The organism is Pseudomonas sp. FG36 (genome assembly GCF_057809275.1).
In genome coordinates this window covers 115344-169826 of sequence record NZ_JBMDJQ010000002.1, presented here as the reverse complement: position 1 = coordinate 169826, position 54483 = coordinate 115344, and the positions used below count along the sequence as shown (strand labels likewise).

Here is a 54483-nt window from a genome sequence, read left to right as displayed (position 1 = left end):
CGAGGCCTTCGGCATGCGCGTGCTGAGCGGGCAGATCCCCGGCCGGCCACCCCGGGCCGATCGCCTGCCACTGCACGAATTGCTGCCACAGGTCGATGCCCTGACCCTGCACTGCCCGCTCAACGAGCAGACCCGGCACATGATCGGTGCCCGTGAGCTGGCGCTGCTCAAGCCCGGCGCGCTGGTGGTCAACACCGCCCGCGGCGGGCTGATTGACGAACAAGCCCTGGCCGACACCCTGCGCGGTGGCCACCTGGGCGGCGCAGCTACCGATGTGCTGAGCGTCGAACCGCCGGTCAACGGCAACCCGCTGCTGGCGGCGGATATCCCCCGCCTGATCATCACCCCGCACAGTGCCTGGGGCGCGGTGGAGTCGCGCCAGCGCATCGTCGGCCAGCTGGCCGAGAACGCCCAGGCCTACTTCGCCGGGCAGCCGCGACGCGTGGTCGGCTGACCCGCCTCTGGTACACTGCGCCACTTTTTCAGGAGGCGTCGTCCATGGACCCGCGCAGTGAAGTGTTGCTCCGCCAGGCAGAGCTGTTCCAAGGCCCACTGCTGGTCGCCGGCGCCCAGGCCGATGGCCTGCTCGGCCAGTTGCCAGGGGCCCACGGCTGGACCTGGCATGCCGGCGACCAGGCCGTGCTCAAGAGCCGCTTCGCCGGGCGCAGTCACTACGGTGTCGGGGTTCCCGAGGTAGCCTTCGACGCCGCCGTGCTGTTCCTGCCCAAGTCACGCGAGTTGGCAGCCTACCTGCTCAACGCCCTGGCCTCGCGCCTTGCCGGTCGCACGCTGTACCTGGTGGGGGAGAAACGCGGTGGCGTCGAGGGCGCGGCCAAGCAATTGCAGGCCTTCGGCCGGCCACGCAAGCTCGACAGCGCCCGCCACTGCCAGCTATGGCAGGTGACCGTGGACAACGCGCCCGAGGCCAAGCCTCTGGAAAGCCTGGCCGAACGCTTCGAACTACCGCTCGAAGATGGCCCGCTGCAGGTGATCAGCCTGCCCGGCGTGTTCAGCCATGGGCGCCTGGACAAAGGCACGGCCCTGCTCCTGGAACACCTCGGCGGCCTGCCGAGCGGCCATGTCCTGGACTTCGGCTGCGGTGCCGGGGTGCTCGGGGCCACGATCAAGCGTCGCTATCCACAGAGCCAGGTCACCTTGCTCGATGTCGACGCCTTCGCGGTCGCGGCCAGTCGCCTGACCCTGGCCGCCAATGGTCTGGAAGGCGAGGTGATCAGCGGTGACGGGATCGATGCGGCCCCCACCGGCCTGGACGTCATCCTGAGCAATCCTCCGTTCCATACCGGTGTACACACCGACTACCATGCTTCGGAAAACCTGTTGAAAAAATCCAGGGAACATCTGCGAAAAGGCGGTGAAATCCGCTTGGTAGCCAACAGCTTCCTTCGCTACCAACCGCTCATCGAAGGCGCCCTGGGCAACTGTGAGATCCGTGCCGAAGCACAAGGTTTTCGCATCTACCGCGCAACACATGGATAAAAACAGGGCTTGCCGAAAGCGATTCGCCTAGGCAGAATCCGCTCCGTCCTAGGGGAGTAGTCTCCCGCGAGCACCCAGCTCGCCCGGTACGCGTCAACACACTTGGCCCACAGGCCATGGCGCGTGCGACCCACGATCTGCGCAGACAGGTCCAGGGTTTGACAAGACCTATGACACGCACACCTTACCCGGGGCGGGGAGGTCGTACGTGTCATAGCCGTGTCGACCCGCCCCCGTAGGAATCCTGATGCTGGAATCATTGCTCGTCCCTACCGCGATCGTCGCGCTTGCCGAAATCGGCGACAAGACGCAATTGCTCGCGCTCATCCTCGCCGCCCGTTTCCGCAAGCCCTGGCCGATCATTGCCGGGATCGTCGCCGCGACGCTGGCCAACCATGCCGCCGCTGGCGCGGTCGGCGCCTGGGTCAGCAGCTTCTTCACCGAGTCGGTACTGCACTGGATCCTCGCCGCGAGCTTCACCGCCACCGCCTTGTGGACCCTGGTGCCGGACAAGATGGACGATGAAGAAACCAGCAATGCACGACGATTCGGGCCATTCGTGACCACGCTGATCGCCTTCTTCCTCGCCGAAATCGGCGACAAGACCCAAGTGGCCACGGTGATGCTGGCCGCCCAGTATCCGCACCTGATCATGGTGATCATCGGCACCACCCTGGGCATGCTGATCGCCAACGTGCCGGTGGTGCTGGCGGGCAACTTCGCGGCGGAGAAACTGCCGCTGACGCTGATCCGTCGCCTGGCGGCGACCGCGTTCATCGTGCTGGCCATCGTCGCGGTGTATTCGGCGATGAAGACCAGTGGCTGGATAGGGTGACGCAGCGGCAAGTGGCAAGCTACAAGCGGCAAGAAAGAGCAGATGCGTCCTTACTTGCCGCTTGAAGCTTGAAGCTTGAAGCTGCTTTTACTTCTTGGCCGCCTGATACAGCGGCATCACCTTCGGAATCGCCGCCTGCAACGAAGCAATACGGCTGCTCGAAGCCGGGTGGGTGCTCATGAACTCTGGCGGCGCGCCTTCGGACGCCTTGCTCATCTTGTTCCACAGGGTGATCGCGGCGTTCGGGTCATAGCCGGCACGGGCCGACAGTTCGAGGCCGATCAGGTCGGCTTCGTTCTCGTTGGCCCGGCTGTTGGGCAGGGTCATGGCGTAGTTCACCACGGTGTCGGCCATGGCCATGCTGTCCTGACCCAGACCGAAGATCGCGCCGGCCCCCTGGCGGGCCATTTCCACGCCGTAGGCCTTGGACATCGCTTCACGGCTGTGCTCGCGCAGGGCGTGGGCGATTTCATGGCCCACCACCGCGGCGATCTCGGCGTCGGTCAGTTGCAGCTGATCGATCAGCCCGGTGTAGACGATGATCTTGCCGCCCGGGCCGCAGTTGGCGTTGAGTTCGTCGCTCTTGATCACGTTGACTTCCCAGTTCCACTGCGCGGCATCCGGCCGGAACTGTGGCGCCTGGGCGATCAGGCGCTTGGCGATGGCCTGCACGCGCTTGGCATCATTGCTGCTCTTGTCCAGCACGCCCTTGCTCGACGCCTCGCCGAGGGTCTGCTGGTAGGACTGGGCGTACATCTTGTTGACCTCATCGGTCGAAAGCATGCTGAACATGTATTGCTGGCGCTGGACGCCCACGGCACCACCACTGGTGGTATTGACCGCCTGGCAGCCGCCGAGCAGGACGCCGACCGTCAGCATGCTGACAACGAATGACTTACGCATGAAAACACTCCCTTTTTACGTGCCGCGTATCCTAGGCCCAGACGCCCGCCCCTGCCAGAGCCGCAGGTAAGATTTCTGACAAGGTCCTCATGCTTTGGTATTAGCCCGCCGATAACACTCGGTAACGACCTCCTTGCGCGCGGAGCTTTGCCATGAAGTTCAAGTCGATCCAGTTTTCCGTGGCCGCCCTGGCCGGTGCCATCGTGCTTAGCATTGTCGCGGCCCTGGTGCTGTACGCCGTCTACTCCGGGCAACGCACCCAGGCCCTGGTGCAACAGCGCACCCAGCAACAGTTCGAAAACGTCATCGAGCAGCGCCTCACCGCCCTGGCGCGTACCCAGGTCAGCGAGATCCAGCGCGGCCTCGAAGCCCCGCTGTCGATCGCCCGCGGCCTGGCCACCGGCAACGCCATGCTCGGCATGCAGGGAAGCGACGGCCAACCGCTGATGCGGGTCGACCGCGAGCACCTGATCAACCAGCTCAAGCGCACCGTGGAGGTCAACCCGAGCGTGCTCGGTGCTTACCTTGGCTGGGAGCCGAACGCCCTCGACCACGCCGATGCCCGCTACGTCGGCAGCAGCCTGGTGGGTATCGACAGCGCCAACGGCCGCTTCCTGCCCTGGTGGTTCCGCAATGGCGACGGCAGCCTTGGCCAGGACAAGCTGGCCGATGTCGACGACCGCACGGTGCTCGCCACCGGCGTGCGCGCCAGCGAGTACTACCTGTGCCCCAAGGAGTCGAAGAAGGCCTGCGTGATCGATCCCGCGCCTTATAAAGTGGGCGACAAGATGGTCATGCTGGCGTCGTTCGTCGAACCGATCATGGTCGATGGCCAGTTCCAGGGCATGGCCGGTGCCGACCTGTCGGTGAACTTCATCCAGGACCTGCTCAATGCCGCCGATCGCCAGCTGTACGATGGCGCCGGCGAGCTGGCGCTGGTTTCCAGCAACGGCCGCCTGGTGGCCTATACCCGTGACCCGGCGAAATTCGGCGAGAAGGCCAGCGATGTGCTGGACAGCGACGAAGCCGGCACCCTCAAGAGCCTGAGCGGCGAAACCCTGCACTACGAAGTGGACGCCGGCAAGGATCGCATCGAGCTGTACCTGCCGTTCAAGGTCGCCAACACCGACGCGCGCTGGACACTGCTGCTGGAACTGCCGCTGAGCGCCGTGATGGCTGAGGTCAAACAGCTGCAGAAGGACCTGGCCGAACAACGTCGTACCGATATCACTGGCATGACCCTCGTTGGCCTCGGCATCGCCGCCCTTGGCCTGCTGGTGATCTGGTTGCTGGCCCAGGGCATCGCCCGCCCGCTCAAGCAGATGGTGGCGATGCTCGACGACATCGCCCAGGGCGAAGGCGACCTGACCCGTCGCCTGCACAGCGACCGCGCCGACGAACTGGGTGCCATCGCCAAGGGCTTCAATACCTTCCTGGCCAAGTTGCAGGCCATGATCAGCCAGGTGGTGGGTTCGGTGCAGAAGGTCAGCGACTCGTCCGAGCACACCGCCGACATCGCCATCCGAACCAACCAGGGCGTGCACAAGCAGATGGCCGAGATCGACCAGGTGGCCACCGCCGTGCATGAAATGACCGCTACCGCCCAGGATGTGGCGCGCAACGCCACGCAAGCGGCCCAGGCTGCCAGCGCGGCCGACCGCGCCGCCAACCAGGGCCTGGAAATCGTGCGCGACACTTCCAGCGCCATCAGCGCCCTGGCCAGCGAGATCGGCCGCGCAGTCACCGTGGTCCAGGACCTGGCCCGCGACAGCGAAAACATCAATGCCATCCTCGTGGCCATCCGCGCCATTGCCGAGCAGACCAACCTGCTGGCGCTCAACGCCGCCATCGAGGCGGCCCGCGCCGGCGAGCAGGGCCGTGGCTTCGCCGTGGTCGCCGACGAGGTGCGCAACCTGGCGCAGAAGACCCAGCAGGCCACCGAAGAAATCCAGCAGATGATCCAGCAGTTGCAGCAGGGCACCCGCGAAGTGGTCAAGGTGATGGAAGACAGCCAGGGCAAGACCGACGACAGCGTGCTGCAGGCCAGCCGCGCCGCCGAGGCGCTGGAAAGCATCACCCAGGCGGTGTCGGTGATCAACGACATGAACACCCAGATCGCCAGTGCCGCCGAGGAACAGAGTGCCGTGGCCGAGGACATCAACCGCAACGTGATCAACATTGGTCAGGTGGCCGGCGAAGTGGCGGGCGGTGCCGACGAGTCGAGCCAGGCCAGCGCCGAGCTGACCAAGCTGGCGGAGCAGCAGCGCCGCCTGATCAATCAATTCAGGGTCTGAGCTTCAAGCCGCAACTGTATAGCGACAAGTCAAAGCCGAGCACAAACCGCTTTGACTTGCCGCTTGCAACTCACAGCTTGCAGCTTAAGCCGTCAGGCGGGGGTCAGGCACTCCGGCCCATCGAGTTTCGGGTCGTTGACGAAATGTGCCAGCGCCCGCTCACGCAGTGCCGTCGGCGGCTTGGCCAGCAGCTCGTGCAGTTTTGCCATCGGCGTGTCGGGGTCCAGCCACAGCGCCTGCTCGGCCTCGTCCAGAATCAGCGGCCGACGCTGGTTCATCGCCGCTTGCGTGACCACCGCGCAACTCAGCCACTCTTGTTCCTGCACCGGGTAGACCTCCCACACCGCGGCGAAGAACAGCGACGCGCCCTCCCCCGGCGTTACCCAGTACGGGCGCTTGCGCGCCGTGCCGCGCCACTCGTAGAAGCCATTGGCGGGCATCAGGCAACGGCGCTGGCGCAGGGGCTCGCGGAACATCGGCTGCTCGGCCAGGGTTTCGGCACGGGCCTGTGCCGGTGTGCGGGAAAGGTCGGTGAGCCAGGCCGGAGTCAGCCCCCAGCGAGCGCTGGCCAGCTGCAGCTGGCCGTCGATCTGGCGCTGAATCAGTACCGAGGCGCCGGGCGCAATGTTCCATTGGGCCTTCTGGCCCGGGGGGAAGCCCGGCAGGCCGGCGAAACTCTGGGACCAGCGAAACAGGGCGTAGCGTCCACACATGGGCGAAATCAAAACCTAGCAGATCAGGGTTCCGGGATAACTCTCCGGTTCGTCACCGGCAAGCGGCTGGGCGGCATTGTACTCATCGATCAGCTGCCGTGCGTACCCGGCCTGCTCGTCGGGCACCGCCAGGCCGAGCAAGCCGTGCATCGGCAACTCACCCACGGCGCCCATCAGGTCGCGCCCGACCAGGTGCACCTCGATGCCTTCGCTGGCCAGCATGCCCACCAGTACCTGGGCCTCCAGCAGGCTTTCCGGTTCATAGATTCGCCGCATCAGTCGTTCTCACCGTAGACATCGAGCATCCACTCCTCACCATGGACCTGCAGCACGAAGCGAATGGGCTTGCAGCACACCTGGCAGTCCTCGATGTACTCCTGGTCGCCGCCGGACAAGTCCACCGTGGTTTCGACTTCCTCGCCACAGTAAGGGCAATCGTAGATCGCAGTTTCCAGCATCGCGGCCTCCGGAGTGACTTGTGCGTATAATTGCCGGTCTGTTTACAGGGCCTGTGTGCGTCCGAGCCGTTTTTCGGAGCCCGCCCCTACCTAATTACCCTAGCCGTTTCCAACAAGAGAGCATGATGGGCGAATTCGATGCCATCCGACCGTACGACGACGCTGAGGTCCCTGCTGTGCTGGCACGCCTGCTCAGCGACCCGGCATTCCTCGATATCCTCACCCACTTCCGCTTTCCGCGCGCGGCGGGTGCCTTCGGCTGGCTGCTCAAACCACTGATCGCCCGGCGCCTACGCAAGGAATTTGCCGGCGTGACCTGCGTATCCACGCTGCAGGACAAGGTCGAGTACTACGTCGACCGCACCATCGACCGCGCCACCGACGGCGTCACCTACAGCGGCGTCGAACAGCTCAAGTCCGGTACCGCCTACCTGTTCCTGGCCAACCACCGTGACATCGTGATGGACCCGGCCTTCGTCAACTACGCGGTGTACCACGCCGGCCTGCCGACACCGCGCATCGCCATCGGCGACAACCTGCTGCAAAAGCCGTTCGTCAGCGACATGATGCGCCTGAACAAGAGTTTCATCGTGCACCGTTCGATCAGCGGCCGCCGCGAGAAACTGGCCGCCTATCAACTGCTCTCGGCCTACATCAACCACTCGATCCGCAACGATGGCGCGTCGATATGGATCGCCCAGGCCGAAGGCCGCGCCAAGGACGGTGACGACCGCACCGATTCGGCGATCCTGAAAATGTTCCACATGAGCCGCAAGGACGAACCGTTCGGCGCGGTGATCCAGAGCCTGAACCTGATCCCCGTGTCGATCAGCTACGAGTACGACCCCTGCGACCAGGCCAAGGCCCGCGAGCTGTACATCCGCGCCACCACCGGCACCTACAAGAAGGCCCCCGGCGAGGACGACAACAGCATTGCCCAGGGCATCACCGGCTACAAAGGGCGGGTACACATCAACTTCGCCCCCCCGGTGACCGAGTACCACGAGGACACCAAGCAGCTGGCGCAGGCCATCGACCGGCAGATCCTCGGCGGCTACCGGCTGTTCCCGGTGCATTACCTGGCCTATGCGATGTGGGCGGAGAAGGATGCGGCACTCGAAGTGCCGAGCGCGGAAAAGCTGTTCCCCGCCGATGAACTGGCCAAGGCCAAGGAAGAATGGCAGCGCCGGCTGGATGCCTGCCCGGTCGAGCAGCAGCCGTACCTGGTGCAGCAGTACGCGACGCCGGTGCGCAATCAGTATCAGGTGAAGCGTCAGCCGGCATCGGTCTGACGAGACGTTTTATGGGAGCGGGTTTGCCCGCTCCCATAAATCAGTTATCGACTACTCAGATCCAGGTACTGAACCAGGACAGCAGCAACGCCATCGCCAGGCAGCAGAAACCGAGGATGTAGTAATAGCGCGGCACCCGCTGCTCGAGCACGTCCACCACCCCTTCATCCATCGCCAGGCTTTCCCTCGCAAGCGCCTCGCGGCGTCGGGCGCCGTGCAGCAGCAGCCCGCCGGGGCAGGTAATCAGCAAAGCCAGCAGATTGATCAGCTTGGCCGGATGGGCGGCCAGGAAGCCCCAGAGCACTTGCAACGACATTACGCGACCTCGGTATCACGTGTGGCAAAGCCCGGCATTCTACCCAAGCCCACATCGACCACCGCCACTTTGCGACCAGCTGTCATCTAATTTCACCTGTCACACGCTCGTCATCAAGACAGGCCACCCTGTCGGCCTTCAACTGACCGGAGCTTGTCATGCTGCACGCCGAAAACCAGGACCGCCTCTACCTCGTGGCCCAGAGCGACGAACAACAGGCGCTGATCGACGGCTTCGCGATCAACGTTCAAGACCGTCAGTGGCTGGTGTATTGCGCCCTGGGCGGGCATGCCCACGACGACCTGCCGGAGATCGACCCGCACACTGGCATCAGCCTGCTGGACTTTCACGTCCGGGCCGCCTGAGCGGTCCTAGTGTGGTGTTTTGCAAATACGACCAATAACTCGCGAGTGATTTCTGCGCTCAGGCAAGGCGTCGCGACGAGTCGTAGCCCAGCTACGGCGAGGAGCGACAACGCCGCATGAGCGCAAAAAGCACCGCGAGTTATGGTCGTTATTTGTGAAACACCACACTAGATACAGCCATGAAAAAGCCCGCTGCCTGATCCCAGGCAGCGGGCTTTTTTAAGCGGTATCGGCGTGCTTACTCGCCCAGTACCTGACCGACGGTCGGGTCCTTGAACAGGCGGGTCAGGGCATCGCTGAGCACGTCACTCACCAGCTTGGTGTTGGTTTCCTGGTTCGGCGCCATGCCGAAGCGCTGATCCAGCGACGCACCGTAACGGCCGCTGTAGCGACGGTTGGCGTTGGACACATCAGCGCGGAAGGTGGCACCGATGGTCGCCTCGGTCACGTACATCTTGTCCTTGGGCGACTGGTACTTGAGCTCGGCCAGGGTCACGGTCAACTGCGGGGCATTGCCGGCATTCGGCGTCGGGGTGAAGCCCAGCAGGCGTACCGCCGCCTCGGCCTGTGCCTGCAGCTTGGGCACCACGTCATTGCCATTGACGGTGATGGTGCTGGTCTCGGGGTACATGCCACCACGGGTGCCGAGCGACTGCGAGGCGCGCCCGTCGACGACCCTGACTACCACCGGCTGGCCGTGGCCGACCGGGGCCAACTGCTGGGTGAGCTTGGGTTGCGGGCTGAGTTGCTGCGGGCTGTGGGCACAACCGGCCAGGCTCAGGCTGGCCACCGCGAACAAACCGACCAACAGACGTTGCAACATGCGCATTTCTCCAGAAAAAGCGGCAAAGGCCCACAGTATACCTAGCGCGCCACACGCCAGCCATCGCCCGGCCCGCTTGTCACAATCGTTTCATGCCCCTGCGTTTATCCTTGCGTCAGCCCTCACTCACAGGACGCCACGTCATGGCCTCGCTCTGGACCCTGTTCTTCCACCGCCCGCGCCACGCCACCTACGCCCGCCTCGACAGCGATGGCACCTGCCTGGCCTTCAAGCACTGCGCCACACCGCCGGGCAACGGCACCTGGGTGCAGGTCAGCGAAGCGCGACTGGCCTGGCTGGGCCGCCCGCTACCGGCCAGCGCCCGGGTTTGCGACGGTGCAACGCGCCGTTGGCAGCAACGCACCCTCGCAGCCTGACAAACGCTGCAATAAAAACCCAACAAGTACGCCCTTTCCGCCCGCGACATCGTTATAATCTCCCCCCGATTATAAGGACGTCTCCTGATCGGGCCCCGCATTCGCCGCTTCAACCCGGCACCCTCGACGCTTCGCCCACAGAGAGCCTTCCACTCAGGTCTTGCATTGGCTGTCGTGCCTGCTGTTTCCGGCCGTCCGCTGCGCATGAACCTGCGGGTTGCCATCGCGCAGTCCACTTTTGAGGTTCACGACTCCAAAAGAGCGTGAAAAAACGGTTTTTCACAACTTCACGAGAGTGTGGCGAGCAAATGAACAGTCTGGCATGTGCAAGAGCGGCAGATGTGTACCGAACAGCCCTGAACAGACGGCAAAAGCGCTCATCCCTGATGAACGCCTGAGGCCGGTCCATAACGCACGACGGACCACTTGACCATAAGTCGAATTGCCGCACCCGTGGCAATGGGCGTTCAATAGCCGAACACCCAAGACTGATTGGCGGTGTCCGCGGAAGTTGCAAGAACTGCGAAGAGTCGGACATGGCGATCCTGGCCAACCCAGGGATCCTATGCTGTCAATTAGGTGCTGTAGATTGTGGAGACGCGTTAATGGCGCAGAACGAATCGGTTGATGTGGTACTGGTAGGCGCGGGCATCATGAGTGCCACCCTGGCCGTACTGCTCAAGGAGCTCGACCCGACCCTGAAGCTCGAGGTCGTCGAGGCGATGGACTCCGGAGCCGCGGAGAGTTCCAACCCCTGGAACAACGCCGGTACCGGCCATGCCGGCCTGTGCGAGCTCAATTACACCCCACAGGCCGCCGATGGCAGCATCGACATCAAGAAGGCCGTGCACATCAACACCCAGTTCGAGGTTTCGCGCCAGTTCTGGGCCTACCTGAGCCGCAAAGGCAACTTCGGCTCGCCGCGCGCCTTCATCAACCCGGTGCCGCACCTGAGCTACGTCGAAGGTGACAAGGGTGTCTCGTTCCTCAAGAAGCGTTTCGAGCTGCTCAAGCAGCACCACGCCTTCGCCGAGATGGAATACACCGAAGACAAGGCCGTGATGAAGGACTGGATGCCGCTGATGATGCCAGGCCGCCCGGCCGACCAGCACATCGCCGCCACCCGCGTGATGAAAGGTACCGACGTCAACTTCGGCGCCCTCACCAACAAGCTCCTCAAGCTGCTTGGCGACTCGCCCGATGCCCAGGTCAAGTACAGCAAGAAGGTCGTCGGCCTGCGCCGCAACGGCAGCGGCTGGACCGTGAGCATCAAGGACGTCAACAGCGGCGGCAGCCGTGAAGTGGACGCCCGCTTCGTCTTCCTCGGTGCCGGTGGCGCCGCCCTGCCGCTGCTGCAGGTGTCCGGCATCCCGGAAAGCAAGGGCTTCGGCGGCTTCCCGGTCAGCGGCCAGTGGCTGCGTTGCGACAACCCGGAAATCGTCAAGCAGCACCAGGCCAAGGTCTACAGCCAGGCCGCGGTCGGCGCCCCGCCGATGTCGGTGCCGCACCTGGACACCCGCGTGGTCGACGGCAAGAAATCGCTGCTGTTCGGGCCATACGCCGGCTTCACCACCAAGTTCCTCAAGCACGGCTCGTTCATGGACCTGCCGCTGTCGGTGCGCATGGGTAACATCGGCCCGATGCTGGCCGTGGCCCGTGACAACATGGACCTGACCAAGTACCTGGTCAGCGAAGTGATGCAGTCGATGGAGCAGCGCCTGGAATCGCTGCGCCGCTTCTACCCGGAGGCGAAAGCCGAGGACTGGCGCCTGGAAGTGGCCGGCCAGCGGGTGCAGATCATCAAGAAGGATCCGAAGAAAGGCGGCATCCTGCAGTTCGGCACCGAGCTGGTCTCCGCCGAGGACGGCAGCCTGGCTGCCCTGCTGGGCGCATCGCCGGGCGCATCGGTGACCGTGTCGATCATGCTCGAGCTGATTGAGCGCTGCTTCCCAGAGCAGGCCAAGGGCGCCTGGGCCGCCAAGCTCAAGGAAATCTTCCCCGCCCGCGAGAAGACCCTGGCCGCCGACGCGGCCCTTTACCACAAGATCAGCGCTGAAAACGATGTGGCGCTGGAGCTGGTGGAAAGCAGCCCGGCCAAGCATTACGCCTGATCCGGCTGAAACGAAAAAACGCCCCTCGGGGCGTTTTTTTGTGCCTGGGCCGAGCCCGCAAAGCGGGCCAGCCAGATCAGCCGCGGGCGTTGTCGATGATCTCGATGTACTCCGGCGCATTGCGCTGGTCGGCGATCGCCTCGGCGAAGGTCTTGCCATGTTCGTCCTTGCCGTCCAGATCGTAGCCGGCCGCCACGAAGAAACCGACGTAACGCTCGAAGTCGTCGACGCGCAGACCACGGTAGCCTTTGATCAGCTTGTGATGCGAAGGCGAGGTCAGGCCATCGGCCGGTTCGAACTGCAGGAACGTCTTGATGTACTCGTCACTGATCTCGTCACCAATCACTTGTTTCTTGTCTTTACGCATCGCCGACTCCAACTGGACCATCACGGACATTTTCGAAGGCCGGCAGTTTACCCCCCGGCGACGGCGAGCCTCAACGCGTACGTACGGTGCCGGTGTGCAGGTCGGCCCAGATATGGCCGTTGCCATAGGTGAGGAACTGTACGTAGAGCGTCTCGTTACGCAGCAGGTCGATGATCACCCGGTAGTCGGCCAACGGATAGTTGAGCGTCAGCGTGCGGGTCTTGTCGTCGTACACCGGTTTCTTCAGGCTCTTGCCGCCCTCGCCGTCGAAATTGAGCAGGACCTGGCCGATGGTCGAGCCCTTGCTCAGCGGCTTGCCCTTCAGGCGCACCTGCAAGGAAGAGGTGATCGGGATCGGCTGCTGGTCGGACTGGCGCTGGGTGCCGACCACCACGCTGTAGTCGGTGACCTGCAGCAGTTGCTGGCTGACCGGTGCTTCCTGGCGCAGTGAGAGGTCGTCGGGCGGGAGGAACTGGCTGTGCAGCGGCGCGGCGGCAAGCGGCAGGCTCACCGCCAGCAGGAGGGGGACGATCGCACGCATGTGGGGCTCCTTGGCATGAGCAGGCACTCTACGCACAGGCCCTGTCGCGGAGCAAGCCCGGTCCTGAGGTGAGGGAGCGGGCTCAAGATTGGGCGCAAGTTTAATCGAACTGCGCGCGCATCCAGGCGTGATACTCGGCAACGGCCGCTTCACCTTCACGCGGCGCCCAATGAGCATGCTCCCCCTCGCCCACCGGCCGGTACGGCCCGGCCTTGCACTCGAACATGACGCTGTCGGCCTCGAGCACCACCAGGCCATGGTAGGTGCCAGGCACCAGGTCGACCCCAAGACACTCGCCGCCCGCTTGCAGCACACGTTTGTCGGTGACCTGTCCCAGATCATCGAAGATCAGCAAACCCAAGCGCCCTTTCAGGACGATCAAGACCTCGGCCTTGTCGTCACTCAGGTGCCTGTGCGGTGGGATGTAGGTAGTTGGCTGCAAACCCACCGCCATGCGGTGGCAGGGCTCTTCCATCTGGTGGAAGTTGTGGTGTTGGCGGCCACGCGGACTCTCGGCGGCCTTTTGTGCCAGCCCGACGAACAACGACTGATCGAGGAACGCAGGCTGGCGCATGCTCACATCCCCTTGACGGCGAAGAGGCCGTTGGCGTTGCGCCAGTAACCCTTGTAGTCCATGCCGTAGCCGAAGACGTAGCGATCGACGCATGACAAACCGGTGTAGGTGGCCTTCAGGTCCGGGCTGGCCTTGCGGTCGTGGTCCTTGTCGATCAGCACTGCGGTGTGCACGGCGCGGGCGCCGGCGTGCTTGCAGAACTCGATGATGGCGCTGAGGGTGTGCCCTTCGTCGAGGATATCGTCGACGATCAGCACGTCACGGTCGATGAACGACACTTCCGGCTTGGCCTTCCAGAACAGCTCACCTCCGCTGGTGGTGTTGCGGTAGCGGGTGGCGTGCAGGTACGAGGCTTCAAGCGGGAACTGCAGGTGGGTCAGCAGTTTGCCGGAGAAGATCAGGCCACCGTTCATCACGCAGAAGACCACCGGGTTCTTGTCGTGCAGGTCCTTGCAGATCTGTTTACCGACCTCGGCGATGGCGGCCTCGACCTCGGCTTCGTTGTACAGGCAATCAGCCTCGCGCATCACTTGACGGATATGCTCGAGATCGGCGGACATGGCGCTCTCCAGGGGGTGCGTTTTGGAAAAGCGGGCAAAGGTACGCATCCGCTCGTCCCAGATCAAGCCTTTATGGACTAACGTGCACAATGACTGCACGACATCAAAGACTGAATAGATTAATCTAGCGCGGTTTTTTTGCCCGCCTCCCGGAGCCCTCCCCCTATGCCTACTCGTGAGATCCGCCATCCGCTGATCCGCCACAAGCTCGGCCTGATGCGCCGTGCCGATATCAGCACCAAGAATTTTCGCGAACTCGCCCAGGAAGTCGGTGCACTGCTGACCTATGAAGCCACCCAGGACCTGCCGCTCGAAACCTACGAGATCGACGGCTGGTGCGGCAAGGTGCAAGTCGAGAAAATCGCCGGCAAGAAGATCACCGTGGTGCCGATCCTGCGCGCCGGCATCGGCATGCTCGACGGCGTGCTCAGCCTGATCCCCGGCGCCAAAGTCAGCGCCGTGGGCGTGGCCCGCAACGAAGAAACCCTCGAGGCCCATACCTACCTCGAGAAGCTCGCGCCGGACATCAACCAGCGCCTGGCCCTGATCATCGACCCGATGCTGGCCACCGGCAACTCGATGGTCGCCACCATCGACCTGCTGAAAAAAGCCGGCTGCAAGGAAATCCGCGCCATGGTCCTGGTCGCGGCGCCCGAAGGCATCGAAGTGGTGGAAAAAGCCCACCCGGACGTGCAGATCTACACCGCCTCGATCGACCAGCGCCTCAACGAGCACGGCTACATCGTGCCGGGCCTGGGTGATGCCGGCGACAAGATCTTCGGCACCAAGCAGAAGGACGCCTGACCATGCAGGACGGCTTCAACGACCCGCTCTGGCGCCAGGTCGTTTCGGGCGCGCAGATGCTCTTCGTGGCATTCGGCGCGCTGGTGCTAATGCCGCTGATCACCGGCCTCGACCCCAACGTGGCGCTGTTCACCGCCGGCATCGGTACCCTGCTGTTCCAGCTGGTCACAGGCCGTCAGGTCCCGGTTTTCCTGGCCTCGAGCTTCGCTTTCATCACCCCGATCATCCTCGCCAAGGGCCAGTTCGGCCTGGCCGAGACCATGGGCGGCGTCATGGCGGCAGGCTTCGTGTACACCTTCATGGGCCTGATGGTGAAGATCAAGGGCACTGGTTTCATCGACCGCATGCTGCCGCCGGTGGTCATCGGCCCGGTGATCATTTCCATCGGCCTGGCCATGGCGCCGATTGCCGCCAACATGGCGATGGGCAAGGGTGGTGACGGTGCTGCGCTGATGCCGTACAAGACCGCCATGCTGATCTCCATGCCGGCACTGCTGACCACGCTGATCGTGGCCGTGTTCGGCAAAGGCATCTTCCGCCTGGTACCGATCATCTCCGGCGTGCTGGTGGGCTTCGCCCTGTCGTTCGCCTTCGGCGTGGTCGACACTGCCAAGATCGCCGCGGCCCCATGGCTGGAACTGCCCAACTTTACCGCGCCGGCCTTCAACTGGCAGGCCATTCTGTTCATCGTGCCCGTGGCCCTGGCCCCGGCGATCGAACACATCGGCGGGGTGATTGCGGTGGGCAGCGTGACCGGCCGCGACTACCTGAAGAAACCCGGCCTGCACCGCACGCTGCTGGGTGACGGCCTGGCCACCACGGCAGCCGGCCTGTTCGGCGGCCCGCCCAACACCACCTACGCCGAAGTGACCGGCGCGGTGATGCTGACCAAGAACTACAACCCGAAGATCATGACCTGGGCGGCGGTATTTGCCATCACCCTGGCCTTCATCGGCAAGTTCGGCGCATTGCTGCAGAGTATTCCGGTGCCGGTGATGGGCGGCATTCTCTGCCTGTTGTTCGGCTCGATCGCCGCGGTAGGCATGAACACCATGATCCGCCACAAGATCGACCTGGCCGAAGCCCGCAACCTGGTGATCGTCTCGGTGACCCTGGTGTTCGGTATCGGAGGCGTGCTGATCGGCAGCGGTGATGGCCCGGACGACTGGGGCCTGAAGGGCATCGCCCTGTGCGCCGTGGTGGCCATTGCCCTGAACCTGATCCTGCCGGGCAATGATGGCTGGAAGAACAAGAAGCTGGATGATCAGTTGCCCTGATCGGGCCGCTGCGTTCGTGGGAGCGGGCTAACCTGCTCCCACGAATACTTGGTCAGGCCTTCTCGCACATCTCCGCCAGCACCCTCACCCACTCCGGGTGGTCATTCAGGCACGGCACCAGCACCAGCTCCTTGCCGCCGGCCTCGACGAACTGCTCACTGCCGCGCATGCCGATCTCTTCCAGTGTCTCGATGCAATCGGCGACAAACGCCGGACACATCACCAGCAACTTCTTTACTCCCGCCTTGCCCAGTTCGTCCAGACGCGTTTCGGTGTAGGGCTCGATCCACTTGGCCCGACCCAGACGCGACTGGAACGATACTGACCACTTGCCCTCCGGGATACCCATCTTCGCCGCGAACGCCTTGGCCGTGGCCAGGCACTGGCCGCGATAACACACCGCGCGCATCTCGGCGCTGGCGTCCTTGCAGCAGTCGGCAGCCTGGAAGTCATGGTTGCCGGTGGGGTCGAGCTTTTTCAGGTGCCGCTCGGGCAAACCGTGGAAGCTAAGCAGCAGGTGATCGTAGTCCTGCTCCAGGTACGGGCGGGCACTGGCGGCCAATGCCTCGATATAGTCGGGATGCTCGTAGAACGGCTGGAGCACGCGGGTCTGCAAGGGCAGCCGGCGCTCGGCGATGGTCTGCTTCGCCAGCTCCACCACCGTAGTCACGGTACTGTCGGCGAACTGTGGATAAAGCGGTGCCAATGTCACCTTGCGCACACCTTGCGCGGCCAGGCGCTCGAGCACGTCAGGCAGTGCCGGCTCGCCATAGCGCATGGCGATCTCCACCGGGCCATGGGGCCAATGCTCGAGCATCGCCTGGCGCAGGCGGCGGGTCAGCACCACCAAGGGCGAACCTTCATCCCACCAGATCGACCCGTAGGCATGGGCCGACTGCTCCGGCCGCTTGATCAGGATCAGCGACACCAGCAACCGCCGCACCGGCCAGGGCAGATCGATCACGTACGGGTCCATCAGGAACTGGTTGAGGTAACGGCGCACGTCGGCCACCGAGGTGGAAGCCGGCGAACCCAGGTTGACCAGCAGCAGGGCATGATCGGTCATGCAGCGTCCTATGTCAGAGGCGGCTGGACAGGTTGTCCAACGCCGATTGCAGATCGTTGAAACGGAACGTGAAGCCCGCCGCCAGCAGGCGTACAGGGCGGGCGCGCTGGCCACCGAGCAGTAGCGTCGACAGCTCGCCGAGCCCGGCCTTGAGCAGCAGCGCCGGCATCGGCATGAACGCCGGACGATGTAAGGTACGCCCCAGGCGCTTGGCGAACTCGCGATTGCGCACCGGCTCCGGCGCGCAGGCATTATAGGGACCGCTGGCTTCCTTGTGCTGCATGAGGAAATCAATCAGGGCGATTTGATCATCGATATGCACCCAGGGCATCCACTGCCGGCCATCGCCCAGAGGCCCGCCCAGGCCCAGTTTGTAGGGCAGGCGCAGGCGCGACAAAAAGCCGCCATCGGCTGCCAGCACCAGGCCGGTGCGCACCAGCACCACGCGGATCCCCAATGCCTGGGCACGCAGGGCAGTCTCCTCCCAGGCGATGCACAGCTGGCTGGCGAAGTCCTCCTTCACCGGGGCCGAGCTCTCCGTGAGCTCGCGCTCACCGCCGTCCCCGTACCAGCCTACCGCAGAGCCGGAGATCAGCACCGGCGGGCGCTGTTCGCGGCGCTCCAACCAGGCTAGCAACTGCTCGGTGAGCGCCACCCGGCTGGCCCAGAGCAGGGTCCGGCGCGCCGCAGTCCAGGGCCGATCGGCGATGGGCGCACCGGCCAGGTTGATGACCGCATCCACTGGGTCGTCCTCGGCGATATCGTCCAGCCGCGCGACGCCACGCACTCCAGTGCCACAGATTTTCGCCACCTGTTCAGGCCTGCGGCTCCAGACCGTCAGCCGATGGCCCTCGCCTAGCCACCGTTGGCACAGGTGTTGGCCGATAAGGCCGGTACCGCCGGTCAGCAATATATGCATGGCTGTGTCCTCACACTTGGCGGCCGTGGTCTATTTTTAAGATCAAGGCACTTTTTTGACCGATCGCTCTCGGATAAACATAGGCCACCTGCCTATCGAGCGGAATAACCTTATACAAACATTGTGCATTGTACAGGTTTGCCTGGCAGCGTACGCTGCGTAAAGCTAGGTTCGAAGAGGCCATCATGACAGTACCCATCGCCATCATCGGAGCCGGTATCGCCGGCCTGTCCGCAGCCCAGGCCCTGCAGAAGGCCGGGCAGACCGTCCACCTGTTCGACAAGGGCCATGGCAGCGGAGGCCGCATGGCCAGCAAGCGCAGCGAGGCCGGGGCCCTCGACCTGGGCGCGCAGTACTTCACAGCCCGTGACCGGCGCTTCGTCGAGCAGGTCCAGCACTGGGTCGCCTCAGGCTGGGCCGAGCAGTGGAAACCACAGCTTTACAACTATCGCGATGGCGAACTGACGCCCTCCCCCGACGAACAGCTGCGCTGGGTCGGCGTGCCGCGCATGAGCGCCATCACCCGTGGCCTGCTCAAGGATGTCACGGTCAACTTCGGCTGCCGCATCGCCGAGGTATTCCGTGGCAAACAGTACTGGCACCTGCAGGACACCGAAGGCTGCAGCCATGGGCCGTTCAGCCGCGTGGTGATCGCCGTGCCGGCCCCTCAGGCCACACCGCTGCTGGCGGCCGCGCCGAAACTCGCGGCGGTTGCCGCCGGGGTGCAGATGGAGCCGACCTGGGCCATCGCCCTGGGCTTCGAGACACCACTCGACACCCCCATGCAGGGCTGCTTCGTCCAGGACAACCCGCTCGACTGGCTGGCGCGCAACCGCAGCAAGCCGGGCCGTGACGAGCAACTCGACACCTGGGTGCTGCATGCCACCTCCAGCTGGAGCAGGCAGCATATCGACCTGGCCAAGGAAGAAGTGATCGAGCAGCTGCGGGGGGAGTTCGCCGAACTGGTCGGGTGCGTGGTACCCGCGCCAACCTTTGCCCTCGCCCACCGCTGGCTCTACGCTCGCCCCACCAGCAACCATGAGTGGGGCACGCTGGCCGATGCCGACCTGGGCCTGTACGCCTGTGGCGACTGGTGCCTGTCCGGGCGCGTCGAGGGCGCCTGGCTCAGCGGCCAGGAAGCCGCCAGGCGCTTGCTGGAGCATCTGGACTAGTCGCTCATAAAACTTATACAAAAATTTTGTTTGTATAAGTTTGCATCTGTGCTGAAATTGCCTTGTACAAATCGTGCTGCCTGTACAAGTCATTCGGAGACAGTGATGAACGCTCCCTCGCCCAACGGCAAGCCGCGCCTGGCCATCAGCGCCTGCCTGACCGGCCTCAACGTGCGCTACAACGCCGGCCACAAGGCCTCCAGCCTGTGTCTCGACCTGCTCGACAAGCACTTTGACTGGGTGCCGTTGTGCCCCGAAGTCGCCATCGGCCTGGGCACCCCACGCGAACCCATCCGCCTGGTGGGGGACCCTGAACATCCGGCAGTCACCGGCACGCGCAACAGCACCACCGACCTCGCCGGCCCACTGCGTGCCTACGGTGAGCAGATGGCCGGCGAACTGGATGATATCTGCGGCTACATCTTCATGCAGAAGTCACCGTCCTGTGGCCTCGAACGAGTCAAGGTGTACCAGGAAGACGGCCACCCGGCTCATCATGGTCGCGGTGTCTATGCCGCGGCCTTCTGCGCTCTGCGCCCGGACCTGCCGGTCGAGGAAGAAGGTCGCCTGCACGACCCGGTACTGCGGGAAAACTTCATAGCCCGAGTGTATGCCTATGCCGACTGGCAGCAGCAGCTGCGCCAGGGCCTGAGCCGCGGCGCCCTGATCCGCTTCCATGCCCGCTACAAGTACCTGCTCATGGCGCACAACCCCCAAGCGTACCGCACCCTTGGCCGCCTGCTCGGCAACATGCGCCGGGACGACGATCCGCAGCAGCTTGGCCCGCGCTACTTCAGCCAGTTGATGCAGGCCCTGCGCCGCTGCGCCAGCCGAGGCACCCATGGCAACGTGCTGCAGCACCTGAGCGGCTACCTGCGCAATGACCTGGGCCAGGGCGACAAGGCCGAGCTGCAGCAGGTCATTGGCCAGTACCAGAGAGGCGTGGTGCCGCTGGTGGTCCCATTGACCCTGCTCAAGCACCATTTGCGCTGCCACCCCGACCCTTACCTGTTGCAACAGGCCTACCTGCAACCCCACCCGGAAGACCTTGGACTACGCAATGCCATCTGACGAGTTGCTCCCTATCGGCGAGGTAGCGCGGCTCACCGGCGTCAACCCGGTCACCCTGCGCGCCTGGGAGCGTCGCTACGGCCTGATCAAGCCTCAGCGCACCCCCAAGGGGCATCGCCTCTATCCACAAGACCAGGTGCATCGGGTCAAGGCCGCGCTGCGCTGGCTGGAGCGCGGCGCCGCAATCAGCCAGGTGCGCGAGCTGCTGGACAACACGGAGAACACCCCGCCAACCCTCCAGGGCGAATGGGGCGAACGTATCGAGCAACTGATCACGGCAATCGCTCGACTTGCACAGCGCCCTCTCGACCAGCTATTGAACCAGGTGATGGCCCTCTACCCCGCCGTGACCGTGTGCGAGCGCCTGCTCCTCCCCCTGCTGGAGGCCCTCACTCTGCGCTGGCAAACCCATTTCGACGCCCGCCTGGAGCAAGTGTTCTTCCAGACCTGGTTGCGCAGCAAGCTGGGCGCGCGGGTCTATCACGACGGCCACTCGCTCACCGGCCCTTGCGTGCTGCTCGCCCGTACCGACGATACAGCCTTCGACCCGGAGTTCTGGCTCTGCGCCTGGCTGCTTAGCAGCAACGGCCACCCTCTGGAGATTCTCGAGTGGTCGGTCGAGCCTCGTCAGCTGCGCCAAGCCGTGGAGCGCTTGCAACCTCAAGCACTGCTGCTGCACCTCGGACGCCGCCCCGACCTCGCCGCACTGGGCCGCATGCTGCGGGAAATCACGGTGAGGAAACTCCTGGGTGGCAGCACGGTCACTCTCCATGAGGCCGAGCTACGCGCATTGCCGCTTACCGACCTGTACCTGTTCGACAGCCCGCAAGCCGCCTTGCGCGGCCTGCAACAACCCTGACCAACCTTGGGCTCGTATTCCATGCAATTGATATGGCTACGCAGTGACCTGCGTGTGGACGATAACACCGCTCTCGCGGCCGCCTGCCAGCGCGGCCCGACCGTGGCCCTGTGGATCGCCAGCCCTGGCCAGTGGCTGGCCCATGACGACGCCCCCTGCAAGGTCGACTTCTGGCTGCGCAACCTGCGGCTGCTGCGCCAGTCACTCGCGGCGCTGAATATTCCTCTGTTGATTCGTCAAGTCGATACGTGGGAGGACGCACCGCGATGCGTGCTCGATGTCTGCCGCCAGCACAGCATCGAGGCCGTGCACTGGAACGAGGAATACGGCATCAACGAGACCCGACGCGACGAAGCGACTTGGAACCTGCTGCAAAACGCAGGAATCGGCGCTACCGCCCACCTCGACCAGTTGCTGTTCAGGCCCGGTAGCGTACTGACCCGCAGTGGCCAGTATTTCCAGGTCTTCAGCCAGTTCAAACGGGTCTGCCTGGAACATCTGCACCACGGCCTCCCTTCGCTCGGCGCCCCGGTACGTCGTCAAGAGGCGCTGGGTATTCACGGCGACGCCATACCCGAGCATATCGACGGCTTCGAGGCACCCTCAGACGCTCTGCGCCAGCACTGGCCAGCCGGTGAGGATGAAGCACGGCAGCGGTTGCAACGCTTCGTCGACGAAACCGTCGAGGATTACGCGCAACTGCGCGACCTGCCCGCCCGGGCCGGTACCAGCCAGCTTTCGCCTTACCTGGCTGCGGGTGTGGTCTCGCCACGCCAGTGCCTGCACGCGGCCCTTGGGAGCAACCGGGGTGAATTCGACAGTGGCAGCGTCGGTGTGCAGACCTGGGTCAACGAGCTGCTATGGCGCGAGTTCTACAAGCACACCCTGGTGGGCTATCCCCGCGTCTCGCGGCATCGCGCCTTCCGTCCGCACACCGAGGCGCTACCCTGGCGCAATGCGCCTGCCGACCTGCAGGCCTGGAAGGAAGGCCGCACCGGCTTCCCTATCATCGATGCCGCCATGCGTCAGTTGCTGGACACCGGCTGGATGCACAACCGGTTGCGCATGATCGTCGCCATGTTCCTCAGCAAGAACCTGCTGATCGACTGGCGGCATGGCGAGCGGCATTTCATGCGCCACCTGATAGACGGCGATCTGGCAGCCAACAACGGCGGCTGGCAGTGGAGCGCCTCTACAGGCACTGACGCAGTGCCTTATTTCCGCATTTTCAATCCTGTTACCCAGTCACAGCGCTTCGACCCGAAGGGTGTGTTCATTCGTCGATGGCTGCCGGAATTGAAGGACAGGGACGATAAATCGATTCACTACCCGGTGAAATCTGCCGATCTATTTGCTACAAATCATTATGCGAACCCGATAGTCGATCTCGACAGTAGTCGCCAACGTGCATTGGAAGCTTTCAAAGGCTTGTCCAGCTGGCAGGATCAGGGGGCCTAGAGCATGACACATCGTTTCTGGATTACAGGAGCCAGCCACGGACTTGGTCTGGCCTTGGTGGAACAGTTGCTCGCCAGCGGGCACCAGGTTGCCGCCAGTGGCAGGGATAGCCAGCAACTCGACAACTTGGGCCAACGCTACGGTGGACACTTGGTGCGCCTCGAGGACCACTTGCCGGACGCCGCCCAGCGCCTCCCGAGCCGCTGGAGCGCGCTGGATTGCCTGATCATCAATGCCGGAAGCTGCGATTACCTGCCTGTCGATGTGACGCAGGCGCAACTGTTCGAACAGATCGTCAGCAGCAACCTGAGCGCCACCGAACAGTGCCTGGTTGGCGCTTTGCCGCTTCTGGCCAAAGGTGACAATCCACAGGTGATGGCTGTTCTCAGCCGTTACTCGGCGTTGCAGCTATACGAGCCGAACCAGCCAGCCAGTGGCAGCAACAGCCTGCCACAGTGGCTTCGCCAGCAGCGTTCCACCTTGCAGGCGCTGGGTATCGACCTGACCATCGTGGCACCGCAATCGCTGAAAGACCCGGTGACCTCGGCACAGGCCATTCCGGAGCCCTGGACGGCGCAAAGTGCCGCGCAGGAGTTGCTGGCACGCCTGGGTCAGCGTCAACCCGAACTGGTGCTCGAAGTTCTCGATCCAGGCGAGTTGTGGCCGCTGCCGAAGAACAGCTGATACATGCAAGTGCGGGCTTGCCCGCTCCTGCATGGGTCAGCTCAAGGCAGGAAGCGCTGCACGCTGCCAGGCTGATGCCATAACAGCGGCAAGACATTCTGCAGGCGTTCCGGCTCACCACTGCTCCAGAATGCGGTCGCCTGCGCGGGCCCCTCGCCGAGCAGCCCGCGCGCCTCCAGCAACCTTTGCAGTTGGCGCGCCACGGCAGCCCCGGTGTCGATGATCGCCACCTCAGCAGGCACCATTTCGGCGAGCATCGGCCGCAGGAACGGGTAGTGGGTACAACCCAGGATCAAAGTGTCGCAGCCGGCCGCCAGTAACGGCTTCACATAGCCCGACAGCAATTGGCGCAGTTGCTCGCTGAACAGATCGCCCGCCTCGATTCGCTCGACCAGCCCGGGGCAAGGCTGGGTGACCACCCGCACATCATTGGCGAAACGGTCGAGCAAGGCGGCGAACTTGGCGCTCTGCAGGGTACCGGTGGTCGCGAGCACGCCGACCACGCCGGAGCGGGTCGCCGCCGCCGCCGGCTTGACCGCCGGTTCCATGCCCACCAGCGGCCAGTCCGGATACAGCTCGCGCAGGTCGGCCACCGCGGCCACGGTGGCGGTGTTGCACGCCAGCACCATGGCCTTGGCGCCCTGCTCGTGGAAAAACCCGGCGATGTGCCGCAGGCGCTGGCGAATGTAGTCCGGCGATTTCTCGCCATACGGCACATGGCCGCTGTCGGCCACGTACAACAAGGACTCGCTGGGCAGCAGGCGCTGGATTTCGGCCAGCACCGACAAGCCGCCGACGCCGGAGTCCATCACGCCCACCGGCGCCGTGCGCTCAGCCATGGCGCGTGGCGCACACGGCGCAGGCCGGATCGCGCTTGACCCGCAGCTCGCGCATGCGGGTGCTCAAGGCGTCGATCAGCAACAGGCGACCCACCAGTGGCTCGCCAAAACCTGCCAGCAGCTTCAGGGCCTCCAGTGCCTGCAGGCTACCAACCAGCCCTACCAACGGGCCGATCACCCCGGCCTCGCTGCAAGTCAGTTCGGCTTCGCTGCCATGGCCATACAGGCAGTGGTAGCAGGGGCTGGTGTCGCGCCGTGTGTCGAATACCGACAACTGGCCCTCGAGGCGGATCGCCGCGCCACTGACCAGCGGTTTGCCAGCGGCGACACAGGCGGCGTTGACCGCCTCGCGGGTGCCGAAGTTGTCGGAGCAGTCCAACACCACGTCGACTGCCGCCACTGCGGCGGCCAGCGAATCCTCGTCCAGCGCCTGGCGAAGGGCAATCAGGCTGACTTGCGGGTTGATCGCCTGCAGACGCCTGATAGCCGAATCGACCTTGCTCATGCCGACGCTGTCGCTGTCGTGGATCACCTGGCGCTGCAGATTGGTCAGGTCGACGGTGTCGAAATCGGCCAGGTGTAGCTCACCGACACCCGCCGCGGCGAGGTACAGCGCCACCGGCGAGCCCAGCCCGCCGAGGCCGATGACCAGGGCCTTGCTGTGTTTCAGGCGCAACTGGCCGTCGATATCCACCTGCGACAACAAGATCTGCCGACTGTAGCGCAACAGCTCCTGGTCGCTCAGCATGGCAGGCGCCCCAGGCTGATGCGTTCATGGCCGCCCAGGTCAACGCGGCTGACCACCTCGGTGAAGCCGCCGATCACCAACAATTCACGAACCGCGGCGGATTGATCGTAGCCATGTTCGAGCAGCAGCCAGCCACCAGGCAACAGGTGCCCGGGAGCCTGGGCGACGATCACGCGCAGATCGTCCAGCCCGTCTTCACCGGCCACCAGCGCGCTACTGGGTTCGAAACGCACGTCACCGGCCACCAGATGCGGATCGGCGGCGCGGATGTAGGGCGGGTTGCTGAGGATCAGGTCAAAGCGCTCACCTGCGAGAGCGTCGAACCAGTGGCTGGTACGCACCTGGACATTGCCCAGGCCCAGGCGCTGGCGGTTGCGCTCGGCCAGGGCCACGGCCTCGTCGATACGGTCCACCGCCATCACCTGCCAACCAGGACACTCGCTGGCCAGGGCCAGGGCGATGGCCCCGGTGCCGGTGCCCAGGTCGAGCACCCGGGCGGGCTTGGGCGAAACCAGCTCCAGGGCGGTCTCCACCAGCAGCTCGGTGTCCGGACGCGGGATCAGCGTGTGCGGCGCCACTTCCAGGTCCAGCTTCCAGAACCCCTGCTGGCCGAGGATATAGGCCACCGGCTCACCGGCGCGACGGCGCTCGAGGTAGCCGGCGAAGGCGGCTGCCGCCTCGCTGCTGACGATACGCTCGGGCCAGGTGTGCAGGTAGCTGCGCGACTTGCCCAGGGCCGCGGCCAGGAGCAACTCGGCGTCCAGCCGTTCGGTCGGCGAATCGGGCAACTGTGCATTGCGCAACAAGCTGGCGATGATGGTCATCTCAGTCCCCCAGGGCAGCCAGCTGATCGGCCTGGTATTCGGCCAGCAACGGTTCGATCACCGCGTCCACGCCACCGGCGAGGATATCGTCGAGCGAGTAAAGGGTGAGGTTGATGCGGTGGTCGGTAACCCGGCCCTGCGGATAATTGTAGGTACGGATGCGTTCGGAGCGGTCGCCCGAGCCGACCAGCAGCTTGCGCTCGCTGGCGATGGCGTTCTGCGCGGCGCTGGTCTGCATGTCGTTGAGCTTGGCCGAGAGCCAGGACATGGCGCGGGCACGGTTCTTGTGCTGCGAACGTTCTTCCTGGCACTCGACCACGATGCCGGTGGGCAAGTGGGTGATGCGGATCGCCGAATCGGTCTTGTTGACGTGCTGGCCGCCGGCACCGGATGCGCGGTAGGTGTCCACGCGCAGGTCGGCCGGGTTGATCTCGATCGCCACCTGCTCGTCGGGCTCGGGCAACACCGCCACGGTGCAGGCGGACGTATGGATACGGCCTTGCGACTCGGTTTCCGGCACACGCTGCACACGGTGCGCGCCGGACTCGAACTTCAGCTTGCCGTAGACGCTGTCCCCTTCGACCCGGGCAATGATCTCCTTGTAGCCACCGTGCTCGCCTTCGTTCTCGGAGAGGATCTCCAGGCGCCAGCCGCGCTTTTCGGCATAGCGCGAGTACATGCGGAACAGGTCGCCGGAGAAGATCGCCGCCTCGTCGCCACCGGTGCCGGCACGGATTTCCAGGAACACGTTGCGCCCGTCGTTAGGGTCCTTGGGCAGCAGCATGCGCTGCAGCGTCGACTCAAGGCCGACCAGCTGCTCCTTCGCCTCGCGCACCTCCTCGACCGCCATCTCGCGCAGGTCGGGGTCGGCGTCCTTGAGCAGCGCCTGGGCACCTTCCAGGTCGTCCTGGACCTTGCGCCACTCTTTATAGGCCCCGATGACCGGTTCCACCTCGGCATATTCGCGGGAATAGGCGCGAAAGCGCGTCTGGTCGGAAATGACTTCGGCATCACCGAGCAGCGCGGTGAGTTCCTCGAAGCGGTCCTGGAGCGTGTCCAGTTTGTTCAGCAGCGACGCTTTCATTGCGGGGATTTGTCCGTCGAGCCCTCGTCGAGGGCGAAGAGTTCCTGGGCCATGGCCAGCGCATCGAGGCGGCCTTCGGCGGAGAGCTTTTTCAGTTGCACGCTGGGAGCATGCAACAGCTTGTTGGTCAGGCCCCGGGCCAGCTGCATGAGCACGTCCTCGGGATTGCCGCCGTTGGCCAGCAGGCGCTGGGCCTTTTGCAGTTCCTCGTCGCGCAGGCGCTCGCTCTGCTGGCGGTAGGCCTTGAGCACGTCCACCGCCGCCAGCTCGCGCAGGCGCACCATGAAATCGTCCGCGCCCGCCGATACCAGTTCCTCGGCGGCCTGGGCCGCGCCCTGGCGGCTCTTGAGGTTTTCCGCGACCACTTCATGCAAGTCGTCGACGGTATAGAGGTAGACGTCGTCCAGCTCGCCGACCTGCGGCTCGATGTCTCGCGGCACGGCGATATCGACCATGAAGATCGGCTTGTGCCGGCGCTGTTTCAGCGCACTCTCCACCGCGCCCTTGCCCAGGATCGGCAACTGGCTGGCGGTGGAACTGATGACGATGTCACTGTTGGCCAGCTCCTGCGGGATGTCCGCCAGCAGCACTGCATGGGCACCGAACTGTTCGGCGAGGATACTGGCGCGCTCCAGGGTACGGTTGGCCACGACGATACGCCGCACGCCCTGCTCGTGCAGGTGGCGGGCGACCAGGGTGATGGTCTCGCCAGCGCCGATCAGCAGCGCCTGGCTGCGGCCCAGGTCGGAGAAGATCTGTTTGGCCAGGCTCACTGCGGCAAACGCCACCGACACCGGGTTCTCGCCGATGGCGGTATCGGTGCGCACCTGCTTGGCGGCACTGAAGGTGGCCTGGAACAGGCGCCCAAGCAGCGGGCCGACAGTGCCGGCCTCGCGCGCCACGGCGTAGGCCGATTTCATCTGGCCGAGGATCTGCGGCTCGCCGAGCACCAGCGAATCGAGGCCGGAGGCCACGCGCATCATGTGCCGGACCGCATCATGCTCCTCGTGGACATAGGCGCTGGCGCGCAGCTCGTCGAGGCTCAGCTGATGATAGTCGGCCAGCCATTGCAGCACGGCATCGGCGGCAAGGTGGTCCTGTTCTATATAGAGTTCGCTACGGTTGCAGGTCGACAGGATCGCCGCTTCGCGGCTGGCGGTCAGTCGGCACAGCTGCTGCAGGGCATCGACCAGCTGCTCGGGCGTAAACGCCACGCGCTCGCGTACGTCTACCGAGGCAGTCTTATGGTTGATACCAAGGGCAAGAAAGGCCATGCAAGATCGCTGGTTGGGACGTGAAGCCGATAATTGTCCTACTTCGCAGGTTTTAGAACAACCACCGTTCGCTATTGTGCTAATGCGGCCAGGCTATTGGTTGTCCCGCCACCTCTGTCTGCCTTTGGCTTTGGCTTTGGCTTTGGCTTTGGCTTTTTAGAGCGTGTGTATTGAAAGCTGTATGCGCATTCATTCGCTGCGGCGACTCACAGTCACCTTTCCGCCCTTACGGCGGGTTACTTTGGACGGCCAAAGTAACCAAAGCCGCCCGGCTCCATTCATCCGGCCCCTACGCTTCGCTCCGGGGTCCCCTCACTCCGGCCTTGCTCCCGGGAGGACCGCGCTGAACGCCCCATCCTGGGGCGCAGCGCTTGACGGGCATCCATGCCCGTCACCTCCCTCCGCAAGACCTACGTTCGGCCTCCTGAAGTCGCATTTTGCGTTGCCTGAACTACCGCGCGCTTAGAAGCAAAGCAAAAACAACGGCAACGGCAACGGCAACGGCAACGGCAACGGCAAGATGCCGCAAGGCCGTTTGCGAACCACCACCGCCATGTATTGTCCCTATACTCCGAAGCGCCGCTTCACACCACGACCTTCGCAGGTGGGTTTGCCATCGCGCTTGTGTCATCATGCTCCGACCGCCGGTTTAGCCTCTTTATAAGCCCCTATGAACAAATCCTACGCATTGCTGCTTGCCCTCGCCCTGCTTCAAGGCTGCCAGAGCCTGGCCCCGAAGACGGACGTTCAGACGCCCGCCGCCGACGCCGGCAAGAGCGCGGAAAAGCCCGTGGTGTACGGATCGTTCAAGCAGGACACCCTGTACAGCCTGCTGGTGGCGGAACTGGCCGGCCAGCGCAACCGCTTCGACATCGCCCTGGCCAACTACGTCGATCAGGCCGAGAAGACCCAGGACCCGGCTGTCTCCGAACGCGCCTATCGCATCGCCGAGTACCTGGGCGCCGACGAGCCGGCCCTGGACACCGCGCTGATCTGGGCCCGCAACGACCCGCAGAACCTCGACGCCCAGCGCGCCGCCGCCATCCAGTTGGCACGCGCCGGGCGTTACGACGACTCCATGACTTATATGGAGAAGGTGTTGCAAGGCCAGGGCGATACCCATTTCGACTTCCTCGCCCTGTCGGCCGCGGAGACCGACCAGCATACCCGCGACGGCTTGATGCAAAGCTTCGACCGCCTGCTGGTGAAGTACCCCGAGAACAGCCAGTTGGTGTTTGGCAAGGCCTTGCTGCTGAACCAGGATGACAAGCCGCAACAGGCACTCGACCTGCTCGAGGCCCACCCGCCACAGAACGGCGAGATCGCCCCGGTGCTGCTGCGCGCCCGCCTGCTGCAGGCCCTGGACCGCGGTCCGGAGGCCCTGCCGCTGCTGCGCGGCGCGATCCGCGACAACCCGGAAGACAAGCGCCTGCGCCTGACCTACGCGCGCACCCTGGTCGAGCAGGACCGCATCGACGACGCCAAGGCCGAGTTCGAGAGCCTGCTCCAGCAATACCCGGAAGACGACGAGATCCGCTACTCGCTGGCCCTGGTATGCCTGGAGACCAAGCACTGGGACGAGGCCGAAGGCTACCTGCAGGAACTGGTCGAGCGTGACGCCAATGTCGATGCCGCCCACCTCAACCTCGGCCGCATCCGCGAAGAACGCAGCCAGCCGGCCGCCGCCCTGCGCGAGTACGCCCTGGTCGGCCCCGGCCCGGACTACCTGCCGGCACAACTGCGCCAGGCCGATATCCTGATTGCCAACGGCCGCAGCGCCGAAGCCTCGAAACTGCTCGCCGAGGCTCGCGAGGCGCAGCCGGACTACGCCATCCAGTTGTACCTGATCGAGGCCGAAAGCCTGGGCAACAACGGCAAGGATGCCCAGGCTTCCCAAGTGTTGGAGCAGGCGATAAAACGCTACCCCGACGACCTCAACCTGCTCTACACCCGGGCCATGCTTGCCGAGAAGCGCAACGATCTGGCGCAGATGGAAAAAGACCTGCGCGCCATCATCGCCCGCGAGCCGGAAAACGCCATGGCCCTCAACGCTCTGGGCTACACCCTGGCCGACCGCACCACCCGCTACGGCGAAGCCAAGGCGCTGATCGAAAAAGCCCACCAGCTCACCCCGGACGACCCGGCCGTGCTCGACAGCCTGGGCTGGATCGCCTATCGCACGGGCAACCTCGAGGAAGCCGAGCGCCAGCTGCGCCTGGCCTTCGAACGCTTCCCCGATCATGAAGTCGCCGCCCACCTGGGCGAAGTCCTCTGGGCCAACGGCAAACGCCGCGAAGCCCGCCAAGTCTGGGCCAAGGGCTTTGAAGCCCAGGCCGACAGCCCCATCCTGCGCAAGACCCTACTGCGCCTGACCGGATCCGAGAGCCTGTAAACCATGTTTCTGCGTCATTGCATCACCTTCACCCTCATCGCCCTGCTCGCCGGCTGCGCCGGTTTCGGCAGCAAGGAAGCCGTGCAGGGCCAGGGCAACCCGCAGCTGTGGCGCGAGCACAAACAGCAGCTGGGCAGCCTCGACGGCTGGCAGATCAACGGCAAGGTCGGCATCCGCGCCCCGCGTGACTCGGGCAGCGGCACGCTGTTCTGGCTGCAACGTCAGGACTACTACGACATCCGCCTGGCGGGCCCCCTGGGCCGCGGCGCGGCACGCCTGACCGGGCGCCCCGGCGGCGTGGTGCTGGAAGTCGCCAACCAGGGCCGCTACGAGGCGGCCAACCCCGAGGCCCTGCTGGAAGAACAACTGGGCTGGCGCCTGCCGGTGTCGCACCTGGTCTGGTGGGTGCGCGGCCTGCCCGCCCCGGACAGCAAGAGCCAACTGACCCTCGACGGCGACAGCCGCCTGGCCAGCCTCGCCCAGGACGGCTGGAAGGTCGAATACCTGAGCTATGTGGAGCAGAACGGCTACTGGCTGCCCGAGCGCCTGAAGCTGCACGGCGAGAACATCGACGTGACCCTGGTGGTCAAGGACTGGCAGCCACGCCAGCTGGGGCACTGATTCGATGCAAAAGCTGACACTGCCTGCGCCGGCCAAGCTCAACCTGTGGCTGCACATCACCGGGCGCCGCGCCGATGGTTATCACGAGCTGGAAACCGTGTTCCAGTTTCTCGAGCATGGCGACGAACTGAGCTTCGCCGTGCGCGACGATGGCCAGATCTGCCTGCGCACGGAAATTGACGGCGTGCCCCACGACAGCAACCTGATCGTTCGCGCGGCGCGCATGCTGCAGACCCAGTCCGGCACCCAGCTCGGTGCCGACATCTGGCTAAACAAGGTACTGCCCATGGGCGGCGGCATCGGTGGCGGCAGCTCTGACGCGGCGACCACCCTGCTGGCACTTGCGCACTTGTGGCAGTTGGACTGGGACGAAGACCGCCTGGCGACCCTGGGCCTTTCGCTTGGCGCCGATGTGCCGGTGTTCGTCCGTGGCCATGCTGCCTTTGCCCAGGGTGTCGGCGAGCAACTGACCCCGGTCGACCCCGCCGAACCCTGGTATGTCGTGCTGGTGCCGCAAGTGTCTGTCAGTACAGCGGAAATTTTTTCGCATCCAGAGTTGACACGTGATTCCCTCCCCCTTAAGATGCGCCCCGTTCCCGAGGGAAACAGTCGAAATGACTGCCAACCGGTAGTAGAGCAACGTTATCCTGAAGTTCGCAATGCGCTGATTTCATTGGGTAAATTTACCGAAGCTCGAATGACCGGCACTGGAAGTTGTGTGTTTGGGGCCTTCCCAAGCAAAGCCGAAGCTGATAAAGTTCTGGCCCTTCTTTCAGAGACCCAAACAGGGTTTGTGGCGAAAGGAAGCAATGTTTCGATGTTGCATCGCAAGCTGCAAAGTCTGATCAAGAAGTCGAGTTCATAAGAATTCGCAGCAACAGATACAGGGGCGTCGCCAAGCGGTAAGGCAGCAGGTTTTGATCCTGCCATGCGTTGGTTCGAATCCAGCCGCCCCTGCCATTTCTTATACTCATCCAGGTTACCCTCAGCCTTCAGGTACTGCGCGTGTCCAAGATGATGGTCTTCACGGGGAATGCAAACCCCGATCTGGCTCGGCGTGTCGTACGTCAGCTGCATATTCCACTGGGTGATGTTTCTGTCGGTAAGTTCTCCGACGGCGAAATCAGTGCTGAAATCAACGAAAATGTCCGCGGTAAAGACGTCTTCATCATTCAGCCCACCTGTGCCCCAACCAACGACAATCTGATGGAACTGGTAGTGATGGCCGACGCCTTCCGCCGCTCCTCAGCGTCGCGAATCACCGCCGTGATTCCTTACTTCGGATACGCCCGCCAGGACCGCCGTCCGCGTTCGGCACGTGTAGCCATCAGCGCCAAAGTCGTCGCTGACATGCTCACTGTCGTAGGTATCGACCGTGTACTCACCGTCGACCTGCACGCTGACCAGATCCAGGGTTTCTTCGATATCCCCGTCGACAACATCTACGGCTCGCCCGTACTGGTCGACGACATCGAAGACCAGCGTTTCGAGAACCTGATGATCGTTTCCCCGGACATCGGTGGTGTGGTGCGTGCTCGCGCCGTCGCCAAGTCCCTGGGCGTCGATCTCGGGATCATCGACAAGCGCCGCGAAAAGGCTAACCACTCCGAGGTTATGCACATCATCGGCGACGTCGAAGGACGCACCTGCATCCTGGTAGACGACATGGTCGACACCGCCGGCACCCTGTGCCACGCGGCCAAGGCCCTGAAAGAACACGGCGCTGCCAAGGTTTACGCCTACTGCACGCACCCTGTCCTGTCGGGCCGCGCGATCGAGAACATCGAGAAGTCGGTACTGGACGAGTTGGTGGTAACCAACACCGTTCCGCTGTCCGCCGCTGCTCAAGCCTGTGACCGTATCCGCCAGCTGGATATCGCACCGGTTGTCGCTGAAGCGGTACGCCGCATCAGCAACGAAGAATCGATCAGCGCGATGTTCCGCTAAGCGGAACACGTGTTGATATGAAGCGCCCCGCCCCAGCATTCGTTGGGGCGGGGCTTTTTTGCCATCCCCGTTGGCGCTGGTCGCAAACGCCCTCGGGGGGCTATTTTGGAGAAGCAAAATGACTGATTTCATCCTGAACGCCCAAGCGCGTACTGACCTGGGGAAAGGTGCGAGCCGCCGCCTGCGTCACTCCGCCAACATCCCTGCCGTTGTCTACGGTGGCGATAAAGAAGCCCAGTCCCTGACCATCGTGGCCAAGGAAATCGCCAAGCTGTTCGAAAACGAAGCTGCCTTCAGCCACGTTATCGAACTGAATGTCGATGGCGCCAAGCAGAACGTCGTGGTCAAGGCCATGCAGCGTCACCCGGCCAAAGGCTTCATCATGCACGCCGACTTCGTTCGCGTCGTTGCTGGCCAGAAGCTGACCGCCAAGGTCCCGGTTCACTTCGTCGGCGAAGAAGCCCCGATCAAGAAAGGCGGCGAAATCTCGCACGTCGTTTCCGAGATCGAAGTTTCCTGCGAAGCCAAAGACCTGCCTGAGTTCATCGAAGTCGACCTGGCCAACGCCGAAGTCGGCACCATCATCCACCTGTCGGACCTGAAAGCTCCGAAAGGCGTAGAGTTCGTCGCTCTGGCCCACGGTGATGACAAAGCTGTTGCCAACGTCCACGCCCCGCGCGTTGCCGCTGAAGCTGCTGAAGGCGCTGCCGAGTAATCCACTCGCACGCCGGCGTTGATCGGGTTACAGTGCCGCGCGCACCGTAACCCACCAACTCCAAGGAAGAGCCCCTGACGTGACCGCCATCCAGTTGATCGTCGGCCTGGGTAACCCCGGCCCCGAATACGAACAGACCCGGCATAACGCAGGGGCTCTTTTCGTTGAACGCCTCGCCAGCGCCCAGCGCGTCTCGCTGTCCGCTGACAAAAAGTATTTCGGCCTGACGGCTAAGTTCAGCCATCAAGGCAACGATGTTCGTTTGCTGATCCCCACCACCTACATGAACCGTAGCGGCCAGTCCGTGGCGGCTCTGGCGAATTTCTTCCGCATCAAGCCGGAAGCGATCCTGGTGGCGCACGACGAACTCGACCTGCCCCCCGGCGTCGCCAAGCTCAAGAGAGGCGGCGGCCATGGTGGGCACAACGGTCTGCGCGACATCATCGCGCAGCTCGGCAACCAGAACGACTTCCACCGCCTGCGGCTTGGCATCGGCCACCCGGGTGACGCCAAACTGGTCTCCAACTTCGTCCTGGGCCGCGCGCCGCGCGCCGAGCAGGAGAAGCTCGACGCCAGCATCGATTTTGCCCTCGGCGTGATGCCCGACGTGCTTGCCGGCGACTTCGCCAAGGCGATGCGCGAACTGCACAGCCAGAAGGCCTGACACTTTTAGATAGGGGAATACCCATGGGTTTCAATTGCGGCATCGTCGGCCTGCCCAACGTCGGCAAGTCCACCCTGTTCAACGCCCTGACCAAGTCCGGCATCGCGGCGGAGAACTTCCCCTTCTGCACCATCGAGCCGAACAGCGGCATCGTGCCGATGCCCGACGCACGCCTGGCCGCGCTGGCTGAGATCGTCAAGCCGAACCGCATCCTGCCGACCACCATGGAGTTCGTCGATATCGCCGGCCTGGTCGCTGGCGCCTCGAAAGGTGAAGGCCTGGGCAACAAGTTCCTCGCCAACATCCGCGAGACCGACGCCATCGCCCACGTGGTGCGCTGCTTCGAAGACGAGAACGTGATCCACGTTTCCAACAGCGTCGACCCCAAGCGCGACATCGAGATCATCGACCTCGAACTGATCTTCGCCGACCTCGACAGCTGCGAGAAGCAACTGCAGAAGGTCGCCCGCAACGCCAAGGGCGGCGACAAGGATGCCCTGGCGCAAAAGGCCATCCTGGAAAAATTGATCCCGCACTTCACCGAAGGCAAGCCGGCACGCAGCCTGATGAAGAACATGGCTGACGACGAAAAAGCCGTCATCCGCGGTTTCCACCTGCTGACCAGCAAGCCGGTGATGTACATCGCCAACGTTGCCGAAGATGGCTTCGACAACAACCCGCACCTGGACGTGGTCAAGGCCATCGCCGAGGAAGAAGGCGCGGTCGTGGTACCGGTGTGCAACAAGATCGAAGCCGAGATCGCCGAGCTCGACGACGGTGAGGAGAAGGACATGTTCCTCGAGGCCCTGGGCCTGGAAGAGCCTGGCCTGAACCGCGTGATTCGCGCCGGCTACGAGCTGCTCAACCTGCAGACCTACTTCACTGCCGGCGTGCAGGAAGTGCGTGCCTGGACCGTGCGCGTGGGCGCCACCGCGCCGCAGGCGGCCGGGGTTATCCACACCGACTTCGAGAAAGGCTTCATCCGCGCCGAAGTGGTGGCCTATGACGACTTCATCCAGTTCAAGGGTGAGAGCGGTGCCAAGGAAGCCGGTAAATGGCGCCTTGAAGGCAAGGACTACATCGTCAAGGACGGTGACGTGATGCACTTCCGCTTCAACGTCTGATGCAGCGCCCCTGAAAAAACCCGCTTCGGCGGGTTTTTTTTCGCCCACAGAAAAGCCCTACAACCCCCGCCCGCAAAGACCGACATGCATATCGGCAATTATTTATGCATAAATATTTCCACTTTCGCATTGACTGCATATGCATTGCTGCATAACCTGTATCTCGAACCGGACAGCAACCGGTTGTTACACAGGCAGCGATGAACAGGCCTCGACTGTTCAGAGGGTTGGCAACTGGCCCGGGTGTGCAGCGTAAAGCACCACGATCAGTTATCCGGCGGGCACACGGCCGCGGTCGGAGTCACCAATTCGAAGCGCAACCGCATGGCGTCACCAGTCGTGGCCAGCGGTGACGACGCGCATTACTGAAAAGCCTGCACGGCGGGCTTTTTGGAATGCCGCTCCCCAGGGCGAGCCTCTCTCACACGAGCACTCAACGATGATTTATTCAGGCAACCCCACCCCAAGGTCAGCCCCATGAACCAGTTGAAAGCACTGACCACCTACCTGCTCGAACGCAAGCTGGTGCCCGCTGAGCAACTGCATGCCCGGGCGCAGCAACTCGACCTGCAACTGGCCTGGACACAGACCGAGCTGGGTCTGCACATGGGCAACCTGCGCTACCGCGCCCTGTTCGATCTCGACGACTTCAGCGGCCATCCCGGGCGTCTGATGGCCCTCGCCGGGAGTTGGCTGGAAGCCAAAGACCCCGGGCGCCATCTGTTCGCCCTTCCGGCACCGACGCTCACCGTCAAGCAGAAGGTCCCAGGCAGCGACTTGCTGGATGTGTCGCTGGCTCTGGAGTTCGTCGAGCCCCTTTACCTGACCGAGGACGCAGCCGGAGAAATCGAGGTCTTCGGCAAGACCTGGTCATTCCAGCCCCACGACCTATGGGTCGCCGAACAAGGCGATGTGGTCGTGCAGGGCAGTCCCCTCCCCTGACCTGTTACCCGGGCCCAGCGCCCACCCCGCCGGCAACCTGATTGGCAGGCTCCGGCACAACCCTTCAATCACCCCGCTAACGAGGCAACCTATGGCACTCGGTAAAATCAGCGTGAACAATCTCAACCTCGGCCAGGGTGCCGTGACCGAGATCGAGCGCTACTTCCTTTTCATCGGCCCCGCCGCCAAGAACGTCGGCAAGCTGCTGGCCCTGAACACTGACAGCGACCTGGACAACGAACTGGGCGTGGCCGCCAGCGACCTGAAGACCCAACTGATCGCCGCCCGCGCCAACGGCGGCAGCCGCTGGGCCTGCCTGGCCGCGCCGATCGGCGCCGAAGGCGACTGGGCCAGCGCCCTGGAGTACGCCCAGCAACACGGCTACTCGGTCGAAGGCATCGTCGTCACCAAGCCGGTGACCGCCGGCGCGGAACTGCTGGCCTTGCACACCGCCGCCGAACAGCTGAACGCTCGCCATGGCCGGCGTTCGTTCGTCCTGGCCGCGTCCGCCGGCATCCTGCCGACCGTAACCTGGTCGGACTACCTGCTCGAGCAGAAGGCGCTCACCGACGGTATCGCCGCGCCCCGTGTCGTGGTGGTGCCGCAGCTGCACGGCAACGACCTGGGCGTGCTCGCCGGTCGCCTGGCCAATGCCGCCTGGAGCATCGCCGATACCCCGATGCGCGTCGCCAGTGGCCCTGTCCTGGGCCTGGGCAGCGTGCCGGCGGACAAGGACGGCGTGCCGCTGCCCTCGGCAGTACGCAGCGAGCTGGACAAGGCACGCTTCTCCGTATCCCAGACCTACCCGGACTACGAGGGTGTGTACTGGGGCGACGCCAACATGCTCGACACTGCCGCCAGCGACTTCCAGGTCCTGGAATACCTGCGCCTGGCCGACAAGGCCGCCCGCCAGGTCCGTCCGCTGCTGATCCGCCGTATCGGTGACCGCCGCCTGAACAACAGCCCCGCCAGCATGGCCGCCAACACCAGCGCATTGATGGCGCCGCTGCGCCGCATGGCCAAGGCGGTGAAATTCGCCGGCGAGGTGTTCCCGGGCGAAATCCAGCCGCCGCGCGACGGCGACCTGGTCATCGTCTGGAAGAGCCACACCCAGGTGGAAGTGTTCATCCGCATCCGCCCGCACAACTGCCCCAAGGACATCACCGCGAACATCGCGCTGGACCTTTCCCAGGACAACCAGGAGTAACCCATGGCCAAGATCAGCGGCTTGAACTTCGACATCAACGTGGGCGACCTGAAGATCCACGTTGAAAGCGCAACCCTCGACATCACCGACAACAGTGCCGTGGCCCACACCAAGGGCGTGCCGGACGGCTGGGTCGCCGGCGACGTGGCCGCCAGCGGCGAGCTGGAAGTGGACACCAGCAACTTCAACCTGATCATCGAAGCCGCCGCCAAGGCCGGCAGCTTCCGCCAGCTGGGCACCTTCGACCAGCTGTTCTACGCCAAGACCCCAACCGACGAGATCCGCGTCGAGGCCTTCGGCTGCCGCTTCAAGATCTCCAGCCTGCTCAACATCGACGCCAAGGGCGGTGAGAAGACCAAGCACAAGCTGCCGTTCGACGTCACCAGCCCCGACTTCATCCATGTCAACGGCGTGCCGTACCTGTCCTTCGCCGAGGTCGAGGGCCTGAGCTGATGGTGTGCCCATTCGACCGCGCCCAGGCCCTGGAACAGCTCAGGCGTGATCTGGCGATCGCCGCTGTGCGTGACCGACGGGCGGCGACTGGGCCGAGCCTCACCGATTGCGCGGACTGCGGCGACGAGATCCCCGAGGCGCGCCGCGCCTTGGGTGGCATGCGCCGCTGCGTTCCCTGCCAGCACCGCCACGAGCGCAGCACAGCGCTCAACCCTTCGTTTTGATTCCCGTATTTCTTGGAGTAGTACCCCATGACCCAACGCACCGAAATCACCCTGGAAGTCGGCGACCTGTCCCTGGACTTCGCCGTCGATCCAGCCCTGATGACCAAGTACATCAACGCCCTGACCCCGTCCAACAAGGTCGCACCGGCCAACAACCTGCTGGTCACCGCCGTGAAGCCCGAGCACAAGGACCAGCTCAAACCGCTGCTGGCCAACCCGATGACCGTCATCCAGCTGGCGGGTGCCCTGGTCGAGGAATACGCGCCGACCGTCGAGGTCACCGTAAAAAAGCGCTCGGCCACGCAGAGCGACTGACCGAGGACGGCCTGGGCCAGTTGCTGGCCCTGACCGAACGCTGGCTGCCCGGTGCATCCGCCACGCCCGAGAACCTGGGCACAGCCAAGTGGCTGGAGGACGAGCACTGGCGGCGAATGGAAATCGCCATTGCCAACGGCATCGCACGTGCATTCAACGGAAGCTGACATCCCATGAGCGCGAACACCGCAATCAGCCGGCTGGATTTCATCCTGTCGCTGACCGACAAAGTCACCGCGCCGCTGGCGAGGATGACCCAAGGTTTCAACAAGCTGACCGAGAAAAGTCAGACCGCCATCAAGCAGATCAGCGATGGCACGCAGAAGCTGCAAAACTCCGCCAGCGGCTTTGGCACCTTCCTTGAGCCCGCCCTGGAAATGAACCGTGCCCTTGGGGATGTGCGCTCGCTTGGCGTGGCCGAGGACGCCCTGGAGGCCTTGAACAGGAAAGCCCTGGCGTTCTCCATCGCCTATGGCGAGAACGCCCGGGACTTCGTCGCCTCGGCGTACAAGATCGAAGGCGCGATCAAGGGCCTTTCCGGCTCCCAGCTGGCCACGTTCACCTACGCCAGCAGCGTGCTGGCCAAGGCCACCAAGTCCGACCAAGGCGTGATGGCCGAGTACGTCGGCACGATGTACAACCTGCAGAAGCAGCAGGCCGACGCCATGGGCAAGGGCCAATGGGTCAAGATCCTGGGTGGGCAGACCGCCCTGGCGGTCCAGCTTTTCCGCACCAGCGGCGAACAGATGAAGGATGGTTTCAAGGAGGCCGGCGCCCAGGCTTCCACCGCCGGCATCGGCCTGGCCGAGCAGATGGCCGTGATCGGCAGCCTGTCCGGCAGCATGGACGGCAGCGCGGCCGGTGGGCTTTACAAGGCCTTCTTCGAGAACATCGAGGACGCCTCGGACAAGCTCGGCATCAAGTTCACCGACACCAATGGCAAGGTCCTGCCGATGCTGGACATCCTGGCCAAGCTGCAGGGTAGGTTCGGCGACCTGCGCGGAGCTGCGGCCAACGCCAAGATCACCGAGGCCTTCGGCGGTGAGGCGGCCCAGCTCATCGGCGCCCTGGCCCAGGACACCGACCGTCTCAAGAACGGCATCGACAAGCTGGGCCAGGTGCGTGGCCTGGAACAGGCCGAACAGATGGCCAAGGCCATGGTCGACCCCTGGCAGCAGTTCGGGGCTGCGGTAAAAGGGTTACGCATCGCCTTCGGCCAGGCGCTGATTCCCATTTTGCAACCGCTGATGGCACGCCTGGTCGAGATCGCCCAGACCCTGGTCCGCTGGATCAAGCTGTTCCCCAATATCACCCGGGTCGTCGGCATTGCCACACTGATCATCGCCGGCATGGGCGCCGCCCTGAGCGCGCTGGCAGTCGCCGTCGGTATCGCCCGGGTCGCCATGCTGGGGCTGCAGACCGTCTGGGCGCTGCTCAACCTGACCGGTTTGCGAAGCCTGGCCGTGTTCATCCTGCACTCCATTCAATGCGTGCTCCTGGTCGGCAGGGTACTGCTCATGATCGCGGTGCTCGGCACCCTGCGCCTGGCGATGCTCGCCTGGCAAACCGTGACCTGGCTGGTCAACGCGGCCATGTACGCCAACCCGATTGGCCTCGTTGTCGCCGGCATCGCCGTATTGATCACGATCGTCGCCCTGGTCGTCAGGTACTGGGACGACTTCAAGGCGGCCCTGCTCGAGAACACAGCGTTCCAGTGGGTCAGCGCGCAATTCACCGCGCTGGGCGCATTGTTCGGCTCGATGAGTGGCTGGGCGGACTTCGCAAAAAGCGCCTGGGACGGCATCAGCAGGATATTCCGCAGCGCGGTGGACGGCCTGATCGAGATGTTGAACAAGATCCCGGGCGTGAACATCGAGACACGTTTCAGCGATCTGCCAAAGGCACCCGAAGTGCCTCAGTTGCCTGGCCAGGTCGCGCCGATCGGCATCCTGCCCATCACCAGCCAGCCACCGTCCATCAAGCACCTGATGCAGGTGCCTGCACCCACCCCGCTGATGACGCCGATCGAGCAGCTCGACCAACAGCGCCAGCGCATGACCCAGACCGCACTCAACCTCTCGCCGGCCAGCCCGACGAGCGTTCCCCAAGGGGGGCTGATGACCCAGATCCAGAGCAGCACCCAGACCCAGGATCGGCGCATGCACGTCGAGAAGATCGAGATCAACACCAGCAAGGCCATGAACCCGCTGGAGCTCGAACAGATGATGGAAATGGCGGTGGGCTGATGAGCGACTACATCGATCTGCTGATCCACGACAACGACCTGGTCCTGGACCCTTCCCATCAACCGCTGCTGATCGAGGACCGCGCCAGCATCGCCCAGGACATCGCCCACATGATCCGCGACAGCGGCCTGCTGGTGACTCTGGTGGCCGAGCGCAGCCGCCAGCGCCAGGCCGACTGCATCCTGCAGCTGGAACTGCTGGTAGAGGACGACGAGCGCCTGCTGCCCGGTACCGCCCGCATCCTGCAAGAGCGGCCGGGCGTGTACCGGGTCACGGCTAAAACCCTGAAATTCGGTGACATCGAGGTATACCTGTGAGCGACTTGGACTTTCGCAAGGTGCTGGCCGACGCCGGCATTCCCACCACCGAGGCAGCCCTGCACAAGGCCTGGGAGGCCGAAGTGGCCGCCCAGGGCAGCAAGCTCAGCAACACCAGCGCCTACTCGCCGTTCTGGCGGGTGGTGACAGCGCTGGTGACCCAGCCGGTGCTCTGGCTGGTCGGTTTCATCAGCGACACCGTGCTGCCCAACTTCTTCGTCAAGACCGCCAGCGGCGCCTGGCTGGACAGCCTGGCCTGGGCAGTGAACATCGAGCGCAAGGGCGCGACCAAGGCCCAGGGCCAGCTGTTGTTCACCCGTGAAAACAGCGCCGGCGAGCTGCTGATGCGCGCCGGCGTCGTGGTGCAATCTGCCGCGATCAACGGACACGTCTACCAACTGGTGACCATCGAGGACGCGGTGTTCCCCGACGGTCGCCTGCAACAGGCGGTCAAGGTCCAGGCACAGCAGGTCGGCAGCGGCTACAACCTGGCGCCCGGCTACTACGCCATCCTGCCCGAGCCGGTGACGGGGATCGTCCAGGTGGTCAACGACGACGGCTGGATGACCTCGCCCGGGGCCGACCCCGAGCCCGACGAGCAGTTGCGCCTGCGCACCCGCAACCAGTTCAGCGCGGTCAACCAATGGCACACCGACGCGGTCTATCGCGCCATGATCGCCGCCTTCCCGGGCGTGCGCCCCGACGGCGTGTACTTCCTCCACGACGCGCCGCGCGGTCCGGGCAGCGCCAACGCCTACGTGCTGTTCGACGCCGACGTGCCAGCGGAATCGTACCTGGCGCAGATCAACGCCCACGTGCGCGACGAGGGCAACCACGGCCACGGCGACGACCTGCTGGTGATGGTCATGCCCGAGACGCGGCACGACATCGCGCTGACGGTCTGGCCGCAGGCGAACCTGACGACGAAGCGCCGCGAGGCATTGCAGCAAGGCATTGTCCAGTTCATCCGCGCGGCGTTCCGTGAAAGCACGGCCAGCGACTACCGCCCGACGCTGACCTACCCACAATCGCGATTCTCCTTCAGCCGCCTGGCCGAAGAACTGCACCAGGCCTTCGACGACATCGAATCGCTGCACTTCGCCAACGAAGACATCGTCTCGCCGCTGAGCATCGCGCGTATCGCCAACCTGCGGGTGGACCTGGTATGAGCCCGCTGAAACTGCCGTTCTGGCTCGCCGGCAGCGAACTGACCAAGCTCAAGGACGCCGCCCAGGCCTGGTGGGCCAGGGTGACCGAGTGGCTGCGCTGGCCGCTGCTGCAGATGGATGCCGAGACCTGCCACCTCACCGTGCTGGACCTGCTCGCCTGGCAACGCGATATCACCCGCTTCAAGGACGAGCCGGAAAGCCTGTACCGGCTGCGGGTGAAGTTCGCCTTCATCAACGCGGTCGATGCCGGCAGCACTGCGGGGCTCAAACGCATCCTGCGTCGGCTGGGCGTCGGCTATGTCGAGATCGACGAGCGTATGCCGGACCGCGACTGGGATGTGGTCCTGCTGCGCCTTTCCGACTCGCAGCTGTCGGAGAGCCCCGAACTGCTGCGGGTGCTGATCCAGCAGTACGGCCGGACCTGCCGCCGCTACGACTTCGTCAGCATCACCCCCGTGACCCTGCGCATTGCCGCAGTCCAATTCAACGACGACCAGCAGACGTTGGTCGCCACGCTCTAGGAGCCCGCCGTGGCCAGAATCACTTTCGCCGGCGAAAGCCTGATCGCCCAGAAGCAGGGGGCCAAGGAAGTCCTGCAGATCACCCGTTTCATCTACGCCAATGTGCCCGGGCTCGATCCGAACACGCCGGTCGACCGCGCCGCGACCAAGCCGCCGGCCAGCCAGATCGTGCACAGCTACGACATCCCGGCGGGCAACAGCGGCTACGTGAACCCCAACCAGGTCGTCTACAGCTCGATGCTGGGCAGCGACATCGGCGACTTCGACTGGAACTGGATGGGCCTGGAAAGCGCCGAGGGCGTGCTGTTCGCCGTGGCCTACCTGCCGCTGCAGCAGAAACGGCGCAACATCCCACCGCTGCAGATCGGCAACAACGTCACCCGCAATATCCTGGTGGAATACAGCGGCGCCCAGGAACTGACCGGCATCACCATCGATGCCAGCACCTGGCAGCACGATTTCACCGTGCGCCTGAAAGGCATCGACGAGCGCGAGCGCCTGAGCAACCGCGACGTGTATGGGCGAGCGTGCTTCTTCGGTGACGGCCTGCAGTTCCAGAAGATGGGCGACAACTACCAGCTGGCCGCCGGCATCGCCTACCTGGAAGGCATGCGCCTGGAGCTGCCCAAGGCCGTGCCGCTGAGCTCGCCGCAAGACGCGCCCCAGGTGTGGATTCACATCACCTGGCAGCGCAAGCAGAATGATGTGATACCCAGCTGGAAAGTCGTGTACCTGCCCGACCAGCAGGATTCCGTCACTCCTGACGGCTGGGTTTACTGCATCCAACTGGCGGACATCGCCAGCTCCGGGGTCATCGCGGACAAGCGCAAGTCCGTGCCCATCGCCGGCCCGCTGGTGGACCACTTCGCCAGCCGCAGGTCAGTTACGGACCTCGAGGAGGGAGTGACCTCCGCCGGCAAGTCGCGCCAGCTGGCCGAAGCGCGTCAGATCGAGTTACAGGGCGATGTCATCGGGCGCGTGGACTTCGACGGCTCCAGGAACGTGGCGATCCAGGCCAGGCTTGCGGACATGGGCGTGGTGCCCGGGACTTACTCCAAAGTCACGATCAACGGCAAAGGCCAGGTCATCGGTAGCGAGGCACTGCTGCAGATCGATATCCCCAACCTGGACTGGAGCAAGATCACCAGCGGCAAGCCAACCACGCTCCAGGGGTATGGGATTACCGATGCGCTGCACACCGGATACAGCAACCAGCTCCCCCGGTTCTACTCAGATACACCAAGTACCAACTACATACATCCTGCCCTCGAAATCCGCGAGGTGGGGCTCGTTCACAATACCAATCTGAACTGGGAGTACGCTCCCCGTCTTGGCTTCCACTGGGGAGGTCAGGTAGCGGGCGATCTGGCGATGAACGCCCAAGGCGTGATCGCCTGGAACGGCTCTGCGCTCTATCACACCGGCAACCTCAAGCCCCAGGACATCGTACCCGCCGGCACGTTGATCCAGTCGTTCAGCAGCATCGCGCCTCCCAATTGCCTCCGCTGTAACGGTGCTGCTGTCAGTCGTACGGTCTATGCAGCGCTCTTTGCAGCGATCGGTGATTACTACGGGGCAGCCGACGGATCCACGACCTTCACCCTGCCCGATACTCGTGGCCTGTTCATTCGAGATGTCGACAATGGACGAGACCTTGATGCAGGCCGAGTTTTGGGAACGTTCCAAAGCAGTCAGAACCAGTACCACGCCCACTCCGCGTCTACCGGCAGTGCCGGCTGGCACGCCCACGGCGGGAGCACCTCATCGGTCGCGGGTAGCCATATCCACGCCTTCAACTACGTGAATACACCGACCACCCAGGATATCCCTGGAATCGGCGCAGCCATGCATTACGCCGGCGTTAACTCGGCCGCCACCAACCGTATCCAACCCGCCGGCGACCACAGCCATACCCTGAACATCGTCGGCGACGGCGCTCACACTCACCCGGTAACGGTAAACCCCTCCGGCGGGGCCGAGGCGCGCCCTGTGAACATGGCCCTGTACTACTACATCAAATACTGAGGTGCCCGATGGCAAAGACAAAAACGGTCTACCAGACATCCCCATTGGGCTTGTTCACTGGTACCGCCGAAGCGGACGAGTCGCCGCTGGAGCCCGGCGTGTTCCTGATCCCCGGCGGCTGCGTGGAGACGGCGCCGCCGTCGATCCCCGAGCACAAGGCCGCCCACTGGAACGGCCAGGCCTGGTCCCTGGTGGACTACTACGACGGTCTGGTGGTCTACAGCATCACCACCGCCGAGGCCCTGACCATCACCGGCATGGGGCCGGTCCCCTCGGGTTACACGGTGAAAAAGCCTGGCCCGGACCAGGTATGGAAGAACGGCGAGTGGGTGGACGACACTACCGCCGTGCTGGCCAAGCTCCACCAGCAGAAGCTGGATGAGATCAACACCGGCTGCGCGAAGTACATCGAGGCCGGCTTCGATTCGACGGCCCTGGGCAAGGTGCATCGCTACAGCAGCTCTCTGGAAGACCAGGTCAACCTGACCGGCCTGGTGTTCAGCGGCCTGGACAGCGCCTACCCCTGCACCGGCAGCGATGGCGTGCGCCTGTTCCTGGCGCACACCCGCGACCAGTTGCTGCAGGTGAACAAGGACCTGGTCCTGTTCAAGCAGGCCGCGCTGCAACATGCCGACCAACTCAAGCGTGACGCGGCCAAGGCGCTGCAGGACAAGAAGCTCAATGCCCTGCGCGCCATCCAGTGGACGGTGCCGGCATGAGCTGGTCGCCTGTCGCCATGCGCTGGCCGAGCGAAGCGACACGCTGGATGGACCAGTTGCAAGCGGCCAAGACCCTGGCCGGCAACGAATTGGCCAGCACCGGCCAGCGGCTGGCCGGCCTGCAAGGGCTGGCGACCACCAACCCCGGACCGGTCGGCGAGGCGGCCCAGGGTGCGATCGCAGCCGGGCGCCAGGCCCTGGCCGAACAACTGGGCGAAGTACCAGCGTGCCTGGTAGTCACTCCCTTCCAGAGCGGTATCGGCCAGGGGCGCGGCTACCAGCGTTTCCTGTCGGCGCCCAACCTGTTGCTGCAACTCGCCGACAAGCTGACCGATGGCACCGACGCGGGCCGCCCCCAGGGCGACTTGCACGCGCTGTGCCTGCTGTTTCTAAGTACCCGCTACGAACAGCTGGCCGCCGGGCTGGCGCGCTTCAACGCATTGATGCCCATACCCGAGCTGGTCCGCGCACAGCGCCGCGCCGAGCACCTGGTCAAGCTCGAAACCGAAAAATGGCAAATTCCCCAGTCCGCTCCCATGCCCCGCTGGGCGTCGCTGCCCCTGGAGCGTTGCACGGTGCTCAAGGCCGCGCAGCAATCGATCGCCGGGCAGATCGCGGTGCTGGAAAGCTACGCCGCCGACAGCTCACCCATGAGCGACCTCGCCGGGCTGGCGGCACTCAAGGCCAACCAGCAGCAGGTCCGTGACCAGCGCCTGGCCGACCTGCGCCAACTGCTGGAGGGCAGCCAGGCTGACAGCTTGGTACGCGCCCGCCTGCTCGGCCCGGGCAACAACACACAACTGCGGCGCATGCTGCTCGAAGGCGATGCCCCGGGGCATGAGTGGGTGATAGGCGCGGGCGTGATCCTGGTCGGCTCGGCAAAAGGCCTGAGCTTCGTTCGTGAAATGGTGGGTTTATGACACTGCTACTGTTGGACGGCCAGCCCGTCGAAGGCAAGACCCTGAAAGTCACCGGCAACCTGCGCATCGAAGCCGAGGACCTGTCCGGCCAGACCAGCAACACCGACACCGCGCACAAAGGCTTCAAACCCAAGACCCTCACCGTCACCCTGACCATCCCCTACGTCAACAGCGTCTGGCTGCGCAACCTGATGCGCCTGGCCGAAGCCACCCAGAGTGGCGGCCAGCTCAAGACCTACCGCATCGTCAACGACACGGCCGAGGCCTTCGGCATCCGCCAGGTGTGCTTCGCCGACAACGTCAACGTCCGGGAGGACGATGCGCTGGCCTGCTGGCGGGTGCAGTTCGGCCTGGCCGAGAAGACCTCCAACCCGGAAAAGGTCGAGAAGCGCCGCGCCAAAAAGCGCGTCAAGGCACAGGCCGCACCCGGCGCCGCGGCAGGGGCGGAAGATGACGAGGATGACAAGGATGACAAGGATCCGGAGCTGACCAGTTTTGAAAAACTGTTGAAGAAAGTGGACGACTGGCTGGGGGAGAAACCATGAAACTGCATCAGGTCCTCAGCGTGGCAGGCGAACGCCACGACCTGGTCAGGGCGGATGTGCGTCTGGAGCTGCGCAACCCGGGGCGGGCGACCTTCATCGTCCAGGCCGAGGCACCGCTCAAGGGCTTGGTCACCCTCGACATCGGCTACAACGACAGCACGCTGCAGCGGCATTTCATCGGCTACGTCGAGCGCTGCACCACAGCCAACGCCAGGCAGCAGGTACTGTTCTGCCGCGAGCTGGCGGCGATCCTGGCCAGGCCGCTGCCGATGAACCTGCGCCATGTCGACCTGCACGGCGTGCTCGACCAGGTCGGCCAGCAGACCGGCCTGCGCTTTCGCGTGCCCGAGCGGCCCTACGCATCGGTGCGCGCACCGTTCTTCTACAGCCTGGCCGCCGGCTTCCAGGCCATGGAGAGCCTGGCCCAGGTGTTCGACATCCCCGACTTCATCTGGCAGCAGCAGGGCAATGGCGAGGTGTACGTGGGCAGCTGGGCCGACAGCTACTTCGGCGCCCGCCCCGCGCTGCAACTGCCCACGGAGCTGTTCGACAACTACCAGGGCAACCAGAGCGCCACGATTGCCGCCCTGCCAGGGCTGCGTCCAGGCGCACCGATCAACCACGGCGAGCGCGTGACCCATGTCGCGCTCGCCGGCAACCAGATGGCCATCCGATGGAAGACGCAATCCGCCGCGCCGTAGCGCGCCAGTTCCCCGAGATCACCGGCGGCTACCACCTGCCGCGCTTCGGCCGGGTGGTCGCGGTCCCCGATGCGCCGACGACCCCCGGGCTGTGCGACGACTTCCGCCCGCGCTTCGGTGTCGATGTCCAGGTGCTGCTACCAGATGGCGAACCCGACCCGGCGCTGCCGGTGTTCACCAGCCTGCCGCTGCCGGCGCCCATGGGCGGCCAGGAGCGCGGCATGTTCGGTTTCCCCGAAGAAGGCACCACCGTGGTGGTGTCGTTTGCCTACGGCCTGCCCCACAAACCGTTCATCCAGCAGATCCTGCCCCATGGGCTCAGCCTGCCCAAGGTGCCAAAGGGTGATCTGGTATGGCAACACAGCGAGGCCTGCCAGCAGCGCGCTGACGCCGATGGCAACTGGCTGCGCCAGACCGATGGCCGGATCCGCGACAAGGCGATCGAACGCGAGGTCGAGGCGCTGGCCAATACCGAGCAATTCCAAAGCCATGCCCGGACGGTGGATGACCACTCGACCGAGACCGTGGGCGGGGTGAAGAAGATCGAGGCCCTCGGCGCGCTCAAGCTGCTGTCCGGCGGCTCCGCCAGCCTGGCCGCCCTCGACGACCTGCACCAGGCCACCGGGCGCGACCTGAACCTGGCGGTTGGGCAAAAGCTCAACGCGGCAATCGGCGGCGACGTCCAGGAGCGGATCGAGGGCCTGCGCGACAGCGTGGTGAAGATCAGCCAGCGCCTGCAGGCGCCGAAGACCTGGCTGGGCTCCGAGGCGGTGAACGTGCTGCAGGTGCTCTGCGACCTGCTCGAGCTGGTCCAGGCGATGAACACCGAACTGGCCCCGCGTTCGTTTGCGCCGGAAAAAGTTGAGCGTTCACACGACTGACTGCCAGCAGACTTGGATTTAAACCACCGAGCAAGCGGTCCAGGCTGGACGCTTTTCCGTGAGCAGGCCTACCCCATGACACAGCAGCCCCAACGCCCCAAAGCCGTACCCACCGTTCAGGTGAACACCGAAGAAGTGATCATCACCGAATGGCGCTTCGCCCCAGGTGCCGAGACCGGCCGGCACCTGCACGGCCACGACTACGTGGTGGTGCCGATGACCGATGGCACGTTGTTGCTGGAGACCCCGGAGGGCGACAAACATGCGCCTCTGGTCGCAGGCCAGAGCTACTTTCACAAGGCCGGTGTGGAGCACAACGTGGTCAATGCCAGTGACCACGAAGTGGTGTTCATCGAAACCGAGCTGAAGTGATGAACAAGCGCGCGCCTGCCCAGGTTGCGCGTGTACCCCAGCGGCCCTACACTCCCCCTGCTTGAACCGGGATAACCGAAGCACTGCCTCGAAACCCGATGGACCTGACCCTTGCCGGTCAACCGTCGGGACAAATGGGTCCGGACCTTGGCCGGCCTGTTTATCGGAGGCAACATAATGAGCCCGCGTATCTGGCTGCTGGCCCTGGCGACGTTCGTCACGGGCATGGCAGAAAACATCACGGTCGGCATCCTGCCGGCCCTGGCCGATGGCCTGCAAGTCCCGCTCGGTATCGCCGGGCAGCTGACCACGGTGTTCTCCCTGAGCTTCGCCCTCGCCGCGCCCTTCTCTCCCCTGCTGACCACACGCCTGCCATTGCGCCGCCTGCTGTGCGCCACCCTGGCGATCTTTGCCCTGTGCAACCTGGCAGCAGCCCTGGCGCCTGGCTATACCGCGTTGCTGGTGGCGCGCATAGGCATGGCCGCGACCAGCGCCCTGACCTGCCTGACCTGCACACTTATGGCCACGCGCATGGTGCCCGAGGCCCTGCGTGGCCGCGCCATCGGGGTGATCTTCATGGGCATCTGCAGCTCACTGGTGCTGGGGGTGCCGGCCGGGATGCTGCTGTGCGACGTGCTGGGCTGGCGTGGCGTATTCACCGGGCTGAGCGTGCTGGCGATGGCGGTGCTGCTGATGGCCTGGCAAGGATTGCCGCAGCTGCAGAGCAGCGAACGCATCGCCCTGCGCAGCTATGTCCGCCATCTGCGCGACAGCCGCCTGATGGCAGCCCAGGGCGTGTCGTTGCTGATGATCGCCGGGCACTTCACGGTCTTCGCCTACCTGGCCCCCTATGCCCACCAGGTCGCCGACATTCCGCTGCAATGGCTGGCGGCTGTGTTCGCCGCTTTCGGCATCGCCGGTGTTTCGGGCGGCTATGTCGGCGGCTGGATGGCGGACCGGCTCGGCGCAGGCCGCTCCATCGCGCTGGCGCCGCTGCTCTATCTCGCCAGCTTGCTGGTACTGCCGTTGAGCGTGGGCACGCCATGGTTGTTCCTGGCGACCATGATGCTCTGGGGCGGGCTGAGCTGGACCACCTCACCGGTGGTGCAGAGCTACCTGGCGACCCGTGGCCCGGACACCTTCCCAGCCGGCATGAGCCTGAACATGTCGGCCATGCACCTGGGCGTCGGGCTGGGTTCGGCCATCGGCGGGGTGGTGATCACCGGGGCGACGCTGGCGGCCACCCCCTGGGCCGGCGGCGCGCTGACCGCCTTGGCGGCGGGCCTGGCGTTCTGGTCGGCCCGCTCTCCTGCCGAGCCAGGCTTCAGCGAGCGCGAACCGGCGTAGCGGCCTGCTGCTCCTGCTCGAAAGCGTCGGCCAGGTAGTCGATCAGCTTGCGCACCGCGGGCATCAACCCGCGCCGGGAAGGGAACAGCGCCACCACCTCCCCTTCCCGTGGCGCCCAGTCGTCGAGGACCTGGACCAGGCGACCGGCAGCCAGGTCGGCGCGCACAGTCTCCTCGGGCAGCAGCACCGCGCCCACACCGGCCAGGGCGGCCTCGCGCAGTACCGCGAGGTCGTCCGACACCACACGGGGGCGATGGCGCACGGCAACCTCGGCGCCCGCAGGCCCGACCAGCATCCAGGTGGCGTCCTGCACATTGGCGCCCCAGTTCAGGCTCGGCAGAAGCTGGAGCCCTTCCGGCGACACGGGCCGCCCGTGTTCGGCCAGCAGGCCCGGCGCAGCCACCAGGCACTGACGGCTCGGGGCCAGGCGACGCATCACCAGCTCGCTGCTCTCCAGTGGCTGGTGCTGCACGCTCAGCACCAGGTCAAAGCCCTCGCCGATCACATCCACCCGGCGGTTGTAGCTCTTGACCAACAACTCGACCACCGGGCATTGCGCCATGAAGCGTGCCAGCATCGGCGCCAGGCGCGAATCGAGCAGCGCGGTGCTGCTGGCCAGGCGCACGATGCCACGGGGCTCGGCGCGGTTGCGCTCGACGGCATCCTCGGCGGCGACGGCCTGCTCGAGCATGCCCAGGCAATGGCGGTAATACTCCAGGCCCACCTCGGTTACCTGGAACTGCCGCGTGGAGCGCTGGATCAGGCGCACGCCCAGGCGCTCCTCGAGCTTGGCGACACGCCGGCTGAGGCGTGACTTGGGCAGGCCAAGGATGCGCCCGGCGGGCGCGAAGCCGCCGTGCTCCACCACCTTGGCATAGAGATAAAGGTCGTTCAGGTCGAACATCGGCAACACCCGTCCACGGCTCACCGCTGCATCATCCGCCATTCTCCAGGAATCGTCACAGGGGCCGTGGGCGTCACCAGGCCCGGACCCCGGCAACGGGGCCCGGGCTAGCGGTCACTTGGCCAGCTTGCTGTAGCTGGTCATCAGGTTGCGGTAGTCGGGGATGTGGTTGGAGAACAGCGTGCCCAACCCTTCGATGTCGTTGCGCCAGTCACGGTGCAACTCACAGGCCACGCCGAACCAGGTCATCAGCTGGGCGCCGGCGGCTTCCATGCGGCGCCAGGCCGAGTCGCGGGTCAATTCATTGAAGGTGCCGGAAGCGTCGGTGACCACGAACACCTCGAAGCCCTCCTCCAGCGCCGACAGCGCCGGGAAGGCCACGCACACCTCGGTGACCACGCCGGCGATGATCAGCTGCTTCTTGCCGGTAGCCTTCACCGCCTTGACGAAGTCCTCGTTGTCCCAGGCGTTGATGTTGCCGGGGCGGGCGACGTAGGGCGCCTCGGGGAACTGCTCCTTGAGCTCGGGCACCAGCGGGCCGTTGGGACCGGTCTCGAAGCTGGTGGTGAGGATGGTCGGAAGCTTGAAATATTTGGCCAGGTCGGCCAGCGCCAGCACGTTGTTCTTGAACCGGTCCGGGTCGATGTCGCGCACCAGCGACAGCAGCCCGGTCTGGTGATCGACCAGCAGTACCGCGGCGTTGTTCTTGTCCAGACGCTTGTATTGGAATGCCATGGTGGATCTCCTTGCTTGGATGGGAAAAGCCAGGTTCAGTTGCGTTGCGAGTCCAGTTGCTCATGGCCGGTGACGACGGCCTGGGCCTTGGCGTAGCTCTCGATCAGCAGTTGATAGTGCGGGAACACCGCGCTGTAGGCCTCGGCCCACTGGGCGGCATCCGGACGGTTCCAGGTGCGCTGCACCTCGGAGCAGACGGCGGCGGTGTCCATTGGCACCACGCCAGCCTGGACCACCCGCGCCAAGGTCACTTCCTGGGCCATCTTGGAGTAGGTGCCTGACGCATCGATGACAGCGAACACCTGGTAGCCGGCGGCCACCGCGCTGATGCTGGGGAAAGCCATGCAGACGCTGGTGATGGTGCCAGCGATGATCAGTTGCTTGCGCCCGGTGGCCTTCACCGCAGCAACAAACTCGGGGTTGTCCCAGGCGTTGATCTCACCTTTGCGGGCCACGTATTGCGCATGCGGCGCAGCCTCGTGGATTTCCGGGATCAACGGACCGTTGGGGCCCTGGGGTACCGAGGCGGTGGTGATGACCGGGATCTTCGCCAGGCTGGCGACCTTGGCCAGGGTGATGGCATTGGCCCGCAGCTCGGTCATGGGCATGTCCTTGACCGTCTGGAACAGGCCACTCTGGTGGTCGATCAGCAGCATCGCGACGTTGTCGGGGTCGATGCGTGGGACCTGGCCTTCGAAGTTGGCGGTTTGCGAGAAATTGCTCATCGTTCTCTCCTCTTGGTGTGAGAACTGGCCATCCTGGCCGCTGCGGTCGGGCCGCGCCCCACACATCCACAGTGGGGACTATGAGAGTAGGCAACGCAGGCTGAACGAAGCGACCGTCAGTCGGCGGGCCGTGGCAAATGCCCGTGCGGCCTGTGGCCAGGCGGGCGGCAGGGCTAACGGTAGAGAGGAGAGATGCGGGCCGGTAGGCCCATGGGTGAACCCTCAGAGTTGCGCTGGGTGAACGATGACGAAATGCCTGCCCCAATCACCGATCCGATGGATCGGCAATTTTCAGCAGCGCTAATTGGTCGATAACTTAGTCGGTTACTTGGTCGGTCAGCCCATTGGTTCACGATTTCCTGAACTGATTATTTGTCCACAGCGATTCTTCCCCCTGCCCGCCCCCACCAGAATCGCTTCACCAACAATCACAATAAACCGTGAGGCCACTCCCGTGGACCAGACACTCCAGGTACGGCAGGCCGCCGCCGACCTCGTCGCCGCCTTCGCCAGCAACGACACCGCTCGCTACTTCGCCTGCTTCAGCGAAGACGCCACCTTCCTCTTCCACACCGTGCCGCAACCGCTGCTGTCGCGCCGTGCCTATGAAGAACTCTGGGCCAGCTGGCAGGCGGACGGTTTTGCCGTGCTCGGCTGCGAGTCGAGCAATGCCCAGGTGAGCCTGCAGGGCGACGTGGCGATCTTCATGCACAACGTGGCCACGCGCCTGAACGTCGCCGGCGAGACCCTCGACCTTAACGAGCGCGAGACCATCGTCTTCCGCCTGCACGGCGACCGCTGGCTGGCCTGTCACGAGCACCTGTCGGTCGTCTCGCCGGCCTGATCCCCTTTCAAGCGGCCCTGCCGCACTGCCATCGCACCCACAACAAGGCCGCCCGACGGCCGACAACATTCGCGCTGGAGCATCACCATGAGCCACTCGACCGGTATCGAGACCAATGGCGTCGAACAGATCCCCGACGATCAACGCGACGCCGCCCCGTTGGACCTGTTCCGCCTGATCTTCGGCGGTGCCAATACCTTCGCCACCGCCGTGCTGGGCAGCTTCCCGGTGCTGTTCGGGCTGTCGTTCCAGGCCGGGGTCTGGGCGATCCTGCTTGGCGTCGGCGTGGGCGCGCTGATCCTCGCGCCGATGGGCCTGTTCGGCGCGCTCAACGGCACCAACAACGCGGTATCGTCCGGCGCGCACTTCGGTGTGCACGGGCGTATCGTCGGCTCGTTCCTGTCACTGCTGACCGCCGTCGCGTTCTTCTCGCTGTCGGTATGGAGCTCCGGCGATGCCCTGGTCGGCGGCGCCAAGCGCCTGGTCGGCCTGCCGGAAACCGACCTGACCCTGGGCCTGGCCTACGGCCTGTTCGCGATACTGGTGCTGGTGGTGTGCATCTTTGGCTTCCGCTTCATGCTGTGGGTCAACAAGATTGCGGTGTGGGCCTCGAGCCTGCTGTTCCTGCTGGGCATCTTCGCTTTCGCCGGGCCCTTCGATGCGGGCTACGCCGGCAGCGTCAACCTCGGCCAGGCCGGCTTCTGGGCGGCGTTCGTCGGCGCGGCGATCCTGGCCATGAGCAACCCGGTGTCGTTCGGCGCCTTCCTCGGCGACTGGTCGCGCTATATCCCGCGCCAAACAGC

General features: G+C 64.4%; 62 protein-coding genes, 1 tRNA gene, 1 pseudogene and 1 riboswitch (2 of these 65 running past the window's edge). Of the genes and pseudogenes, 44 read left to right on the top strand and 20 right to left on the bottom strand.

All coding sequences use genetic code 11. The features are described 5' to 3' along the window. From ACODS9_RS02890 to ACODS9_RS02880, 3 genes are all read left to right on the top strand, one after another. Positions 1-454, top strand: partial view of a 2-hydroxyacid dehydrogenase gene (locus tag ACODS9_RS02890; RefSeq protein ID WP_489093186.1) — the final stretch only. Its footprint begins 512 nt before the window's first position; the window shows 454 of its 966 coding nt (coding positions 513-966); its start codon lies off the left edge, out of view; its stop codon occupies positions 452-454. A 44-nt stretch (positions 455-498) separates the two neighbouring features. Next, complete coding sequence (locus ACODS9_RS02885) at positions 499-1497, top strand: methyltransferase (RefSeq protein ID WP_489093185.1); 999 nt, start codon at positions 499-501, stop codon at positions 1495-1497. Positions 1498-1535: 38 nt separating this feature from the next. Beyond that, a riboswitch (yybP-ykoY riboswitch) is annotated at positions 1536-1657 on the top strand. 90 nt (positions 1658-1747) lie between these two features. Next, positions 1748-2332 (top strand): TMEM165/GDT1 family protein, encoded by a 585-nt coding sequence (locus ACODS9_RS02880; RefSeq protein ID WP_172670939.1) that lies wholly within the window; start codon positions 1748-1750, stop codon positions 2330-2332. A gap of 87 nt (positions 2333-2419) precedes the next feature. On the opposite strand, the gene ACODS9_RS02875 is transcribed toward ACODS9_RS02880, so the two are convergent. Further along, positions 2420-3235, bottom strand: a complete 816-nt coding sequence (locus tag ACODS9_RS02875) for a M48 family metallopeptidase (RefSeq protein ID WP_023631454.1) — start codon at positions 3233-3235, stop codon at positions 2420-2422. A gap of 152 nt (positions 3236-3387) precedes the next feature. Here ACODS9_RS02875 and ACODS9_RS02870 point away from each other — a divergent pair. Together ACODS9_RS02870 and ACODS9_RS02865 are read left to right on the top strand one after the other, a co-directional pair. Further along, positions 3388-4674: pseudogene (locus ACODS9_RS02870) on the top strand (methyl-accepting chemotaxis protein); the annotation flags it as partial. Between the two features lie 12 nt (positions 4675-4686). Continuing rightward, positions 4687-5529 (top strand): methyl-accepting chemotaxis protein, encoded by an 843-nt coding sequence (locus tag ACODS9_RS02865; RefSeq protein ID WP_371919247.1) that lies wholly within the window; start codon positions 4687-4689, stop codon positions 5527-5529. Between the two features lie 92 nt (positions 5530-5621). On the opposite strand, the gene ACODS9_RS02860 is transcribed toward ACODS9_RS02865, so the two are convergent. Genes ACODS9_RS02860 through ACODS9_RS02850 form a run of 3 tightly spaced genes read right to left on the bottom strand, consistent with a single transcriptional unit; the run spans position 5622 to position 6700 of the window. After that, a complete protein-coding gene (locus ACODS9_RS02860) occupies positions 5622-6242 on the bottom strand; it encodes an SOS response-associated peptidase (RefSeq protein WP_367857110.1) in 621 nt (206 codons plus the stop codon). 15 nt (positions 6243-6257) lie between these two features. Next, entirely contained in the window at positions 6258-6518 is a 261-nt protein-coding gene (locus tag ACODS9_RS02855) for a putative signal transducing protein (protein ID WP_023630964.1), read from the bottom strand. Next, complete coding sequence (locus ACODS9_RS02850) at positions 6518-6700, bottom strand: CPXCG motif-containing cysteine-rich protein (RefSeq protein ID WP_010225771.1); 183 nt, start codon at positions 6698-6700, stop codon at positions 6518-6520. Before ACODS9_RS02850 ends, ACODS9_RS02855 begins: the two co-directional genes overlap by 1 nt. Positions 6701-6825: 125 nt before the next feature. On the opposite strand from ACODS9_RS02850, the gene ACODS9_RS02845 reads away from it, so the two are divergent. After that, on the top strand, positions 6826-7992 hold the full coding sequence (locus ACODS9_RS02845) for a 1-acyl-sn-glycerol-3-phosphate acyltransferase (RefSeq protein ID WP_110703086.1): 1167 nt from the start codon (positions 6826-6828) through the stop codon (positions 7990-7992). 55 nt (positions 7993-8047) lie between these two features. On the opposite strand, the gene ACODS9_RS02840 is transcribed toward ACODS9_RS02845, so the two are convergent. Next, on the bottom strand, positions 8048-8308 hold the full coding sequence (locus ACODS9_RS02840; RefSeq protein ID WP_023630962.1) for a hypothetical protein: 261 nt from the start codon (positions 8306-8308) through the stop codon (positions 8048-8050). A 158-nt stretch (positions 8309-8466) separates the two neighbouring features. Between ACODS9_RS02840 and ACODS9_RS02835 the strand changes: the two genes are divergently transcribed. Beyond that, positions 8467-8673, top strand: coding sequence for a hypothetical protein (locus ACODS9_RS02835; RefSeq protein ID WP_489093184.1), 207 nt, complete (start codon positions 8467-8469; stop codon positions 8671-8673). 238 nt (positions 8674-8911) lie between these two features. Here ACODS9_RS02835 and ACODS9_RS02830 read toward each other — a convergent pair whose 3' ends face one another. Then, on the bottom strand, positions 8912-9496 hold the full coding sequence (locus ACODS9_RS02830) for a YajG family lipoprotein (RefSeq protein ID WP_023630961.1): 585 nt from the start codon (positions 9494-9496) through the stop codon (positions 8912-8914). Positions 9497-9639: 143 nt separating this feature from the next. Between ACODS9_RS02830 and ACODS9_RS02825 the strand changes: the two genes are divergently transcribed. Both ACODS9_RS02825 and mqo read left to right on the top strand, forming a co-directional pair. Next, on the top strand, positions 9640-9873 hold the full coding sequence (locus ACODS9_RS02825) for a hypothetical protein (protein ID WP_489093183.1): 234 nt from the start codon (positions 9640-9642) through the stop codon (positions 9871-9873). Positions 9874-10478: 605 nt separating this feature from the next. Beyond that, on the top strand, positions 10479-11984 hold the full coding sequence (mqo, locus tag ACODS9_RS02820) for a malate dehydrogenase (quinone) (RefSeq protein WP_198755714.1): 1506 nt from the start codon (positions 10479-10481) through the stop codon (positions 11982-11984). A gap of 76 nt (positions 11985-12060) precedes the next feature. On the opposite strand, the gene ACODS9_RS02815 is transcribed toward mqo, so the two are convergent. From ACODS9_RS02815 to ACODS9_RS02800, 4 genes are all read right to left on the bottom strand, one after another. Then, positions 12061-12351: a PA4642 family protein gene (locus tag ACODS9_RS02815; protein ID WP_139668612.1), complete on the bottom strand. Its 291-nt coding sequence runs from the start codon at positions 12349-12351 to the stop codon at positions 12061-12063. Between the two features lie 70 nt (positions 12352-12421). Then, positions 12422-12892 (bottom strand): hypothetical protein, encoded by a 471-nt coding sequence (locus tag ACODS9_RS02810; RefSeq protein ID WP_401106488.1) that lies wholly within the window; start codon positions 12890-12892, stop codon positions 12422-12424. A gap of 100 nt (positions 12893-12992) precedes the next feature. After that, positions 12993-13466: a WbuC family cupin fold metalloprotein gene (locus tag ACODS9_RS02805; protein ID WP_046857125.1), complete on the bottom strand. Its 474-nt coding sequence runs from the start codon at positions 13464-13466 to the stop codon at positions 12993-12995. A gap of 2 nt (positions 13467-13468) precedes the next feature. Next, the gene (locus ACODS9_RS02800) at positions 13469-14026 is read right to left on the bottom strand and encodes a hypoxanthine-guanine phosphoribosyltransferase (protein WP_023630749.1); all 558 of its coding nucleotides are present in this window, start codon (positions 14024-14026) and stop codon (positions 13469-13471) included. Positions 14027-14191: 165 nt separating this feature from the next. On the opposite strand from ACODS9_RS02800, the gene upp reads away from it, so the two are divergent. Together upp and ACODS9_RS02790 are read left to right on the top strand one after the other, a co-directional pair. Then, complete coding sequence (gene upp, locus ACODS9_RS02795) at positions 14192-14830, top strand: uracil phosphoribosyltransferase (RefSeq protein ID WP_023630748.1); 639 nt, start codon at positions 14192-14194, stop codon at positions 14828-14830. 2 nt (positions 14831-14832) lie between these two features. Then, positions 14833-16107, top strand: coding sequence for a uracil-xanthine permease family protein (locus ACODS9_RS02790; protein WP_038707351.1), 1275 nt, complete (start codon positions 14833-14835; stop codon positions 16105-16107). 52 nt (positions 16108-16159) lie between these two features. Here the strand turns inward: ACODS9_RS02790 and hemH are convergent, their stop codons facing one another. Together hemH and ACODS9_RS02780 are read right to left on the bottom strand one after the other, a co-directional pair. After that, entirely contained in the window at positions 16160-17173 is a 1014-nt protein-coding gene (hemH, locus tag ACODS9_RS02785; RefSeq protein WP_401106483.1) for a ferrochelatase, read from the bottom strand. Positions 17174-17186: 13 nt separating this feature from the next. Continuing rightward, positions 17187-18092: a TIGR01777 family oxidoreductase gene (locus tag ACODS9_RS02780; protein WP_046857127.1), complete on the bottom strand. Its 906-nt coding sequence runs from the start codon at positions 18090-18092 to the stop codon at positions 17187-17189. A 185-nt stretch (positions 18093-18277) separates the two neighbouring features. Between ACODS9_RS02780 and ACODS9_RS02775 the strand changes: the two genes are divergently transcribed. From ACODS9_RS02775 to ACODS9_RS02755, 5 genes are all read left to right on the top strand, one after another. Next, entirely contained in the window at positions 18278-19264 is a 987-nt protein-coding gene (locus ACODS9_RS02775) for an NAD(P)/FAD-dependent oxidoreductase (protein ID WP_046857128.1), read from the top strand. A 105-nt stretch (positions 19265-19369) separates the two neighbouring features. Further along, positions 19370-20335, top strand: coding sequence for a YbgA family protein (locus ACODS9_RS02770; protein ID WP_046857129.1), 966 nt, complete (start codon positions 19370-19372; stop codon positions 20333-20335). Continuing rightward, positions 20325-21194: a MerR family transcriptional regulator gene (locus ACODS9_RS02765; protein WP_489093182.1), complete on the top strand. Its 870-nt coding sequence runs from the start codon at positions 20325-20327 to the stop codon at positions 21192-21194. Before ACODS9_RS02770 ends, ACODS9_RS02765 begins: the two co-directional genes overlap by 11 nt. 21 nt (positions 21195-21215) lie before the next feature. Beyond that, positions 21216-22652: a deoxyribodipyrimidine photo-lyase gene (gene phrB / locus ACODS9_RS02760; protein ID WP_489093181.1), complete on the top strand. Its 1437-nt coding sequence runs from the start codon at positions 21216-21218 to the stop codon at positions 22650-22652. Between the two features lie 3 nt (positions 22653-22655). Next, entirely contained in the window at positions 22656-23336 is a 681-nt protein-coding gene (locus ACODS9_RS02755; RefSeq protein ID WP_489093180.1) for an SDR family NAD(P)-dependent oxidoreductase, read from the top strand. A 41-nt stretch (positions 23337-23377) separates the two neighbouring features. Here ACODS9_RS02755 and murI read toward each other — a convergent pair whose 3' ends face one another. From murI to hemA, 5 genes are read right to left on the bottom strand one after another with little or no spacing between them, the layout of a single operon-like run. Continuing rightward, positions 23378-24175, bottom strand: a complete 798-nt coding sequence (murI, locus tag ACODS9_RS02750) for a glutamate racemase (protein WP_489093179.1) — start codon at positions 24173-24175, stop codon at positions 23378-23380. Then, complete coding sequence (locus ACODS9_RS02745; RefSeq protein ID WP_489093178.1) at positions 24168-24923, bottom strand: molybdopterin-synthase adenylyltransferase MoeB; 756 nt, start codon at positions 24921-24923, stop codon at positions 24168-24170. The genes murI and ACODS9_RS02745 overlap by 8 nt, the downstream gene beginning before the upstream one ends. Beyond that, on the bottom strand, positions 24917-25747 hold the full coding sequence (gene prmC / locus ACODS9_RS02740; RefSeq protein ID WP_367857124.1) for a peptide chain release factor N(5)-glutamine methyltransferase: 831 nt from the start codon (positions 25745-25747) through the stop codon (positions 24917-24919). The genes ACODS9_RS02745 and prmC overlap by 7 nt, the downstream gene beginning before the upstream one ends. Before the next feature lies 1 nt (position 25748). After that, positions 25749-26831, bottom strand: a complete 1083-nt coding sequence (gene prfA / locus ACODS9_RS02735) for a peptide chain release factor 1 (RefSeq protein WP_258599364.1) — start codon at positions 26829-26831, stop codon at positions 25749-25751. Then, a complete protein-coding gene (gene hemA / locus ACODS9_RS02730; RefSeq protein ID WP_038707349.1) occupies positions 26828-28105 on the bottom strand; it encodes a glutamyl-tRNA reductase in 1278 nt (425 codons plus the stop codon). The genes prfA and hemA overlap by 4 nt, the downstream gene beginning before the upstream one ends. Before the next feature lie 670 nt (positions 28106-28775). Between hemA and ACODS9_RS02725 the strand changes: the two genes are divergently transcribed. The 26 genes from ACODS9_RS02725 to ACODS9_RS02600 all read left to right on the top strand — a co-directional run bounded on the left by ACODS9_RS02725 (position 28776) and on the right by ACODS9_RS02600 (position 50472). Continuing rightward, positions 28776-30497: a tetratricopeptide repeat protein gene (locus tag ACODS9_RS02725; protein WP_401111724.1), complete on the top strand. Its 1722-nt coding sequence runs from the start codon at positions 28776-28778 to the stop codon at positions 30495-30497. 3 nt (positions 30498-30500) lie between these two features. Beyond that, on the top strand, positions 30501-31118 hold the full coding sequence (gene lolB, locus ACODS9_RS02720; RefSeq protein WP_046857139.1) for a lipoprotein insertase outer membrane protein LolB: 618 nt from the start codon (positions 30501-30503) through the stop codon (positions 31116-31118). Positions 31119-31122: 4 nt separating this feature from the next. Beyond that, complete coding sequence (gene ispE, locus ACODS9_RS02715; RefSeq protein WP_489093177.1) at positions 31123-31983, top strand: 4-(cytidine 5'-diphospho)-2-C-methyl-D-erythritol kinase; 861 nt, start codon at positions 31123-31125, stop codon at positions 31981-31983. Between the two features lie 20 nt (positions 31984-32003). After that, positions 32004-32078: transfer RNA gene (locus ACODS9_RS02710), tRNA-Gln, on the top strand. 45 nt (positions 32079-32123) lie between these two features. Further along, positions 32124-33065 carry a ribose-phosphate pyrophosphokinase gene (locus tag ACODS9_RS02705; protein WP_016391678.1) on the top strand — a complete coding sequence of 314 codons (942 nt, stop codon included), beginning with the start codon at positions 32124-32126 and terminating at the stop codon, positions 33063-33065. Positions 33066-33183: 118 nt separating this feature from the next. Further along, on the top strand, positions 33184-33780 hold the full coding sequence (locus tag ACODS9_RS02700; RefSeq protein ID WP_046857141.1) for a 50S ribosomal protein L25/general stress protein Ctc: 597 nt from the start codon (positions 33184-33186) through the stop codon (positions 33778-33780). A gap of 79 nt (positions 33781-33859) precedes the next feature. Beyond that, positions 33860-34444: an aminoacyl-tRNA hydrolase gene (pth, locus tag ACODS9_RS02695; protein ID WP_023629555.1), complete on the top strand. Its 585-nt coding sequence runs from the start codon at positions 33860-33862 to the stop codon at positions 34442-34444. 23 nt (positions 34445-34467) lie between these two features. Continuing rightward, positions 34468-35568, top strand: coding sequence for a redox-regulated ATPase YchF (gene ychF / locus ACODS9_RS02690; RefSeq protein WP_023629554.1), 1101 nt, complete (start codon positions 34468-34470; stop codon positions 35566-35568). Positions 35569-36045: 477 nt separating this feature from the next. Further along, on the top strand, positions 36046-36510 hold the full coding sequence (locus tag ACODS9_RS02685) for a phage tail protein (RefSeq protein ID WP_489093176.1): 465 nt from the start codon (positions 36046-36048) through the stop codon (positions 36508-36510). Positions 36511-36601: 91 nt separating this feature from the next. Then, positions 36602-37717, top strand: coding sequence for a DUF2586 domain-containing protein (locus tag ACODS9_RS02680; protein WP_111531666.1), 1116 nt, complete (start codon positions 36602-36604; stop codon positions 37715-37717). Positions 37718-37720: 3 nt separating this feature from the next. Then, positions 37721-38170, top strand: coding sequence for a phage protein (locus ACODS9_RS02675; RefSeq protein WP_046857144.1), 450 nt, complete (start codon positions 37721-37723; stop codon positions 38168-38170). After that, positions 38170-38394, top strand: a complete 225-nt coding sequence (locus ACODS9_RS02670; RefSeq protein WP_267301431.1) for a TraR/DksA family transcriptional regulator — start codon at positions 38170-38172, stop codon at positions 38392-38394. The genes ACODS9_RS02675 and ACODS9_RS02670 overlap by 1 nt, the downstream gene beginning before the upstream one ends. Before the next feature lie 27 nt (positions 38395-38421). Then, positions 38422-38709, top strand: a complete 288-nt coding sequence (locus ACODS9_RS02665) for a putative phage tail assembly chaperone (protein WP_046857146.1) — start codon at positions 38422-38424, stop codon at positions 38707-38709. Positions 38710-38729: 20 nt separating this feature from the next. Next, on the top strand, positions 38730-38876 hold the full coding sequence (locus ACODS9_RS02660; RefSeq protein WP_217868353.1) for a DUF6890 family protein: 147 nt from the start codon (positions 38730-38732) through the stop codon (positions 38874-38876). A gap of 6 nt (positions 38877-38882) precedes the next feature. Continuing rightward, on the top strand, positions 38883-40955 hold the full coding sequence (locus ACODS9_RS02655) for a phage tail tape measure protein (RefSeq protein ID WP_489093175.1): 2073 nt from the start codon (positions 38883-38885) through the stop codon (positions 40953-40955). Further along, positions 40955-41272, top strand: coding sequence for a DUF2590 family protein (locus tag ACODS9_RS02650; protein WP_046857148.1), 318 nt, complete (start codon positions 40955-40957; stop codon positions 41270-41272). The genes ACODS9_RS02655 and ACODS9_RS02650 overlap by 1 nt, the downstream gene beginning before the upstream one ends. After that, the gene (locus ACODS9_RS02645) at positions 41269-42441 is read left to right on the top strand and encodes a baseplate J/gp47 family protein (RefSeq protein ID WP_489093174.1); all 1173 of its coding nucleotides are present in this window, start codon (positions 41269-41271) and stop codon (positions 42439-42441) included. Before ACODS9_RS02650 ends, ACODS9_RS02645 begins: the two co-directional genes overlap by 4 nt. Beyond that, positions 42438-42962 (top strand): phage tail protein, encoded by a 525-nt coding sequence (locus tag ACODS9_RS02640; protein ID WP_489093173.1) that lies wholly within the window; start codon positions 42438-42440, stop codon positions 42960-42962. The genes ACODS9_RS02645 and ACODS9_RS02640 overlap by 4 nt, the downstream gene beginning before the upstream one ends. A 9-nt stretch (positions 42963-42971) precedes the next feature. Then, the gene (locus ACODS9_RS02635; protein ID WP_489093172.1) at positions 42972-44987 is read left to right on the top strand and encodes a phage tail-collar fiber domain-containing protein; all 2016 of its coding nucleotides are present in this window, start codon (positions 42972-42974) and stop codon (positions 44985-44987) included. Positions 44988-44995: 8 nt separating this feature from the next. Next, positions 44996-45706: a DUF4376 domain-containing protein gene (locus ACODS9_RS02630; RefSeq protein ID WP_214500992.1), complete on the top strand. Its 711-nt coding sequence runs from the start codon at positions 44996-44998 to the stop codon at positions 45704-45706. Further along, on the top strand, positions 45703-46626 hold the full coding sequence (locus ACODS9_RS02625) for a hypothetical protein (RefSeq protein ID WP_489093171.1): 924 nt from the start codon (positions 45703-45705) through the stop codon (positions 46624-46626). Before ACODS9_RS02630 ends, ACODS9_RS02625 begins: the two co-directional genes overlap by 4 nt. Beyond that, positions 46623-47171, top strand: a complete 549-nt coding sequence (locus ACODS9_RS02620; RefSeq protein WP_489093170.1) for a baseplate complex protein — start codon at positions 46623-46625, stop codon at positions 47169-47171. The genes ACODS9_RS02625 and ACODS9_RS02620 overlap by 4 nt, the downstream gene beginning before the upstream one ends. Further along, positions 47168-47872 (top strand): hypothetical protein, encoded by a 705-nt coding sequence (locus tag ACODS9_RS02615; protein ID WP_489093169.1) that lies wholly within the window; start codon positions 47168-47170, stop codon positions 47870-47872. Before ACODS9_RS02620 ends, ACODS9_RS02615 begins: the two co-directional genes overlap by 4 nt. Continuing rightward, entirely contained in the window at positions 47845-48753 is a 909-nt protein-coding gene (locus ACODS9_RS02610) for a hypothetical protein (RefSeq protein WP_489093168.1), read from the top strand. Before ACODS9_RS02615 ends, ACODS9_RS02610 begins: the two co-directional genes overlap by 28 nt. 75 nt (positions 48754-48828) lie before the next feature. Then, entirely contained in the window at positions 48829-49125 is a 297-nt protein-coding gene (locus tag ACODS9_RS02605) for a cupin domain-containing protein (protein ID WP_489093167.1), read from the top strand. Between the two features lie 177 nt (positions 49126-49302). Further along, complete coding sequence (locus ACODS9_RS02600; protein ID WP_489093166.1) at positions 49303-50472, top strand: MFS transporter; 1170 nt, start codon at positions 49303-49305, stop codon at positions 50470-50472. Here ACODS9_RS02600 and ACODS9_RS02595 read toward each other — a convergent pair. The 3 genes from ACODS9_RS02595 to ACODS9_RS02585 all read right to left on the bottom strand — a co-directional run bounded on the left by ACODS9_RS02595 (position 50450) and on the right by ACODS9_RS02585 (position 52836). Then, entirely contained in the window at positions 50450-51376 is a 927-nt protein-coding gene (locus ACODS9_RS02595) for a LysR substrate-binding domain-containing protein (RefSeq protein WP_489093252.1), read from the bottom strand. The two genes, ACODS9_RS02600 and ACODS9_RS02595, sit on opposite strands and share 23 nt — an antisense overlap. A 114-nt stretch (positions 51377-51490) precedes the next feature. Continuing rightward, on the bottom strand, positions 51491-52111 hold the full coding sequence (ycaC, locus tag ACODS9_RS02590) for an isochorismate family cysteine hydrolase YcaC (RefSeq protein ID WP_023632674.1): 621 nt from the start codon (positions 52109-52111) through the stop codon (positions 51491-51493). 35 nt (positions 52112-52146) lie between these two features. After that, a complete protein-coding gene (locus ACODS9_RS02585; protein ID WP_401111681.1) occupies positions 52147-52836 on the bottom strand; it encodes a hydrolase in 690 nt (229 codons plus the stop codon). Positions 52837-53290: 454 nt separating this feature from the next. On the opposite strand from ACODS9_RS02585, the gene ACODS9_RS02580 reads away from it, so the two are divergent. Together ACODS9_RS02580 and ACODS9_RS02575 are read left to right on the top strand one after the other, a co-directional pair. Then, positions 53291-53680 (top strand): YybH family protein, encoded by a 390-nt coding sequence (locus ACODS9_RS02580; RefSeq protein ID WP_489093165.1) that lies wholly within the window; start codon positions 53291-53293, stop codon positions 53678-53680. 87 nt (positions 53681-53767) lie between these two features. After that, on the top strand, positions 53768-54483 hold the start of the coding sequence (locus ACODS9_RS02575; RefSeq protein WP_489093164.1) for a purine-cytosine permease family protein. 784 nt of this gene lie beyond the right edge of the window; only the first 716 of its 1500 coding nucleotides appear in the window; it begins with the start codon at positions 53768-53770; the stop codon falls past the right edge of the window.

Bases quoted from the DNA above. Each gene is read 5' to 3' on its own strand.
- ACODS9_RS02885 (WP_489093185.1), top strand. From the start codon at position 499: ATGGACCCGCGCAGTGAAGTGTTGCTCCGCCAGGCAGAGCTGTTCCAA.
- ACODS9_RS02875 (WP_023631454.1), bottom strand. From the start codon at position 3,235: ATGCGTAAGTCATTCGTTGTCAGCATGCTGACGGTCGGCGTCCTGCTC.
- ACODS9_RS02865 (WP_371919247.1), top strand. From the start codon at position 4,687: ATGATCAGCCAGGTGGTGGGTTCGGTGCAGAAGGTCAGCGACTCGTCC.
- ACODS9_RS02860 (WP_367857110.1), bottom strand. From the start codon at position 6,242: ATGTGTGGACGCTACGCCCTGTTTCGCTGGTCCCAGAGTTTCGCCGGC.
- ACODS9_RS02855 (WP_023630964.1), bottom strand. From the start codon at position 6,518: ATGCGGCGAATCTATGAACCGGAAAGCCTGCTGGAGGCCCAGGTACTG.
- ACODS9_RS02850 (WP_010225771.1), bottom strand. From the start codon at position 6,700: ATGCTGGAAACTGCGATCTACGATTGCCCTTACTGTGGCGAGGAAGTC.
- ACODS9_RS02845 (WP_110703086.1), top strand. From the start codon at position 6,826: ATGGGCGAATTCGATGCCATCCGACCGTACGACGACGCTGAGGTCCCT.
- ACODS9_RS02840 (WP_023630962.1), bottom strand. From the start codon at position 8,308: ATGTCGTTGCAAGTGCTCTGGGGCTTCCTGGCCGCCCATCCGGCCAAG.
- ACODS9_RS02835 (WP_489093184.1), top strand. From the start codon at position 8,467: ATGCTGCACGCCGAAAACCAGGACCGCCTCTACCTCGTGGCCCAGAGC.
- ACODS9_RS02830 (WP_023630961.1), bottom strand. From the start codon at position 9,496: ATGTTGCAACGTCTGTTGGTCGGTTTGTTCGCGGTGGCCAGCCTGAGC.
- ACODS9_RS02825 (WP_489093183.1), top strand. From the start codon at position 9,640: ATGGCCTCGCTCTGGACCCTGTTCTTCCACCGCCCGCGCCACGCCACC.
- mqo (WP_198755714.1), top strand. From the start codon at position 10,479: ATGGCGCAGAACGAATCGGTTGATGTGGTACTGGTAGGCGCGGGCATC.
- ACODS9_RS02815 (WP_139668612.1), bottom strand. From the start codon at position 12,351: ATGCGTAAAGACAAGAAACAAGTGATTGGTGACGAGATCAGTGACGAG.
- ACODS9_RS02810 (WP_401106488.1), bottom strand. From the start codon at position 12,892: ATGCGTGCGATCGTCCCCCTCCTGCTGGCGGTGAGCCTGCCGCTTGCC.
- ACODS9_RS02805 (WP_046857125.1), bottom strand. From the start codon at position 13,466: ATGCGCCAGCCTGCGTTCCTCGATCAGTCGTTGTTCGTCGGGCTGGCA.
- ACODS9_RS02800 (WP_023630749.1), bottom strand. From the start codon at position 14,026: ATGTCCGCCGATCTCGAGCATATCCGTCAAGTGATGCGCGAGGCTGAT.
- upp (WP_023630748.1), top strand. From the start codon at position 14,192: ATGCCTACTCGTGAGATCCGCCATCCGCTGATCCGCCACAAGCTCGGC.
- ACODS9_RS02790 (WP_038707351.1), top strand. From the start codon at position 14,833: ATGCAGGACGGCTTCAACGACCCGCTCTGGCGCCAGGTCGTTTCGGGC.
- hemH (WP_401106483.1), bottom strand. From the start codon at position 17,173: ATGACCGATCATGCCCTGCTGCTGGTCAACCTGGGTTCGCCGGCTTCC.
- ACODS9_RS02780 (WP_046857127.1), bottom strand. From the start codon at position 18,092: ATGCATATATTGCTGACCGGCGGTACCGGCCTTATCGGCCAACACCTG.
- ACODS9_RS02775 (WP_046857128.1), top strand. From the start codon at position 18,278: ATGACAGTACCCATCGCCATCATCGGAGCCGGTATCGCCGGCCTGTCC.
- ACODS9_RS02770 (WP_046857129.1), top strand. From the start codon at position 19,370: ATGAACGCTCCCTCGCCCAACGGCAAGCCGCGCCTGGCCATCAGCGCC.
- ACODS9_RS02765 (WP_489093182.1), top strand. From the start codon at position 20,325: ATGCCATCTGACGAGTTGCTCCCTATCGGCGAGGTAGCGCGGCTCACC.
- phrB (WP_489093181.1), top strand. From the start codon at position 21,216: ATGCAATTGATATGGCTACGCAGTGACCTGCGTGTGGACGATAACACC.
- ACODS9_RS02755 (WP_489093180.1), top strand. From the start codon at position 22,656: ATGACACATCGTTTCTGGATTACAGGAGCCAGCCACGGACTTGGTCTG.
- murI (WP_489093179.1), bottom strand. From the start codon at position 24,175: ATGGCTGAGCGCACGGCGCCGGTGGGCGTGATGGACTCCGGCGTCGGC.
- ACODS9_RS02745 (WP_489093178.1), bottom strand. From the start codon at position 24,923: ATGCTGAGCGACCAGGAGCTGTTGCGCTACAGTCGGCAGATCTTGTTG.
- prmC (WP_367857124.1), bottom strand. From the start codon at position 25,747: ATGACCATCATCGCCAGCTTGTTGCGCAATGCACAGTTGCCCGATTCG.
- prfA (WP_258599364.1), bottom strand. From the start codon at position 26,831: ATGAAAGCGTCGCTGCTGAACAAACTGGACACGCTCCAGGACCGCTTC.
- hemA (WP_038707349.1), bottom strand. From the start codon at position 28,105: ATGGCCTTTCTTGCCCTTGGTATCAACCATAAGACTGCCTCGGTAGAC.
- ACODS9_RS02725 (WP_401111724.1), top strand. From the start codon at position 28,776: ATGAACAAATCCTACGCATTGCTGCTTGCCCTCGCCCTGCTTCAAGGC.
- lolB (WP_046857139.1), top strand. From the start codon at position 30,501: ATGTTTCTGCGTCATTGCATCACCTTCACCCTCATCGCCCTGCTCGCC.
- ispE (WP_489093177.1), top strand. From the start codon at position 31,123: ATGCAAAAGCTGACACTGCCTGCGCCGGCCAAGCTCAACCTGTGGCTG.
- ACODS9_RS02700 (WP_046857141.1), top strand. From the start codon at position 33,184: ATGACTGATTTCATCCTGAACGCCCAAGCGCGTACTGACCTGGGGAAA.
- ychF (WP_023629554.1), top strand. From the start codon at position 34,468: ATGGGTTTCAATTGCGGCATCGTCGGCCTGCCCAACGTCGGCAAGTCC.
- ACODS9_RS02685 (WP_489093176.1), top strand. From the start codon at position 36,046: ATGAACCAGTTGAAAGCACTGACCACCTACCTGCTCGAACGCAAGCTG.
- ACODS9_RS02680 (WP_111531666.1), top strand. From the start codon at position 36,602: ATGGCACTCGGTAAAATCAGCGTGAACAATCTCAACCTCGGCCAGGGT.
- ACODS9_RS02675 (WP_046857144.1), top strand. From the start codon at position 37,721: ATGGCCAAGATCAGCGGCTTGAACTTCGACATCAACGTGGGCGACCTG.
- ACODS9_RS02670 (WP_267301431.1), top strand. From the start codon at position 38,170: ATGGTGTGCCCATTCGACCGCGCCCAGGCCCTGGAACAGCTCAGGCGT.
- ACODS9_RS02665 (WP_046857146.1), top strand. From the start codon at position 38,422: ATGACCCAACGCACCGAAATCACCCTGGAAGTCGGCGACCTGTCCCTG.
- ACODS9_RS02655 (WP_489093175.1), top strand. From the start codon at position 38,883: ATGAGCGCGAACACCGCAATCAGCCGGCTGGATTTCATCCTGTCGCTG.
- ACODS9_RS02650 (WP_046857148.1), top strand. From the start codon at position 40,955: ATGAGCGACTACATCGATCTGCTGATCCACGACAACGACCTGGTCCTG.
- ACODS9_RS02640 (WP_489093173.1), top strand. From the start codon at position 42,438: ATGAGCCCGCTGAAACTGCCGTTCTGGCTCGCCGGCAGCGAACTGACC.
- ACODS9_RS02630 (WP_214500992.1), top strand. From the start codon at position 44,996: ATGGCAAAGACAAAAACGGTCTACCAGACATCCCCATTGGGCTTGTTC.
- ACODS9_RS02625 (WP_489093171.1), top strand. From the start codon at position 45,703: ATGAGCTGGTCGCCTGTCGCCATGCGCTGGCCGAGCGAAGCGACACGC.
- ACODS9_RS02620 (WP_489093170.1), top strand. From the start codon at position 46,623: ATGACACTGCTACTGTTGGACGGCCAGCCCGTCGAAGGCAAGACCCTG.
- ACODS9_RS02615 (WP_489093169.1), top strand. From the start codon at position 47,168: ATGAAACTGCATCAGGTCCTCAGCGTGGCAGGCGAACGCCACGACCTG.
- ACODS9_RS02610 (WP_489093168.1), top strand. From the start codon at position 47,845: ATGGAAGACGCAATCCGCCGCGCCGTAGCGCGCCAGTTCCCCGAGATC.
- ACODS9_RS02605 (WP_489093167.1), top strand. From the start codon at position 48,829: ATGACACAGCAGCCCCAACGCCCCAAAGCCGTACCCACCGTTCAGGTG.
- ACODS9_RS02600 (WP_489093166.1), top strand. From the start codon at position 49,303: ATGAGCCCGCGTATCTGGCTGCTGGCCCTGGCGACGTTCGTCACGGGC.
- ACODS9_RS02595 (WP_489093252.1), bottom strand. From the start codon at position 51,376: ATGTTCGACCTGAACGACCTTTATCTCTATGCCAAGGTGGTGGAGCAC.
- ycaC (WP_023632674.1), bottom strand. From the start codon at position 52,111: ATGGCATTCCAATACAAGCGTCTGGACAAGAACAACGCCGCGGTACTG.
- ACODS9_RS02585 (WP_401111681.1), bottom strand. From the start codon at position 52,836: ATGAGCAATTTCTCGCAAACCGCCAACTTCGAAGGCCAGGTCCCACGC.